The sequence below is a fragment of the Actinocorallia populi genome, from assembly GCF_002995495.1.
Taxonomy (GTDB): Bacteria; Actinomycetota; Actinomycetes; order Streptosporangiales; family Streptosporangiaceae; genus Actinocorallia; species Actinocorallia populi.
On the sequence record NZ_PVZV01000001.1, the window covers coordinates 554,884 to 610,875 of the forward strand.

Below are 55,992 nucleotides of genomic sequence, written 5' to 3' on the forward strand. Positions count from 1 at the left end.
GCTCGCCCTGCTGATCAGCGGCAGGCGGGTCTCGGTCGTGCGCATGGGCCTGCTGGGCCTGCTGGGCGCGGCGGTCGTGCTGGGCATGTCGTTCGCCGACTCGCGCCGCGCCGAGCCGACCCACCTGGGCCAGTTCTGGCGGCAGCTGGCGGCCGGCGAGGGCTGGAGCGTCGTCACCCGCAAGTTCGGCGCGATGCTCAACAGCCTGGGCCACCTGGAGTACACCCTCGCGGTGATCGGCGGGCTGCTCTTCCTGTTCCTGGTGCTGGCGCGCCCCTCGTCGTGGCGGACCCCGATCCTGGCCTCGGCCTACCGGCGCACCCCGACGCTGCGGCCCGCGCTGCTGTCGGTGCTGGTGGTCGCGCTGATCGGCATGCTGATGAACGACTCCGGCGTGGTGATCCCCGCGCTGGTCTTCACGCTGGCGATCCCGCTGGTGCTGGCGGCGTGCGTCAGAGCGCTGGAGCTGGACGCGGCCGACGCAGGCAGCACCACACCAGAAGAACCAGCACCGTCGCCAGCACGAACGGCATGACCGTGGCGCGCACGCCCGTCACCAGCCAGTGCAGCCCGTCGGGCAGGCCCGCGAGCCGGGGATCCCTGGCGGGCAGGTAGGCCAGGCTCAGCGCGACGGTCCTGGCCAGCATGCACCAGTCGAACCGGGACCACGGCAGGAACGCCAGCACCGCCCAGCCGAGCCCGTCGTACCAGGGCAGCGCGTAGGAGGCGGCGAACAGCCAGGCCAGCACCAGCGCGGCCGAGACCGCCAGCACGGGGTCGGCCTCGGGCAGCGCCCTGACCAGCAGCCACACCAGCACGACCAGCAGGACCAGCGAACCGGCCGAGACGAACGAGCGCGGCAGGTCCAGGCCGAGGACTCCGCCGTCCCGGCCGGCCAGCAGGCGCCAGGGGTTGGCCAGCGAGATGGAGTCGGCGGCCTCCCGCACCCTGTCGAGCGCGTGCGGGCCGACCAGCCCGTAGCCGACGGCCACGACCAGGCCCGCGCCGGCCAGCAGCGCGGCCAGCTCGCCGAACCTGCGCCGGGTGAGCAGCCGCCAGGCCGGGCCGCCGCCGACGACCCCGGCGGGGAACTTGGTGGCGACGGCCATGCCGACCGCGGCTCCCGTGCCGAACGCCCGCCACGCGCCGCCCGTCCCCGCGGTGAAGAGGGCGAGCGCGGCGACCGCCGCGGTGATCCCCAGCACGTCGTTGTGCGAGCCGGCGACCAGGTGGTAGAGCAGCAGCGGGTTCAGCGTCCACAGCAGCGCGGCCCGCAGCCGCGCCCGCTCGTCCCGGGTCCGCAGGTGCAGGATCAGGCCGGTCAGCACGAAGGCCAGGCCGTTGACCAGGGAGAGCACCAGCACGGTCAGCCGCGGCGAGTCCCCGCCGGCCAGCGCCGCCAGCGCCTGCACGCCCGTCACCAGCGGGCCGTAGATGGACGGCGTGTCCCGCCATTCCTGGACGGCGTCGCCGTACGGGTCGTCCCCGAGATCGGTCGCCGTCGTCACGTACGGGTCGAGCCCGGAGACGATCATGTGGCCGTAGGCCGCGTAGTTCAGGTGGTCGCTGGAGCCGACCGGGGGCGACAGCGAGAAGACCGCGGCCAGCACGGCGCCGGCGGCCAGCAGGAGGCCGGGACGGGGGGACCAGCCGCGCGCGGCCGCGCGGAAGCACAGGGCCAGGCCCAGCCCGGCCAGCAGGATGCCCGCCACCAGCAGCGCCAGCACGGGTCCCGGCGCCGGATCCACGTGAAACGTCCACGGCGGGCCGGAGCCGCCCAGCGCGGGCTGCACCAGCGAGGGGCCGAGCAGGGACAGGGCGAGGAAGGCGGCGAGGCTCAGCCCCAGGCAGACCAGGCCCGGTGTCCCCCCGGGCGGGGTGAGAGCCGTGCCTCCGCCGGTACGCGGGCGCGCGGGCGACCCGTCGAGAGCGGGAGGTGCCTGTTCAGAGGCCACGGGCGCGGAACCGGCCGAGCCGGTCGCGGACCGCCGGATCACGGGTGGCCAGTGCCCTGGCCACGTCCCGGAACTGCCTGGCGCGGTGCAGTTGGGCGCGCAGGTCGGTGCCGGTGGCGCGGTGCGAAAGCGGCACCTCGACCTCCTTCAGCCGGAAGCCCTGGCGCAGCAGGTCGATGGTGAGCGCCGTCTCCACGCCGAACCCGGCGGCGAGCGGCCGTGCCGCCTCGAACGCGGCGCGGGTCAGGCAGCGCTGCCCGTTCAGCGGCTGGGCGGCGGTCCAGCCGGTGGCGCGGTGGATGCCGTCGCGCGCCAGGCGCACGACGAACCCGTGGCCGCCGAGCTTCACCCGCGAGGAGAAGACGGCGATCGTCATGTCGGCCTCGCCCGCCCGGACGGGCTCGGTCAGCGGGGCGGCCTCCTGCGCCGTCTCCCCCAGATCGGCGTCGAGGAAGAGCAGGTGGCGGGAGGGCACCCCGTCGTGGGCGTCCAGCAGCCGTACCGCCTCGGCGCCGGTCTCCATGGCGGCGGCCTTGCCGCGGTTGCGGGCATGCCGCACCACCTTGGCCCCGGCCCGCTCGGCGAGCTCGGCGGTGGCGTCGGACGAGCCGTCGTCCACCACCATCACCAGGTCGGCTCCGGGCAGCTTCAGCGCGGCCTGAACGGTCGCGGCGATCCGCTGGGCCTCATCCTTGGCGGGGATGACCACCGCGGTGCCGATGGTGTCGGCCGGGGTGTTGTCGGGCATATCAGCGATGGTAGTGGCCCTCAGGTGGCGTCGAGTGCCGGAACCGCGTCATGCACGGTGAACACCGTGTCGAGACCGGTGACCTGCAGGATCCGGCGGACGGCCGGGCGCGGTGCTGCCAGTTCGAACGTTCCACCCCGTTCCTTGGCGCGTTTCATCCCGGACAGCAGCACGTTCATGCCGGTCGAATCGCAGAACTCCACCCCCGAGAGGTCGACGACCACCCGGCCGAAGTCCTGCTCGGAGAGCGCGGCGGCCAGTGCCTGCTGCAGTCTGGGTGCGGTGTACAGGTCCAGCTCACCGACAGCGGTGATCGCGATGTGACCTGCCTGAGATGCAGTCGAGACCTGAAGCTCCATGACCGGCACACTATCCGCCAAGTCGGCCGGGGGCCAGAGAACGCCTTCCGGGGCCTGGCGATTCATCTGTTCTGCCGGTAATCATCATGTCCCGTTGAGGTAATGACACGGTCTGACCTGGTGATTACTGCCCCATGAACCGGCGATTTTGGCAAGCTGAACGGGTGAGGATTTCGCCTGACCGGCAACGTTCCCGGATACGTGAGCGACTGGAGACGATCCACGCCCGATCGGAGAAATCCACGTCCTGGCGCGGCACCGTCAGGTTCCTGCTGCAGCTGGTCAACCGCGACGGGCACGTGCCGGTGAAGACCAGGCTCACCAGGGAGGACCTCCTCTTCCTCGCCGAGGCGCGCGAGGACGTCGCAGCCCTGTCGGAGATGGCGCTGCGCGTGCTGTGCCTGCACCGGCCCCGGCAGGGCGGCGGCCTGTCCAGCGACCCGGACACCCCGCTCCGCCGCTGCCACACCTGCATGGTCAGCTGGCCGTGCGCCACCTACCGCGCGCTCAGCGAGCCCCTCGGCGGCTGATCCCCGCCCAGCGGCAGCTCGATCGTGAACCGGCAGCCGGGGCCGGTGTTGGCCACGGCTATCTCCCCGCTGTGCGCCTCGACGATGCCGCGCGCGATGGCCAGCCCCAGCCCGGCTCCCCCCGCGCCGGGGGTGCGGGCGCTCTCGCCGCGGAAGGCGACGTCGAAGACCCTCGGCAGGTCGTCGGCGGGGATGCCGCCGCACCCGTCGGCCACCGAGACCAGCGCCTTGCCGTCGCCGGCCTCCCCGATGATCTCGATGGAGCCGTCCGACGGGGTGTGCCGGATGGCGTTGGTCACCAGGTTGCGCAGCGCGCGGCCCAGCTCGGCGGTGTCCACCTCCAGGGGAAGGCCCCGCGCCGCCTCTCCGTGCACGCGCACGCCCTTGGCGCGGGCGAGCGGCTCGGCCCCCGCGACGACCTCCGCGACGAGATCGTCCAGACCGACGCGCTGGCGGGACAGCCGGAGCGTCCCAGAGTGGATGCGGGAGAGCTCGAAGAGGTCGTCCACCATCTCGGCGAGCCTGTCCACCTCCACGCGGATCCTCCCGTGGTAGCGGTGAACGGTCTCCGCGTCGACGACGACCTCGTCCTCAAGCGCCTCGGCCATGGCCCGCAGCCCCGCCAGAGGGGTGCGCAGATCGTGGCTGACCCAGGCGACGAGCTCCCTTCTGCTGCTCTCCAGCGCCTTCTCCCTGGCGTGGGCGGCTTCCAGGCGGGTGTAGGCGGCGTCCAGTTCGCGGGAGAGCTCGGCAAGCTCCGCGGGAAGCACCCGTTCCGGCATCGTGAAGGACTCCGCGCGCACGGCGGTGACGAGCGCCTGGTTGGCGTGGGCGAGCCTGCGCCCGAGCAGTATCGCGACGCCAAGGCCGACGAGCCCGGCGACGGCCACCACCGTCAAGGCCACGTCACGGTCGTGGGAGGAGATGAACATCCGCAGCGTGATGGCGACTATCCCCGCCACGATGGCCGAGACCGTCGCCACCGCGACGACGGCCATCTGCACGGCCACCGGCCGAGCGCGCACCAGACGCAGCACCGCGAGGCCGATCCCGCCGACGGCGAGCGCGCTCGCCGCGGATGTGGCGATGACGTCAAGGAGCGCTTCGAGAGGCAGCACCGTCAACTCGCCGCGTCCCCGTACCGGTAGCCGACTCCCCACACCGTCTGGATACGGGCGGGGTTCGTCGGGTCGCCTTCGATCTTCTCGCGCAGGCGGCGGACATGCACGGTGACCGTGGAAGAGTCGCCGAACGTCCAGTCCCAGACGTGTTCCAGCAATTGTTCGCGCGTGAACGCCTGGCCCGGATGGCGCAGAAGGAAGGCGAGAAGATCGAATTCCCGTGCCGTCAAAGCGAGCGGTTCTCCGTTCAGGGAGGCTTCGTGCGCGCGGGTGTCCACCACCAGGCCGTCGTCACGGAGCACACCGTGGCCGCTGGGGAAGAGGCCGCCCTGCGCGCGGCGGAGCACGGAACGGACGCGTAGCGCCAGCTCACGGGGACTGAAAGGCTTCACGATGTAGTCGTCGGCGCCGAGTTCGAGGCCGGTGAGGCGGTCCGATTCCTCGCCGAGCGCGGTCAGCATGACGACGGGGACGGGAGAGCGCTCGCGCAGCCGCCGGCAGACCTCCAGGCCGCCCATGCCGGGGAGCATCAGATCCAGGACGACGAGATCGGGTGGCGTGTCCGAGGCGCGGTCCAGGGCCGTCCGCCCGTCGGGGACGCATTCCACCTCGTGGCCGTCCCGGAGGAGATACCGCGCCACCACTTCGGCCACCGTCGGATCGTCGTCGACGATCAGGATGCGGCCGGTCACCTCGCTCATGGTCCCTCACCGTACGGGCGAAGGAGACTTCGCATGCGAAAGCAGAAGAAAGCGTCATCACCCGGTAAGAAACGGGCGGAGGGTGGTGCCGTCGCGACCCGGGCGCCGGGCGCGGAGAGGTTGGAGGCCCGGAGTGCTACCGACGGGGGCACGACAGCACCCCGAGCTAAGGAGGACCTTAGCGTGTCACTTGACGCAGTTTTTGCATCGGGGCCCCCGTTTCCCCGTCCGCGTACTCGGACGGGGCGTGCAGGTGCGCCCAGACGGTGCTGCCCTGGTCGTCGCGGCGGACGCCCCAGGACTGCGAGAGGATCTCGACGATGCCCAGCCCCCTCCCGCCGAGCGAGGAGAGCGCCGGCTGGCCCTTGCGCGGCTCGGTGACCGCCCCGCCGTCGGTCACCGCCAGTTCGACGGTGTCGCCCACTTTGATCCACGAGACCTTGACCTCGCCCTCGCCCCCGGGAAGGGGCCGGGCGTGCCGCAGCGCGTTGCTGAGCAGTTCGCTCAGTATCACCGCGGCGTCGTCCGCCACGTCCTCGGCGACGCCCCAGGAGGTCAGGTCGCGGTTGAGGCTCCGGCGGGCCGTCGAGACGCTGGCCGGGGCATGCGGAAGGTAACAGGTGCTCATCGTCTTCACCTCCTCCGCATCCCGCGTGGCTTTTGCGTCTTCTGTACGACCGAAATGCCCAGTTGGTGACACCCGGAAACCCGGGCGAAACGCGCGTTTCCTCAATGTGCGTGACACGGACCGGGAACTCACGACCAACCACCCCCGTACGTTGGCGCGAAGCGGTCAACTTACCGGTCTCCGTCCGTCGGTTGACGTCCGGGGTTGTGCACTTCAAGAGATTTCCAGCGATCGACCCGGTTACTCGTCACACGCACGTTTCGTCCGTCACATTCGCGAGCGGCAGGGCCAGCCGCAGCCGGGCGCCTCCCCCCGCGCGGGAATGGGCGCTGATGTCCCCTCCCTGGGCCGTCGCCAGCCGTTTGACGATGTAGAGGCCCAGGCCGACGCCGCCGAATCTGCGGCGGTCCCCCGCCTCACCCTGCACGAAGCGGTCGAAGATCCGCTCATGGTCGCCCTCGGCGATGCCCACGCCCTCGTCGTCCACGGTCACCACCAGCGATCCGTCCGCCAGCCCGGCCTCCACCGTGATCAGGCCCCCCGAGGGGGAGTACTTGCAGGCGTTCTCCACCAGCTGGCCCACGATGATGTCGGTGGCCATGGGGTCGCCCAGCGCCCGGGGCAGCCCCTCGGGGACCCGCACCTCCAGCCGGTGCAGCTCCGACAGCGGCTGGAAGGCCGGGACGACCCGCCGCAGCAGCCCGCCCAGGTCGAACGCCTCGCGCACCACCGGCAGCTCCTCCGCGCCCGCCCGGGAGCCCAGCAGCAGCTGCTCGACCAGGCGGCCCAGCGCCCTGGCCCGGTCGGCGATCGTGCCGACCGCCCGGCGCCGCTCGCCGTCCGGCAGCTCCTCCCAGCGGTTGACCAGGGTCTCGGCGAACCCCCGCACCACGGTGATCGGGGTGCGCAGCTCGTGGCTGGTCGTGGCCAGGAAGAGGTCCTTGGACTCCTCCAGCGCCTTGGCCGCGGTGACGTCGCGGAAGTCGATCACCAGCTCGCCGGTCTCCGGGATCGGCGCGCACAGGATGTCCAGCCAGGTGCCGTTGGCGAGCTGCAGGGTGACCTCGCCGCCGGGGTCGTGCTCGAACGGGAGCCGCCCGCCCAGGACCGCCTCGGGCGGCATCCCGGTGAGCCTGGCGGCCGCCGGGTTCCACTGGCAGACCCGGCCCCGGGCGTCCAGCACCGCGATCCCGTCGACGCTCGCGTCGATCACCGCCCGCTCGTGCGCCCGCTGGCGGACCACCTCCTGGTAGGCCATCACGTTGCCGACCGCGACGCCCGCGTGCCCGGCCAGCAGCTCCAGCAGCTCCAGCTCGGTGTGGCCGGCCGAACGGCCCGCGAACAGCGCGTACAGCGCCCCGTAGGGCCGGTCGCCCAGGAAGGCCAGGCCCAGCGCTACCATCCGCAGGCCGGGCAGCGCCCGCCAGACGAGGTCGTCCAGCCGGGGCCGGGTGGCCAGCAGGACGGGCCGGTCGGTGCGCAGGATCTCCTCCACCAGGCTGGCGCGCAGCGCCACCGAGGTGCCGACGAGGTCGGCGGGCAGGCCGCGGGCGGACACCAGCCGCAACCGGTCGTCCTCGATCCGCACGAACCCCGCGGCGTCCGCGCCGGTGAGCTCCAGCACCGCCGCGGTGATCCGGTCCAGCACCCGTTCCAGGTCGTGCTGGGCGTTCAGGTCGCCCAGGATGTCGTTCAGCCGCCGGACGAGCCGCGCCTTCTCGGCCGCGACGTGCTGGTCGGCCTCGGTGACCCGGTGGAAGACGCTGACCCAGCCGAGCAGCGCGCCGTCGTCGTCCCGCAGCGCGCTGGTGTCGATCCGGACGTCGACCAGCCGCCGCTCCCGGGTGAGCCGCCGCGTCCCGATCGAGATCTGCGGCCCCTCCCGCACCCGCTCCAGCACGGCGTTGTGCTCGGCCTTGAGCTCGTCGGGGATGATCGGCACCATCCGCCCGAGCACCTCCTCGGCCTTCCAGCCGAACAGCCGCTCGGCGGCCGGGTTCCAGGCCGTGACGCACAGCCCCTCGTCGAAGGCCACGATCGGGTCCGCCGCGCAGCGGAGCACGGCGCTTGCCGTCGAGTCTGGGACGTCCGGGCGCACCCCGTCATGGTGCCACCATCACCGGCCCGCCACCGGCCGACATGACGGGAACGCGATGGATCTCAGGCGCGCCGGCCGGCCCGCCCCGCCAGGAAGGCGGCGGCCCCGGCGGTCAGGAACGACAGCAGGGAGGCGCTCATCCAGGGCTGGGGCGTGAAGTGGAGCAGGCCCTGGACGTCGGTCCAGAAGCCGCTCCACCAGCTGACGGCGCCCGGATTGATCAGCTGGTAGACGGCGAAGCCGACGAACCAGGCGACGATCATGCTCCAGCGGGAGGGCGCGCCGGGGGAGGTGTCCCAGACCCCGCGGGAGCGCAGGAAGAAGTCCGCGGCCAGGACGCCGAGCAGGGGCACGAAGACCGAGCCGATCAGGCTGAGGAAGCCCGCGTAGTCGCCCATGTCCAGGCCCAGCGCCAGCAGGGTGATCAGGGCGCCGAGCGCGACGCTGAGGACGCGGCGGTCCAGGCGCGGCAGCAGGTTCTGGATGGACAGCGCCGTCGAGTAGACGTTGGCGAACGACTGGTCGGCCTCGCGGAGGACGAAGACGAAGAAGAACACCGCGCCGAGCGTCACGGTGAGGAACGGCTGGTAGACGCCCTCGCCCTGGACCGCGAACGCCAGGGCGAACAGGCCGAGGGTGTAGGCGATGATCTGGGTGAGCGCGTACGCGCCGCTCGCCGCCCCGAAGGCCGCCTTCTCGCTGCGGGAGTGGCGGGTGTAGTCGGCGGCCAGCGGCACCCAGGAGATCGAGACGGCCAGCGCGGCGTCGGTGGCGAGCCAGAACATGCTCCAGTCCGTGCCGAACGGCGCGCCGCCCGACGGGCCGGGGTTGGCCGTCAGGTCGGGCAGGCCCTCGCGGAAGAACTGGAGGTAGAACCAGCCGAGCGCGATGACCACCGCGACCGTCACGAACCGGCGCAGCAGCCGGACCGAGCCCAGCGGCCAGATCGTCAGGACGGTGGTCAGCACCCCGGCCACCAGCACGAACAGCCAGCGGGGGCCGCCCCCGAACAGCTCCTCCGCCGCCTCGGCGATCACGATCAGCTCGAACGTGCCCCAACCGATGAGCTGGGCGATGTTCAGGACGGTCGGGACGTAGGAGAGCCGGGCGCCGAACAGGCCGCGCAGCAGCACCATCGCGGGGCGGCCCGTGCGGGCGCCCGGCACCGCCGACAGGCCGAGCATGAGCCCGCCGAGCAGCGTGCCCACGGCCATCGCGACGATGCCCGCGGCGATCGACAGCCGCAGTGCCCCGTCGGCGTCCGGCGCGAGCACCGTGTAGGCGCCGGAGAAGGCGAACAGGCTGACGCCCAGATTGGCCCAGAAGGCGCTCTGGTCCCAGAAGGACAAGACCCTGGGGGCGGGCTCGTCGAGTGTCAGAGGGGCCTCGTGAGCGTCCGGACGGACGGCCCCTCCGGCGCCGCGCGACGGTTCGTCGCCGTTTTCGAGCATGACAGCGGGCATGGTCGGGGCACTCTCCCTACGCCGGCATTACCCGGACAGGTTCATGCGGTCGGCGACACGCGGGGGTCGCCCTCTCAGCCCGGCCCTCGGCCCGAGCTCCCGCGGTGAAATCAGATCCCCCGAAGCATACTCATACGGGACGAACCGGATCTAGGCCACGTAAGGCTCTCCGGCCTGCTCCGCGACCATCGGCCTGCCATGATGGGCCCATGCCATCATCCCGCCGTCCACGTTGGAGGCCTGCCAGCCGGCGTTGTTGAGCGCCATCGTGACCTGCGCGGAGCGCCCGCCGACCCGGCAGATCACGTAGACCTCGCGGTCCCGCGGGATCTCGTCGGCCCGGTCCCGCAACCGGCTCATCGGAATGTGCACCGCGTCGGGCGCGTGCCCGGCCGCCCATTCCTCCGGTTCGCGGACGTCCAGCAGATATGCCTCCGGCGGCACCGCCGCGGCGTCGACGGACGGTACGTTGTCCCCGAAGCTCATCAACACTCCCATGGATCTTCAGTTTCGACCACGACGTGCGAGGTGTCCTTTGCCCAGATCGGCGGCCACGGCCCTCCTCCTGACCACGGCGACCCTGGTCGCGGCCGGCGCCTGCGGCGCGCAAAAGGCCGAGACCGGGGACTCTACCGTCGCGACCTCGGCGAGTTCTCCCGCGGCCCAGGTGAGCCGCCTCACCATCACGCTGAAGAAGTCGCCCACCTCCGCTCCGCAGACCTGGACGCTGACCTGCAATCCGCCGGGCGGCGACCACCCCGCGCCCAAGAAGGCCTGCGCGCAACTGGCCAAGACGGGGGCGAAGGCCTTCGCCCCGCCGCCCTCCGACGCCGTCTGCACCGAGATCTACGGCGGCCCGGAGCAGGGCACGGTCGAGGGCGTCTGGCGGGGCGCCAAGGTCCACGCCACCTACCAGCGCAAGGACGGGTGCGATCTGGACCGCTGGTCCAGGGTCAGCGAGCTCTTCGGCGAGCTTCCCCGCGTCCGCTGACCCGTCCCGAAGCTTCGTCCACAGGCTCCAGCCGCTCTCCCACAGGGTTTTCCCCAGTTATCCCCAGGCCTGTGGAAGCCTGTGGACACAGCCTGTGGATAACTTGCGGTGAGGTCGGAAAATCCGCCATCCGGACCGTCAAAGAATACCAAACCCAGACATAATCCCTGAAGTTTTCCCCTGGGGATATCCACAGCCCTTGTGGATAACTTTTCCCCAGGGCGCCTCCGCACGCCCGAAGCCGGGTGCGGCCCGATCGGCTCGGTCCGCACCCGGCGGGATCGCCGCGCCCGGCTCAGGAGGTGAGGGCGGTGCGGAGGGCGACCCGGGCCGGGAGGGCGGTGGCGACCAGGGCGAGGACGGCGGCCGCGAGGACGACCGCCAGCAGGGCCGGCGGAGGGATGTGGGGGCGGGCGATGCCGGTCATGCCCCGGCTGAAGGCGGTGAGGACGACCAGGGCTATGCCGGAGCCGAGAACCGCGGCGACCGCCGTGACGGCGAGGGTCTCCCAGCGGGACATGCGCAGGACCTGGCGCCGGGTGGCGCCGGACAGGCGGAGGAGCGCGAACTCGCGGCCCCGCTCGGCGGTCGACATGGCCAGGGTGTTGACGACGGCTATCGCGGCGAAGGCGATGATCAGGCCCATGGCCACGTAGTCGACCTCGGCGTTGCTCCGGGCGGGGGCGGCGGAGCCGCGGGGGTCGTCGACGTGGCGGGCGAGCATGCCGCGGTCGAAGAGGAGGTCGCCGAAGGCCAGGTCGCGGGTGTAGACGGCGATCACCACGAACTCCCCCGGGGTGCCGTCGCCCAGCGTCAGCCGGACGGTGTCGCCGACCTCGCGGTCCATGCGCTCACCGACGGCGACCGTGCGCTCGCCCAGGTCCGCGAGGTCCCCGGAGCGGACGCCCGGGTCCACGGCCCGCGGGTCGACTCCCTGCGCGGTGTACTTGCCCAGGCCGACCCGGACGGAGGTGTGGACGGCCGGCGCGGACGTCCTCGTACCGGCGCGGTGCTCGTCCTCGGCCGCCTTCTCCATGGTCGTCTGGGTGAACAGGATCGTGGAGGTCAGCGCGATCACCAGGGTGAGCGGCGCCAGCACCGACGCGAACCGGCGCGCCCTCGTCCCGAGGTTGGCCGCGGCCAGGTGCCCCACCGCCCCGTCGAGGCGCAGCAGCGGGCCCAGGACGGCCGCCGCGATCCGGGCGATCACCGGGCCGAGCACGGCGACGGCCATCGTCCACAGGAGCGCGGTGAGCACGACCACCGGGCTGGAGGCGGCCTCGGTGTCCAGCCCGCTCAGCACCAGCGTCAGGACGATCGAGCCGGCGAGGAGCACCGCCCCCGCCGCCAGACGGGGCAGACCCAGGCGCGCGGGCTCGAGCGCGGCCGCGCCGAGGGCCTCCACGGGGCGGATCCGGATGACGCGCCGGGCCGAGAGCCGCGCCGCCGCCCAGGCCGTCAAAGCGGTCGCGACGAGCGCGATGCAGAGGGGGAACGGGCTGCGGACGAGTGCGAGGTTCTCGGGCATCGCGCCGAGGTCGACGAACCTCGTCCGCAACCACCCGGCGAGCAGCAGGCCCGCCGCCGTACCCGGCAGTGCCGCGGCGACGCCGACGAGCAGCGTCTCCCGGCCGATCAGCTTGCGGAGCTGACGGGGCGTGGCCGCCACCGCGCGGAGCACCGCGATCTCCCGCTGCCGCTGCTGGATCGTCAGGGCCAGCGTCCCCACGACCACCAGGACGGCGACCAGCAACGACGTCCCGCCCAGCGCCCCGCCGAGGCTGATGAGCCTGACCCGGGCGTTCTCGGCGCCGAGGAACTCGACCTTGCCCCGCGCGTCACCGGTGTGCGCGGTGGCGGTGGTGCCCTCCAGCGCCCGGGAGACGTCCACGGCGGGAAAGACGCCGATCGCGGTGAGCATCCCCGGTCGTCCGGCCAGCCGCCGGGCCTCCTGCGTGGTGAAGAACAGGGCGGCCTGGTACTCCGGCTCCTGCCCGGTGATGCCGGAGACACGGTAGACGCCCGTCCCCAGATCCACCTCGTCACCGAGCGAGAGGCCCCTGGCCTCTGCGGTCCGCGCGTCGACGACGAGATCGCGCGCGTTCCGCGGAGCGGCGCCCTCCCGCAGGGTGAAGGGGGTGAGCCCGGCCGACTCCCAACCGTGCCCCCACGCCTGCGTGACGCCGGGCAGCCGCACCGGGAACGTGACCTCGGTGACGACGCGCTCCACCCCGGGCACGGCACCGATCCGGCCCGCGAGCTCCGCCGGGATCCACGCCCGCTCGGCGATCGGCTTGGCCTTCTCCTTGGTCTTGCCCTTCTTGACCTTGGTCTCCCGCACGTACTGGTCGCCCGAGACGACCAGGGGAGCGCCCGCGTACCGTTCGGGGGCGATCCGGCCGCGCAGACCGGTGTCCAGGAGGGTGCCGCAGGCCGTCACCAGCGCGGCGGCGCAGAACAACGCGAGGAAGGCGCCGGCGAAGGCGGCCTTGCGGGTGCGGAGCGAGGCGAGAACGAGACCCAGCATCAGTTCCACGCTCCCAGCCGGGTCATCCGGGCCGCGACGGCGTCGGCGGACGGCTCGTCCAGCTCGTCCACGATCCGGCCGTCGGCCAGGACGAGCACCCGGTCCGCGAACGAGGCGGCAAGGGGATCGTGGGTGACCATGACGACGGTCTGGCCGGTCGCGTCCACGGTCTCGCGGAGCAGGGTGAGCACCTGGCGGGCGGTCACCGTGTCCAACGCGCCGGTCGGCTCGTCGCCGAAGACCACCTCCGGGCGGGTGGCCAGCGCCCGGGCGAGCGCCACGCGCTGCTGCTGGCCGCCGGACAGCTCGGCGGGCCGGTGCCCGGTCCGCTCCTTCAGACCCACCCGTTCGATCACCTCCGCCAGCCACGCCCGGTCGGGGCGCTTCCCGGAAAGGCGGAACGGGAGGGTGATGTTCTGCTCGACGGTCAGCGACGGGACGAGGTTGAACGCCTGGAAGACGAAACCGACACGTTCGCGGCGCAACTCCGTCAGCCGTGTCTCGTTCATCCCGGACAGCTCCGTCCCGCCCAGCCGCACCGAACCGGAGCTCGGCGTGTCCAGCCCCGCGGCGCACTGGAGGAACGTGCTCTTCCCCGACCCCGACGGCCCCATCACCGCGGTGAACCCGCCCCTGCGGAGCCCCACCGTCACCTCTCGGAGCGCCGCCACGGCGTTCCTTCCCCTGCCGTAGACCTTGCTCACCGCGTCCAGACGCACAGCTTCATCCATGGCAGAAAGCCTGCCGACCTGGGCGTTCACCGACCAGAGAGACGATCACCGATCGACCATGACATTTTCACTGGTAGACCTGAGCCGTGATCAAGGTACTGCTCGCCGAGGACCAGCACGTGGTGCGCGCCGCCCTCGCCACCCTCCTCGACCTGGAGCCCGACCTCACCGTGGTCGCCCAGGCGGGACGCGGCGACGAGGTCGTCCCCCACGCGCTCGCCACCGCCCCCGACGTCGCCGTCCTGGACGTCGACATGCCCGGCCTGGACGGCCTGGAGGCCGCCGCCCTGCTGCGCGAGAGGCTCCCCTCCTGCCGGACGCTGATGCTCACCGGCAACGGCAGGCCCGGCCACCTCCGGCGCGCGCTGGCCGCGGGCGTCACCGGCTTCCTCCTGAAGACCGCCCCGCCCGACGAACTCGCCGAAGCCATCCGCTCCACCGCCGCCGGACGGCGGGTCCTCGACCCGTCCCTGGCCGCCGCCGCCTGGGACCTGGCCGACAACCCCCTCACCCCCCGCGAGACCGAGATCCTGCGCCTCGCCGCCACCGGCGCCGAACCCGACGAGATCGCCGCGACCCTGTTCCTCTCCCCGGGCACCGTCCGCAACAACCTGACGTCCGTCGTCACCAAACTCAACGCCCGAGGCCGCCCCGACGCCCTGCGCATCGCCACCGAAGCCGGCTGGATCTAGCCCCGAAGGGCCGTGCGTCCGCCCGGCCTCCAACCGGCGCGGCCCCGCCCCGGCCGCACCGGACCCCCGGCCCCGACCCACGGGCCCCGCGGGCTTCCACCGGGCCTCAGGTCGGTGCGGGGTCCGGTATCGGGCTCGTGGTCGGTGCCTGGGCCGGGTCCGTGGCCGGGGAGGCAGGGGGGACCGTCGCCTCGAGGCGGAAGAGGCCGGGCTCGGTGGTGACGGACAGGGTGCCGCCCAGTTCCGCCAGGCGGGTGGTGAGGTTGCCCAGGCCGGAGCCCGGGGGGCCGGTCCTTGCCCGGGGGGCGTCGTTCTCGACGGTCAGCGTCGTGGGGGTGGAGGCGATGCGGCAGGTGGAGGCGCTGCTGTGGCGCAGGATGTTGGTCACCGATTCGCGGACGACGATGCCGTAGACGGTGTCGAGCCGTTCGGGCAGGTCTCCGTGCGCCGCCTCGAACCGGGGGTCGATGCCGGCGCTGGTGAGGACGTCGCGGGCCCGGGCCAGCTCCCCGTCCAGAGTCGTGCCGCGGGAGGGCGCCAGCTCGCCCTTGGCGAGCTCGGCCATCTCGACGAGTTCGGCCAGCTCGCGGGCCGCCCGCTCGGGCGGCAGGCGGCGGGCGAGCTCGCCCTTGAGGAGGATCGCGGCCATGGTGTGACCGAGGATGTCGTGCAGGTCGCGGGCCGTGCGCAGGCGTTCCCGGACGGCCGCCGCCCTGGCCAGCTCCTCGCCGGCCTCCTGCATCTCCCTGATGACCTGGGCCAGGCGCACCAGCACGAAGACGACGACACCGCTGACCAGGGTGCTGATCGTGTAGTTGGCCACCGCCGCCGGTTCGAGGCCGTGGCCGTGGGCGGCCCAGGCGACGCCCGCCATGATGGCGAGCACGAACGGGACCGGCCTGGCGAACGCCACCATCAGCGTGCCGGCCAGGAAACCGGGGACGCCCAGCCACGTCTCGCCGAACCAGATCATCGGCAGGTAGGCCAGGGCCGCCTCGGCGGCCAGCGACCACCGCCAGGCTCGAGGCCGTTCCGGTCCGCGCCAGCGCAGCACCAGGAAGGCGAAGGCCGCCAGGAAGACGGTCGCGAGGGCGAAGGACGGGCCCCAGGGGATCATGAGCAGCGCCTTGAGGCAGAACCCCGCCAGGACGGCCGTCAGCAGCGCGACCGACAGGCGGTGAGCCGCCGGGTCGGTGGGAGGCGGCTCCCGTTCGACGGCCGCGGCCTCGACGAAGAAGGTGCCGTCGGCTTCCAGGCCCGTGCGCGACGTCCCGCCCGCGGCCTCGATCCGCTCTCCGGCGCGCAGCAGCGCGTCGGTGCCCAGCGCGGCGTTCGAGACGCCGTCGTGGGAAACGCGGAGCCCCACCATGCCGTCGTCGCCGTTCCACGTCCTGATCGTGCAATGCGTGGCCGTGCCCTGCCGCACGACGTCCGTCACGGCCTCCCTCAGCACGATCGCGAGCAGCGTCCCGGCCGAGGCGAGCGGCTCCCGGTGGGCGGTGTCGACGGACACGCTGATCCCCGCCGACCTCAGCAGCGCCTCCGCGGTCGCCGTCTCGGGCCGCAGGGACAGGCTCCGCAGGTCCAGGGCCACCGCCCGGACGTCCGCCGCCGTCCTGCGCGCGCCCTCGATCATCCCCGCGACGAGTTCGGGGCGTTCCAGCGCGGCCCGGCCTTCGCGCACGATCTCCTCGAGCCCGCTGCCGAGCCGCCCGTTCAGCTCCTCCGCGAGCCGCAGCCGTTCCCGTTCGACCGCCGAGGCCGCCACCGCTCCCCGCGTCGCCTCGAGGTCCTGCGTCCGCCGCAGGAGGATGACCGTGACGGCGACGACCCCCGCCGTCAGCCCGACGGTGATGGCCGAGGACAGCGCCTCGCCCGGCGCGCGGACCGTTCCGACCACCAGGGCCGAGAGCAGGATCAGCGCGGCGGCCCCCCGCCGCCGCCCGACCGCGGCCATCCCGGCGACCGGCGCGGCCAGCGCGGGCGAGAGCCCGAACCCGAGCACGACCCCCAGCGCCGCGATCCCTTGGCCGAGGAGCAGCCGTTCGTCCTCCCGCCACCACAACCACGCGGCCTGCAGGCCGAGCACCGCCGCCACGCCCAGCAGCCCCCAGCCGCGGGCTCCCAGCAGATGCACCGCCCCGAACGCCCCCAGGACCACGGCCACCAGCGGCCGTGCCCCGCTCACGCGGGCCAAACCACCCGTCCCCCCACTCCGATCACCGCCCTCACGCGTTCATCCTCCCGCACCCCCACCCGCCCCTCCGGCCCCGATCCCGAATCTGTGGATCGTCAGTGCGCGTCAGCGCACATCCAGTCACGAACAGCGCGCCGTCAGGCGCACGTCACTCTGTGGATCGTCCGGCGCGCGTCAGCGCACTTCCGGTCACGAACAGCGCGCCGTCAGGCGCACGTCCCTCCACGGAGCGTCCAGAGCACGTCGGCACGCGTCCGGCCACGGACAGGACGCCGTCCCTTCCACCGCGCGTCGGCGCACTTTTGGGAGAGAAGCCCTGGGGATGCCGATCCCACCCGTTCAGTCGGGGTACCCCCCAAAGCGATCAAGTGAGTCGAACGCTGAGGAACCCGCCATGGCCGCCACCGCTCCGTCTCCGCCTCCGCCGGGCGGCGCCCTGCCCGCCGACCTGGCGCTGACCGCGCTGGCGCCCATGGCCTGGGGCACCACCTACGTCATCACCACCACCCTGCTGCCGCCCGACCGTCCCCTGCTGGCGGCCACCCTGCGCGCCCTGCCGGCGGGGCTCCTCCTGCTCGCCCTGGCGCCCCGGCTGCCGCGCGGGCCGTGGTGGCCGCGCCTCCTCGTCCTGGCCGTGCTGAACTTCGGCGCCTTCTTCCCGCTGCTGTTCGTCGCCGCCTACCGGCTGCCCGGCGGTGTCGCGTCGACGATCAACGCGCTCCAGCCGCTGCTCGTGGCGTTCTTCGCGTTCACCGTCACCCGGGTGCGGCCCCGGACCGCCAGCCTGGTCGCGGCGGTCACGGGCGCGGCCGGGGTCGGCCTGATGACCCTGACGGCCGAGGCACGCCTGGACGGCACCGGCATCCTGTCCATGATCACGGCGTTGACCCTGATGAGCCTGGCGATCGTCCTGAACAAGAAGTGGGGCCTGCCGGAGGGGATGGGCCTGCTGACGTTCACCGCGTGGCAGCTCTCCCTCGGCGGGGTCATGCTCGTGCCCCTCACCCTGGCCGTCGAGGGGCTCCCGGCGTCCTTCACCGCGGAGAACGCCCTGGGCTTCACGCTGATGGGCAGCTTCGGCACCGCCCTGGCCTACGCCCTGTGGTTCCGCGGCATCGAGCGGCTCCCCGCCACCTCCGTGGCGCTGCTCGTCCTGTGCAACCCCCTGGTCGCCACCCTGGCGGGCTTCCTGATCCTGCACCAGACCCTGACCCCGGGCCAGCTCACGGGCTTCGCCGTCGCGCTCGGCTCCCTGGTGGCGGGCCAGCTCTCCCAGGCCGCCGCCACGCCGGACGGGGAGCCGCGCGCCGCGGTCAGCAGCGGGGATCGCCGTGCCTTACCAGCGACGCCGCGTGCCGCACCACCGCGTCCAGGTCGTCTCCGAGGGCTCCGGAGAGCCACTGGTGAGCCAGCTCCACCATCGCGCCGGTGAACATCGCGGCGCTCACCATCGCCTGACAGGGGTCGGTGTCCGGACGGGACTGCGCGTTCTGCTGCAGGACCGCGTCCATCAGCGCGCTCTGGGTGTCCCTGCGCCGCGCGGTCAGCACCGGGTGGTCCCGCCCCTCGGTGAACAGCACCCGGCCCCGGCGCGGGTCGGCCGAGCTGAACTCCAGCACGCCGTGGACGCCGGCGCGGAGCCGTGCGGACAGCTCGTCCCCCGCCTCGTTCAGTTCGGCCAGCAGCCGCTCGGCCAGCTCCGCCGCCACCTTGTCGTACACGGCGCCGAGCAGTTCCCCGGTGTCGGCGAAGTTCTCGTAGAAGTAGCGGGCGTGCAGCCGCGCCTCCCGGCACACCGCGCGCACCGAGACGGCGGCCTCGCCGCCGGTGCCGAACAGCGCGAACGCCGCGGCCACCAGCAGGGATCGCCGCTCGCTGCGGCGGTCCGCCAGGGAGACGCCCGCCCAGCGGGTGGCCGACGGCCCCCTCTCGCGCACCATCACGCCACCTTATCCCGGCAACTCTGGCTACACATGTGACCAGAACTTCCCTAGACTGGCCACACCCGTAGCCAGAATGGGAGTGGCCATGTTCCCGACGTCCCTGCCCCTGCCCCACGAGCTGCTCACCCGGCCGCTGGCCGCCAAGTTCGACGATTTCTTCGACGCCCAGGTGCGCTCCCGCTACTTCAAGGGCCTCGACTTCGCCGGGCCCGAAGGCGACCCCGGCTGGTTCGGCCCGGACAGCGCCGTCTGGTACGTGCACTCGCACATGCCCGCCCTGGCGTTCGGCCTGGCGTGCGCGTCCTACATCGAGGGCCTGGACCCGAGCATCTTCTGGATGGCCGCCGACCACGTCCGGTTCGTCGTCCGGGACGCCGACGGCAAACCCACCGGGCAGATCGACCCGGAGGGCGCGGCCGTGCGCTTCGGCCACTCCCTGTCGTTCTTCATCGGCACCGCCTACGGCTCCACCGAGACCGCCGAACGCCTCGCCCGCACCGTCCGGGCCATGCACCACACCGTCAAGGGAACCCGCCCCGACGGGCTCCCCTACGACGCCGACGACCCCGCCTGGCTGCGCTGGAACTACGCCACCGTCGTCTGGGGCATCGCCACCGCGCACGAGCGCTACCACCCCCGCCCGCTCCGCGGCGCCGAACTCGACCGCTATTACGGGGAGTTCGTGCGCGTCGGCCACGCCCTGGGCGGCACCGACCTGCCCACCACCAAGGCCGAGACCCTCGACTGCCTGCACTCCTACCTGCCCAGGCTGGCCGTCACCCCCGGCAAGGCCGAACGCACCGGATCCAACCTGCGCGGCGCCAAGACAGGGCCGCTCGACAACCCGTTCATGGACTGGGCCATCCGCGACACCCTGCCCAGATGGGCCGCCCGCATGGTCATGTACCAGCGCCCCAACCCGGTGGAGCTGCGCGCCCGCCGCAGCGCCCTCTGGGCGGCCCTCAACTCCCTGCACGCCGTCACCGGCCCGCTGCCGGAGTTCCGCCAGGCCCAGGCCCGGGTCGCCGGAGGCACCACCGTCCCGCACACCGAACCCGCCTACGCGCTCGGCAGCGACCCCGCGCGCACCAGGGAAGAGGTCGAGGCGGACGCTTGAACCCGCCATGATGGGGGCGGAAACTGCGTGACGGTGTCGCTGGGGGTGGCCGTGATCAGGGTGCTGCTGGCCGAGGACATGCACCTCATCCGGGGTGCGCTGGCCGCGCTGATCGACCTGGAGGACGACATGCTGGTCGTCAGCCAGGTGTCCACCGGGGACGACGCCGTCACCCGGGGCGTCGAGCTGCGACCCGACGTGGTGGTGCTGGACATCCAGATGCCGGGACGGCTCGACGGGCTGGGGGCGGCGCAGGAACTGCGGGAGCGGGCTCCGGAATGCGCGCTGCTCATGCTGACCTCGGCGGGCAGGGCCGAGACGCTGCGCAGGTCGCTGGCGGCGGGCGCGCGGGGCTTCATGCTGAAGGACGCGCCGCCGGCCCGCCTGGCCGAGGCGATCCGGCGGGTGGCGACGGGCGAGACCGTCATCGATCCGGGCCTGGCGGCCGCGGTGATCACCGGGCCGCCCAACCCGCTGAGCCCGCGTGAGGCGGAGGTGCTGCGCAAGGCGGGAGAGGGCGCGGACCTCGCAGAGATCGCGAATGAGCTGTTCCTCAGCAAGGGGACGGTGCGCAACTACCTCGGCGCCATCGTCACGAAGCTAGACGCCCGCAACAGGCTCGACGCCGTCCGCATCGCCGCTGAGAACGGCTGGATATAGGACGGTCAGCTCGTACTCGCCTCCGCTCCCTCCAGCGGAGAGCGTGCCGCCCGCAGCGGTCACCCGGGCGGTGAGATTGGCGGTCCCGCTACCGCTTCCCCTGACTTCGGAGGCTCCATCGTTGACGACCCGAAGCCCCTCCCGAGTGACCTCGATGCGGCAGCGGGTGGCGGAACTGTGCCGCAGCACGTTGGTGACGGCCTCCCGCAGGACGATCGCCAGCAGCGCGTCGTCCCGTTCCGATGCCCGGTGGACGGCGACTTCGATACCTGCCGCTTCCAGCAGCGGCCGGGCCGAGTCCAGCTCGGCTGCGAGCGACAGCTGCGGATCCGGCTCCTCGGGGATGGCGCGCAACGCGGACAAGGACCTCCTGGCGATCGTCGCGATCTCCTCGAACTGCTCCCCGGCGGCCCGCGGCTCGAGTCTCCCGGCCAGCTCGGCTTTGACGGTGATGGCGGACAGCCCGTAGCCGAGAAGGTCGTGGACATCGCGGGAGATGCGCTTGCGCTCGTCCGCGGCGGCGAGCACGGCGAGCGCACGCCGCGCCTCCCGGGCCTGGAGCACCAGCGCCGTCTGTGCCGCCAGCCCGTAGAGCATCGCGGCGACGGCCACGGCGTTGAACGACCAGTAGAGGTTCTCGGCGGGGGAGTAGTCGCGAGCGGTCAGTACGACGGCCACCGCGGCGATGACACCCCCCGCCGCCGGCCACCAGGCCCGCCCCAGCGCGAGGAAACCCCCCGCGGCGAACCCGGCGAGCTGCGGATAGGCCTGCCCCGGATACAGGAGCACAGCGGCCGTGAGCCCGATCTGCGCCAACACCGTCCACGGCACGACGCGCGCCTGACGGCGCCCTACCCATGACCGAACACACGCTGACGCGCACTGAACGACCCATGGCACGACGCGCGCCTGACAGCACACCACCCATGACTGAACGCGCGCTGACGCGCACTGAACGACGCGCGCCTGGCGGCGCGCCGCCCGCGACGGCGAGCGCTCAACGGTCCGCGGATCGTCCCGGGGCCGCGTGTGGAGTGGGTGTGGCAGGGCGTGGTGCAGTTGCAGGCCGAGGATTCCTGCGGCGAGCAGTGCGGGGGCGGGGCGTCCGCCCAGGTAGATGAGGGCGGTCACGAAGTATCCGGCATGCACGACGAGGAGGATCGGCAGGGCGAGGCCGGGGGTGAGGTCCGGTTCGGGGACGGGCTCCCCCGGCTTGGCCGGGACGGCGCGGGCACGCGCCGCGGCCTCGCGGGAGACCTCGGCGATCCGTGCCGCGTCGCCGCGTCCGGCCAGGGCGATGACCGTGGACAGGGCCGTTCCCAGGGCGGTCTGCAGTTCGCGGGCCGCCCGTGCCCGCTCGGCGGCGACCGAACGGGCGGCGAGCTCGGCACGGGTGGCGTGGAGGGCGGCGCGCGTGTCGCCGAGCCGCGTCACCCCGAACAGGACGAGGCCCTGGCACACCGTGTTCAGCAGCGCGAGGGCGATCTCGAACGGTGTCGCGGGCGCGAGCAGCACCGCCGCCGCGGCCACGGCGGCGAACAGGCACCAGCGCGCGGCCCCGCGCAGGAGGAGCAGTGAGGACGCCGCGACCATGCCCGCCGCCGCGGGCCCCGCCCAGGGCAGGAGCAGGAGCTGCACCGCCAGCGTCCCGCGGCCGCGCCAGGGCGTCAGGCAGTGGAGCAGCTGGAGGGCCAGGACGAGGGCGAACGGGAGGCCGGGCACCGGATGGAGCGGATCGAAGGCGACGCCCGCGAGGACCACCAGAACGATCAGCACTCATGCACGATATGTCCCGATCGTGCATTCTTCATGCCGGACCGGGGCGAGCGGCACTGATGCCGGACGCACCGCGCTCGGCAGGCTGAACGCATGAAGACAACGGTCACCTCCGTGCTCGCCGTCCTCGGCCTGCTCGCGGCCCTCCCGGTCCTCGCCGCGCCCGCCCGCGCGCAGGACGGCCTCGGCACGATGATCGACGGCGCCGTCCCCGGGCTGCTGGCCGAGGACGAGATCCCCGGCGCGGCCGTGGTCGTCGTGGAGGGCGGACGGACGGTGCTCGCCCGGGGCTACGGCCTCGCCGACGTCGCCTCCGGCCGCGCCGTCGACACCGAGACCCCCTTCCTCACCGGCTCGCTGGCCAAGGTCTTCACCGCCGAGGCCGTGCTGCGCCTGGTCGCGGAGGGCAGGCTCGACCTGCACGCGGACGTCAACCGCTACCTCACCGCCTTCCAGATCGAGGACTCCCATCCGGGACGCCCGGTGACCGTGGAGCACCTGCTCACCCACACGGCGGGCTTCGACGACGACCTCGTCGGCGTCGCCGAGGAAGACCCCGCGAAGCTCCCCTCGCTCGCCGAAAGCCTCGAGGATCGCCGGCCGCTCCGCGTCCGCCCGCCCGGCACCCGGATCGCCTACGACAACTACGCCTTCGCCCTGGCCGGGCACCTCGTCGAGGCGGCATCCGGCAGGCCGTACGCCCAGTACGTCGCCGAGAACGTCTTCGCCGCCCACGGGATGACCGGCTCGACCGCCGCGCTCCCGCACCCCGCCTCCGTCAGCGCGCGCCTCGCCCGCGGCTACCGGCCCGACGGCGATGGCCAGACCGAGCAGAAAGGCCAGTACAGCCCCTGGACCCCGTCCGGCACCGGTCCCGCCGTCACCCCCTCCGACATGGCCCGCTACATGATCGGCCAGTTGGAGCAGGGCCCCATCGCGAAGCGGATGCAGGAGCGCCGCTTCACCGCCGACGACCGGATGCCCGGCATGGGATACGCCCTGGAGGAACGGCCGCGCAACGGCCGCCGGCTCCTCTACAAGGACGGAGACGTCCCCGGTTACCACAGCGCCATGGCCCTCATGCCCGACCAGGAATTCGGCGTCTACGTCGTCTTCAACGGCGACGGCACGTCCGGCGCCGCCCCCTGGGACGCGCAGGAGCTCATCAACCGGATCGTCGACCGGCGCTTCCCCGCCGCCCGGGCTCCCGCGCTCTCCCCGCTCACCACGGACGTCTCCGCCTACGCGGGCTCCTACCGCTCCACCCGCACCAGCCGGACCAGCCTGATGAGGGCCTCGACCCTGTTCGCCCTCCCGACCGTCGAGGCGGGCCCCGGCGGCACCCTCACCACCACCGGGCTCTCCCCGGATCCCGACCGGCAGACGCAGCACTGGATCCAGGTCTCCCCCGGCCTCTTCCAGGAGCGCGACGGCCGGGCCCGCATCTCCTTCCCCGGCGACGGCGTCCTCGTCTCCTCCGCGCTGCCCGGCGAGGTCTACGAGAAGACCCCCTGGTACGACGCCCCGACCCTGAACCTCCCCCTGTTCGCCACGGGCGCCCTCGCGCTGCTCCTGACGGCCCTGGGTCTGCCCGTCGCCGCCGCCGTCCGCCGCGTCCGCGGCACCCGCTCACCGGTGCCCGCGCGGCTCGCCGCCCTCACCGCCTGGACCGGTGCCGTGCTGGCCACCGCCTTCCTCGGCGGATTCGCCCTGCTGATGGCGGACCCGAACGTCATCATGGCGGCGATCCCCCTGAACTCCCCGGATCTGGCCGCCCTGCCCGTCCTGGCCACCCTCGCGCTGGCCTTCACCGCCCCCGCGCTCCCCGCGGCCGTCCTCGCCTGGCGCGCCCGCTGGTGGAGCCCCGCCCTGCGCACCGCCTACACCCTGCTCACGGTGGCCGCTCTCGGTTTCTTCAAGGTCGCCTACGACCACAACCTCCTCCTCTTCTGAGGAGGAGGGCCGCCCGGACGGCACCGGGAGAAGCAGAAGGGCCATCTGGTCAGGGGCAGCACGCCCTCACGTACTGCTGCCCACGCCGGATGCCGTGCGCGGTCATGGCCTCGCTGATGTTCTCGATGGACGCGGAGTACGTGGTGGCGGCCTCGGAGCCGTAGTGGACGCCGAGCGTCGAGATCACCGCGTCGTGCCCGGCCACCACGCGCTCCACCGCCTCGGGGTCCAGGGCGTCGGCCTTGGCGACGTCCAGGGCGGGATCGCCGACCGGGAACGACCCCTGGCCCGAGCGGCTTGACGGGATATGGCGGCCTCGGCCGGACACGATAAGAGCCGGTCGCCGGACACGGCCACGAAAGATCCCGGAAATGCCGAAGGGCCCCGACACGAAAGTGTCGGGGCCCTTCGGTCACGCGGTGGGCCCCGACTTTCGTCGGGGCCCCAGGGTGGGGTACCGACGAAACCCTGTGACCAGCCGTTTCGCTCGGGCCGTCGTCAGCGGTTTCCACGCTAGGAAAGATCATTTTCCACCCGCTTGAGCGGAAGACTGAGCCTCTTTCATCCTCGGGTGGCTTGAGCGGTTCGGTGGTTCTGCAGGACGGCGATCGCTTTGACGAGGTGGCCGGCCTTGGCGGGGCTGCAGCGCAGCCTGTGCAGGATGCGCCATGACTTCAGCTGCGCGTTCGCGTGTTCGCCGGGCCCGCGCAGCTTGGCGTGCGAGCGATTTGCCTGCTTCTGACCTGCAGGTTTGTTCCTGCCCTTGTACGGAGTGATGACGACTGCGGCCTCGGCACCCTGATAGGCCTTATCCGCCAGGGTGAGGATCCCTGTCTTTTGCAGCTCGCGCAGGATGCCCCAGATGCGGGCGGCGGTCAGGTCGTGGATCTTGCCCGGCATCGCCCCGGACGTCCACAGGATCCGCCCGTTGGGCGCGGCTATGACCTGCACGTTCATCCCGTGGCACTGGTGTTTGACCGAGAAGTAGGGCCGGTCGGCCTTCACGCGGTCGGTGCGGATCAGGGTGCCGTCCAGAATCAGATGGCTCAGCCCGTCCTTCCGGGCCGCGCGCAGTGCTGTTGTGAGTTTGGGCGAGCGGGCCGACACAGGGCGACGACTTCGTCGACGTAGCGCCACGCAGTCGCCTCCGAGACTCCGAATCCGGCTGCGAGCTGGGCGAACGTCTCGCCCTTGCGCAGGTGGACCAGCACCAGCAATGCCTGTTGGGCCGGGTTCAGGCGCCGCCACTGCGACCTGATCGCCCGGCGGTGGCGGCAGACGATGGCGGCCACGTAGTTCAGCATTGGGCGCGGCAAATCGACCGCAGCGCGGTAGAACAGCATCAGAAGCTCCTGGTGGGACAAGGTGATTGTGGTGATCAACCCGCCTACCAGGGGCTCCTCTGCGTCCAGGAGCGAATCCTCAAGTCGCGATCATGCCGTGACCAACGCCCGCCGCCGAGGATGAAAGACGCTCAGTGATCACCAGCTGAACCAACGGCACCGCTGAAGGCTTGTTCGTTGAGGCCGTCGCTCCGCAGACGTAGCACTCGAGGGTGCCCTCGACCGGCCATCCCTGGTCTCGGCCTCAGCGACCAAATCCTTTGTCAGCAGGCTCTTACGGCCGGCTGAACCAGCCAACATCGGTTACCTGCAGCTGGTGGCCGACGACAGGTGGGTGAGCTTTTCGGGGTTGACGATGCCGTAAATGTGCCGCGCCCTGGCGGTGACGGCGTCCAGGTCCAATACCAGCACCGCGAGCAGCTCATCCTCAGCCGTCAGCAGCGCGGTGGGCTGGCTACCGGGGAGCCAGCGGGTGCGCAGGTGACCATAGCGGGGGCCGAGCTTTGCGAGTAGGCGTGCCACCTTGGCCGCCCCGCTCACCGGGCGTAGGGCGGCCCGCACCGCGCCGCCGCCGTCGGTCCACAGGGTGACGTCGGGGGCGAGGACATCCATCAGGTCGCCGAGGTGGCCGCCGAGCGTGGCGGCCAAAAAACGCTCGGCGGCCTGGCGCGCGAGGTCGGGGTCTGCGGGGAAGCGCGGCCGCCGCGCCTGGACATGCTCGCGGGCGCGGTGGATCAGCTGGCGGGCCGCTGCGGGGGATCGCTCCAGGACGCGGGCGATCTCGGCGTGCTCGTAGCCGAATCCCTCGCGCAGCACGAAGGCCGCCCGTTCCAGAGGCGAGAGGGTCTCCAGCACCACCAGCAGGCCGAAGGTCAGTTCTTCTGCCCGGGAGACGGCCTCGGCAGGGTCGGCTTCGGTGGGGTCGGCTTCGGTGAGCAGAGGCTCCGGTAGCCAGGGCCCCACGTAGTCCTCCCGGGCCGCGCGCAGACGGCGCGAGCGTGCCAGTGCTTGCCGTACCGCGATGCGCACCAGGTACGCCTTGGGATGCTCGATCCGGTCGGCCTCCACGGAGGACCAGGCCAGCCAGGATTCCTGCACTACGTCCTCGGCGTCGTGCACGCTGCCCAGGATCTCGTAGGCGAGGGTGAACAACAGGTTCCTGTGTTGGTTGAAGGTGGTGTCCGCGGCGGCCATCTGTCTCCTTGAATGCCATGTCCTGCCCATATAAGGCGGTTCGCGACCCAGATGTGACATGTGCCCTGGATCACATGGCGTCCGTGTCACGTCCCCGGATGCGCCTCGCCTCTCATGAGCAGAGGCGAGGAAAGGAACCATGACAGATGTCCAAGGACAGACTGGTCAAGGCCGTGGTGGTGCTGGCGGCGTCGACCATGCTGAGCACCGGATGCTGGGCCCGGCTGGATCCAGCGAGCTTCGCCCGTTTCGCCAACTGGCCCAATCACGTGCACTTCCTGCACGACGCGGGCGTGTTCCAGATCGGGATCGGGTTGATGATGCTGTGCGCCCTGCGCTGGCGCGACGTCCTGGCCGTGGTCCTGGCCGGTTTCGTGTTCACCAACACCTTCCATGCCGTCAACCACGCTTTCGACTTGCCGCTGGGTGGCAACGCCTCCGACCCGTGGACGTTGCTGGCGGTCTCCGCGATGGCGCTGGCGGCCTGGGTCGTGCGGATCCGGCAGCTGCGCGGCCGGGCGGAGGCGGGGTCATGAGGGTCCTGTTGGCCGGCGCGACCGGCGCACTCGGCTCCGCCCTGATCCCCGTGCTGCTGGCCGAGGGGCATCACGTGCTCGGCCTGACCAGGTCCGCCGCCAGCGCGGCCCGGCTGGCCACGCTGGGCGCGCAGCCGGTGCGAGCCGACATCATGAACGTCGAGGAGTTGCTGACCGCCCTGGAAGGCCGACGGGCCGACGCGGTGATCCACCAGGCGACCGCCATCACCGGCGTGCCGTTCCTGCACCGGCATCTGTACGCTACCGACGCGCTGCGCGAGCGCGGCACCGCCCACCTGCTGCGCGCCGCAGCCGAGCTCGGCGCCCGTCGCTTCCTCACCCAGTCGTTCTTCCTCGGGTACGGCTATCGCGACCACGGCGAGCAGTTGCTGGACGAGGACCACCCCTTCGCCGTCCGCACCGGCCACCGAGGCTTCGACCGGCACATGATCTCCCTGCGCAGCAACGAGGGCCAGGTCTTCGGCACCCCGGGCATCGACGGCGTCGCCCTGCGTTATGGCATGTTCTACGGTCCGGAGCCCGCCACCCGGCGGCTGATCCACCTCGCCCGGCGACGCCGGCTGCCCGTCCCGAGCCCCAGCGGTACCGTCTCGCTCGTCCACATCCACGACGCCGCCTCGGCCACCGTCGCCGCACTGCACCGGGGGCGCCCCGGCCAGCCGTACAACATCGTGGATGACCATCCGGTCACTTTTGAGGACTACTTCCGCGCCGTCGCACAAGCCGCGGGGGCGCCTCCTCCACGGCGGGTGCCCAGCAACCTCCTCACCGCGCTGCCGTACCTGCGCGCTCTGATGGTCACCACCCGCATCCGCTTGTCCAACCGGCGCGCCATCGACGAGCTGGGCTGGACGCCCCGCTACCCCTCCTGCCGCGACGGCCTGGCCGCGCTGGTTGCAAGGACGGCCAGTGACCACTGAGTCCAGCAGAGGACGACTCGTTCGAACTCCAGGACGCCCGGCAGGACCAGGTGGGAGTCCACGGACAGAACGGCCGAACGAACGAACCGGATCGGTCGAGCATCGGCTCATGGCGGCAGAACCGCGACATGACCAGGGCTCCGAAGTCAGGCGGCCCAAAGGGCGATCCTTCTCCCCCGTACGGGGGAGAAAGCGCCGGCGTTCCACACCGTGGGGGGATCTCGCCCGGTCGACGCCCCGCAAGACTCGAACGCGTCTAGATCAACACACTTGGAAGGCAGGTTCAGGTGACACAAGGTTCTGGTGAGTTTCCTGCCGAGATGAGTGCGCGCGCGCGATGGAGCGCGGTGCGCAGGCTCGCGGGCTATGCCGCGGCCCTCAGCATGTCGCTCTACCTGGCGGTCAAGCTCATCTGGGTCGCTGCGGCGCTGCTCGGGCACGGTCCGGACGACTACGGCACCGCCGACTGGGTGCTACTGAACATCGTCACCGTGGTGATGGCGATGACCGGGATCGCACTGGGGCTGGCGCTGGCACAGCGATGGGGCCGTCGGCTGCCGGCCATGCCGGTGATCTTCTTTTCCTGGGTGGGTGCGGGCTTCCTGGTCCCGATGCTTCCCTACTCGGTGATCAAAGGCGTCCTCGGCGCACTCGGGGTCGATCTGGGTGGCGGTGAGGACTCCGCCTCGGCTCCGCGAGGGGAGACGGTCTTCCTCACCATCGGCTTCGCCGGTATGGCCGTGGGGCTGGCCGTGGCCTTGCCGATCTACCTGAGGGAGAGATGGCCGAAGGCCTTCCTCGGCCGCGTCGGGGACGGCCCTGCCCGCTCATGGGCCCTGGTCACGATGGCGATGGCGGTGGCTTCCGGGCTGGGACTGGCCTGGTCCTACTGGGCGCTGGGCGGGACGCTGGGCCTCGACCCGGCTCATCGCGACCGCTGGGATCTCAACGGGCGATTGCTGAACGCGAGTTCGGGACTGTGGGCCCTGCTCGGAGCTTGGAGCACCTGGACACTCACGCGCTGCCGACCGGCCCGGCTTCGGCGGTGGATCCCCATGACGCTGGCCTTCGGGGCTTCAGGCTCGCTATTCGCGTGGAGCAGTTGGAAGCTGCCGATGGTGATCCTGCAGCCCGGAGGTTTCGTGACCGCCGAATACACGATGGTCGCAGTCATTCAACACGCCTTGGGCATCGCCGTCGGCCTGATCTTCATGGCCGCCATCCTGCGTGTCGCCCGGAGAAAAGACAAAGCGCCGATAAGGAATACCACAGGACTCGAATAAGCGCCCTGCCCCAGTAACCCGGCTGGAGGAATGTCCTCAATCCTAAGGACCACGGGTGGAAGAACCTCCGTCCCCGAGCGTGGGACGACTGGCCGCTGACCTGCTGCCCTCCGGCGTCAGCCGTCCATGCCGCCGTGCCCCGCCAGAGGAACCATGAGCCCACCGGCCGAACACCTTCGCGGTCCAGATCGACTCCCACGGCGTCAAGCGCCGCCGGGCCCGAGACATGACATGCAGGTACAAGGTCGGCGACGCCCATCGACCGCACCGCCAGCAGCCCAGACCTCCAGACCACCGGGGAATCGAGGAGGAAGGTCACCTGGGCCCGGAAACCGGGAAAGACCGTGGGTTCAAATCCCGCAACGATCATTGCGAGTTTCGAGGGCGCCCTTGGGGCCTGGGCGAGCACACACCCGGACATGGAAGACGCACACGGCGGCGAGACCGTCCCGGGCATAGAGCTGGAGCTCGTGGCCGACGACGCGCGGTGCGCGGCCCAGCTCGCCCGCCTGCTGGGCGTGCATCCCAGCTCGGTCAGCCGCACGCTGTCCTCCGCCGCCGGGCGAGGCATCTGCCTGCCCCCGCACACCGTCGACCCCGTCACCAAAAGGCGCTCTTTCTCCACCACGGCGTTCCTGGAGCCCAGCCCGCATAAGCCCAAAAGCCGCAATGAGCGGATCTTGAGTGTCCGATGTAACGGATACATCGCAAGCCGCGCGACCATCGTCGCGGCAGAGCCGCTGGTCAGCGTGTTGGGCAGGCTCTGATGTATGTGATAGCCATTCTTGTCCACGACACGTCTGCTTACGCTAGATGAAGGAATCCTTCATCCGATGAAAGCGACCTACAGAACCATCGCACAGGCCCCGCCAGCAGAGACGCATGGCCATATAGGTGTTGAACCCATGGGGGTCAGCCCCTACGAGGGTCCTTGCGGAGGGCGAGTGCGCAGGTTCTTTCCCTTGAAAGGGCGTAGCAGGCTCTGGAAGCTCAGCAGGGAAGCCTTGCCGCGAGGCGGGCAGAGCAGAGCCAGGTGGGCGCCTTGCGGGTCGATCAGATCGCAGAACCGGCCCTGGTCCCGGTCGACGGGGGCGGTGCGGATCTGAGCGCAGACCTCGACCGCCCGGGCGGCGGCCTCATCGCAGTCGTCCACCGTGAAGTGCGGTACCCAGTGGGGCGCAGCCGTCGGCGGCCACCGATCACCCATGGCCATCGCGTCGGCCACGGGACCGTCCCGGTCGGCCCACACCAGGCGGTCCTCGGACCGGCTCACCGACCTCCAGCCCAGGAGTTCCTCATAGAAGCCACAGGCGCCGACAGGTCACGGCTGGCCAACTCGACCCAGGACAAGGCACCAGGCTCGTCGACCACCGAGGCTCCCTGGTGGCGGTAGGGTTGCCACAGGCCGAACTCCACTCCCTCTGCGTCCTGGGCCAAGCCCAGCAGGCCCAGGTCCTCCATCTCGGTCGGCGGCAGCAGCACCCGCCCGCCGAGGTCCGGCACCCGCTGCAAGGACTCCTGCGAATCGGGGGTCTGGAAGTAGAGCAGCCAGGTCGCGGGTGAAGAAGAATCGGTCGTGGCCGACATCCCGCTCACCTCGCCTCCCGTCGGACCCGGCAGGGTGAAGACCGTGTAGTCGCCCACCAGATCACTGCTCAGCACATAGGACTCCCAGCCGAACAGCATCCCGTAGAACGCCTTGGACGCCTCGATGTCGGAGCTGTGCAGCCCTGACCATGACGGTCTGCCCCAGGCGTAACCGAGTACCTCCGGCACCGAACCCCACCTCCCTGCCTCTCCCCGAGCGGCCCGGCCTCTGATCAGCACTCTCTCCCACCGATCGCCACGACCATCGCCAAAAACCCAAAATGGGCACATTGTCAGCAAAAGCCATTGAAATTAGATCAGAGAAGACGAAACCGGACTCCCCGGTTCGGGTGTCCGTAAGAGCGGTGTCATGGAGTGCACCCGTAACCCGATGTACCGAATAAGGGGCCGTTGCCCGGTACATCGACCACCCAAGATCTACTCGTTGTGGATCCTGGGTTTATGTGGGTTCCAGCACTGGACCCCATCTACGCCCTGGCCTACCTGGGGTACCCGCTGCCGGGCATCCGATCGCCGGGCAGTTCAAGTTCGCTTCCGCCGGTACGACCTTCCCAAGAGGAAGGCATCGGCTGGGGATGGCTACTGGTGATCGGCGCGCTCGCCTTGGCCCTCGGCGGATGGGCTGCCATGTGGCAACGCAACCGCTAGACCTCCGGGTAGCCCTTCGCCAGTGGACCACTACTCCCGCAGAAGGATTGCGGGCATGGCATCCCTGCGGCCGCGGCCTGCAGCGGCCTCATCGATGCGAGTGAGGCTCCCGCTTTCCCCGCAGAAGCCGTGTAGGACAGCCCTGCAGCCGCTCTTGCAAGTGTCTTACCAAGGGATATCTGCATCCGGATCCGGGCTGGGAGGCAGCCGTAGCAGTGGGTTTCACTGCCTGCGTAAGCCCCGGATCGGCAGTGCTGCCACAACCGTGTGGAGGCGGTGATGCGAATGACCGCCCAGCGGCACCCCGGGAACGTTACGCTCTGCTCTGTGGTCAATTACACGCATTCGGTGAGCGCTTCCCGTCAGGCGTTCACCGACGCGCTGGAGCACGTCGAGGGCGACATCCAAGTGCTTCAAGCTCGGCAGGCCGGTCTCCGCATCACTATCAGTGATGCGGAGACCGCCCTGGAGCGCTGCGAGAGCCGACTGGCCTTCCTGGCACAGTCCAAGGATGTTCTGACCCAGCTGGTCTTGGACACAGCGAACGCAGCGCAAGAAGCAGGCTCCTCCACCGGATCCGCCGATCCCCCGCCGACCGATGCGCAGTCCTCGGCCGATAGGGACGGGGAGCCTGCAGATGCCCCGCTCAGCCGTTGCGACCAGATCCAGGAGGTCGTCGACCGGCACCCCGATCGTGAATTCCGTCCCCGGGAGATCGCTGAGCTACTGGGCTGGAACGATGAGGGCAACGATGAGACCGCCAAGGTGCGGTCGTTGATGAAGTACATGGAAAAGCGCGGGCGTCTTCGCAAGAACGCCGACGGGGCCTACCAGTCGCTCGCCGCCTCCTCTCGGGCTGCGCAGAGCGGGCCCCACCAGGAAGCCGACCCAAGTGGGGAAACGCCTTCAGCCGATGCTCCGGGCAGGTCCTCGCGCAGGTCCCGCACTCAGGCCGACTCCATCGATGTGTCCCAGGTGCTGGCGTACGTACGCGAGAGTCCCGACCGGAAGTTCCGGCCCCACCAGATCGCCGATGAACTCGCGATCCTGGACCAGGACGCGCTGCGCCGTGTGCTGAAGGAACTGGTCGAGCAGGGGCGGATGTCGGCGTGCTCGAGCGGGCGGTACCAGTACGTCCAGCAGCCCCACGCTTCGGGGAGGGCCATGTAGACGTGTGGCCATCTCACGGCAGAGACCATGAGATGGTCCCGAGTCCTGTGAAAAGGGGCTCGCCGCTGGGCTGCCACCCGGCGGCGAGCCGACACCGCAACCGTCACCCCAGCACCGAATAGCTGCTGGGTTTTCACCGAACGGCAGGGCCACCCCCGACCATACCGGGCGATGTCCCGGTGTGGTCGCTTTTCGTGCCCTGCCGTGAGCTAAGTGTGTCCGCCTTGTGGGCACTACGGCATATCACGAGGGGTTTTGTGAATCATTCGCCCGATTTCTCGGCTGTGAAGCGGCCCGGCTCCGAGGAACGTGGTCAGCACAGGAGAGCACCCGGCCGGGACACCGCCGAGCCCGGCGTCTTGGGCTATCGGTGGGAGATAGCTGCGGCGATTCAGGGGTTCCGGCCAGCGGAGTGGTCGGCGGCCTGGGTGACCACGGCGCAGGTGGTGCGGCGGATCGTCGCCGCCGTCGACCCGCCAGATCCCCAGCGGGCTCGGCAGCTGATGCGGCTGGTGGCCCGTCTGGCGGCCTTCGTCTACAACGCCGGCCGTCCGGTCGGGTTCTCGACGCTGCTGGGCACAGAGCTGATCGACCGGTTCTGCGAGAGCGGGTGCGGTGGCCTCAGGCGCAGCACCCGCGAACAGTTCCGCAGGGAGCTGGAACGGCTGGCCCGCATCGTGTACGGCAGCAGCGGCCAGGCAGGTCTGTGGGTTTCGAGCAGGTGGCGCCCCTACACGGCGGTCGAGCTGACGGCGTTGTGGTGGTGCGCGACCGGCCAACGCACCGAGCAACTGAAGCGGGGGCACCGGATGCTGCTGTGCCTGGGATACGGGTGCGGACTGCCGACGCGGAGAATTGTCGACCTGCGGGTCTGCGACGTGAGGTCTGCGGCCGAGGACGGGACCGTCCGGCTCGACCTGCCGGGAGGCAGTGCGCCCGCGGTGTGCCTGCACGGCTGGGAGGACGTCCTGCGCGCCGAGATCACCGGGATGCGCCCGCAGGAATACCTGTTCCAACCAGGGCGGGCCAGGCGGACGAGCGCTCTGGTCTCCGAACTGGTCCGCCGCTGCGAGCACACCGATGCCCCGCCTCTCCTGGTGAGCCGGCTGCACGCCACCTGGTTCACCGATCTGCTCCTGGCGCGTACGCCGTTCACTTCGATCGCCGCGCAGTGCGGCTCCGGTGAGCTGGCCCTCAAGACCCTGGCCCGGGTGCTTCCCTACCTGCCCGAAGCCGATCCCGGCCGGGCCGCGCTGCTGCTGCGCGGCCCGGCACCACAGCCCCCGGCCTCGCACCTGCCCGACGTGCGCCGTCTCGAGGAGCGCACCGGGACGCTCTGATGGTGACCGGCTCCGCACAGCGATTCAGACCACCGGCCGCCCGGCAGCGCGGAAAAGACTGACGGTGTCCGCCCGCACGCCCGCAGCGGCGCCCGCTCGACCTCCGGCGTGCCCGGAAGATGAGGAACACCTACCCATGCGATCCGCTGCCGTCTTCGAGGCTGCTGCCTTCGAGCAGGGCTCTTTCCGGGAACTCCGGCCACAGCCGCCGCTGCAGCGCCAACTCCAGGTTCGCGATCGTGATCAGGTCGGGCCACACCGCTCCGGCCAGGACGTTGGCGATCGTCTGCCGGTTCACACCGCTGAGGGCGCCCAGCCGCTTGGCGCTCACCGCCTGCTGGCCCATCGCCTCGGCCAGACGGGCCGCCAGCTGCTGGGCCACGCGCGCGCCGTGATGGTCGGCGAGGGCGGCCTGCGGCCAGTCGCCCTCGAGCACGTAGTCGCGGGGCCTTCTCGCACGAGATTCGTCACCGGCCACGACCCACATTGTGGACGACAAAGCCCAGACGAAACCGAAAAAGAGGTGCTAATGGTGTAGCACCCTCCGCAGTCCGGGCAGCTGTGATCTTGAGGGGAAGATCTCCCTTCCTGGCACACCGACTGCGAGCGGACATGGCGGACAAGAACGGGGCGGCGATCGGGACCTACGCTCCGGCGGGCGACCCACCTGGGTGGCCGCGGGTGGCGGGGCAGGTGCGGGCGACCGTGGCGCTGGCGGCACCGGCCGTGCCGTATCCGGAGGACGAGCTGATGGGGGTGCTGGCCAAGCTGGCGCTGTTCGCCGACGCCGAGGGCTATCCGCTGGAGGCCGCCTCCTGGCTGTCGCGCGAGTACATCGAGCGGTTCGTGCTGGTGGGATGCGCGCACTTGGGGGAGGCCACGCGGGCGAACTACCGCTCCAAACTGCTGCGGCTGCGCGAAGCGGTGCTGGGAGGAGACTGCGCGAGCGGCACGCCCGCGCGGCTGTCGGGATCGGCGGCCTCGCGGCCCTACAGCCGGGCCGAGCAGGCCGCGCTGTGGGCGTGGGCGGCCGGGCAGCCCACCGAGGAGCTCCGGTGCGGGCTGAAGGTGCTGATGGCGCTCGGGCTGGGATGCGGCCTGGACTCCCGCGACGTCCTTCCGCTCCGCGCCCGCGACGTCCGCGCAACCGATGGGGTGGTCGTGGCGGTGCGGGGCAGACGCGCCCGGATGGTGGCCTGCCGCCGCCCTTGGGAACGGGTTCTGGCCTCAGAGGCCGCCCGCGTCAAGCCCGAGCGGTACCTGCTGCGGCCACAGGTGGCGAACCGGGGCGGCAACCTCGTCACCAACTTCGTCTCCCGCGCCCATCCCGCCCCCGGCACCCCGGCGCTCAAGACCACACGGCTGCGGGCGACCTGGCTGGTCTCCCTGATCGACGCAGGACTGCCACTACCGGTCATCGTGGCCGCCGCGGGCCTGCAGACCCTGCACGGCCTCAGCCGCATCCTGACCCACGTGCACAACGTCGGCCCGGAGGTCGCCGCGACGCTGCTGCGAGGACAGGAATGACCGCCCCGCTGCACGAGCCCGGCCTTCACGAAGAGGCCGTCGCCAAGACCTACCCGGGCGGTAAAGGCCACGGCTGGCTCAGCCTGCGGGAGGAACGCACCCAGATCTCCGATGGGGAAGTCCAGCGGGCTGTTGACTTCGTCGCCGCCAGCGGCCTGCTGGAGACCTTCGAACCGCTCCTGGCCCGCAAGACCGGACGGCCCCGCACCTGCACCGTCGAAGGACTCCTGGTCGGCCTCCAGCTGGCCTGCCGCCAGAGCGGCGGCGGCCACCTGCACCTCAACCACGTCACCGACATCCTCTACTGGCGGATCGGCGAGCAGTGGCGACGCCGGTTCAAACTCCGCGACAAACCCGATGACCTCGATGGATTCGAAGCCGCCTACTCCGTGGTCCGCAGGATCTTCCACGACCTGCTGCGGCACCTGGACCCCTCACCCCTGCCCAAGAATAGGCGCCTGCTCAAAACCGACGCCGCCCGCATCGAGAAGAACGCCGACCACAAGGCCCTGAACGCCCGAGATGAACTGCTGACCTTCGCCTGCAACCAGGTCCTGGAAGCCTCACTGCAGCCCGTCCGCCCGCTGCTGGAGGCCGCGGACGGCTCCCTGGGCCTGGACGCCACCGTCATCACCACCCCCTCCCGAGGCATCCGCAGCAAAGGCCCCTACCTGTCGACCGACCCCGACACCGACTGATACGTCCGCCACGGCGACCACGCCGACCCCGACCACCCCAACCCCGCAACCCCTCTCCCGGAAGAGAACAGCACCCGCTCCCGCAAACCCAAGTACCTGTACGGCTACGACGCGGCCCTCGCCGTCACCCACGCCATCACGCCCTCCGCAACACCACCACCCGGCGCGCCCCCGCTCCCCGCCCTGGTCCTGGGGATGAAGCTCGCACGGCCAGGCCACAGCCCCGGCGCCAACGGGACCGCCGTCCTTGCCGACATCGTCCGCCGCGGATACCCCACCGGCTACGTGGCCGCCGACAACGCCTACAACAACTCCCTTCCCGAGCATTACCAGCTCCCGCTGCGCAGCCTGGGATTCAGCCCTGTCTACAACTACTCCGTAAAACAATTCGGCGTCCAGAGCCAGGTCTACGGAGCACTCCAGGTCGAAGGGTCCTGGTACTGCCCGCACACGCCCCCTCAGCTGATCTCCGCGACCCAAGACCTGTACCGCCGCAAGAACGACCCCGCGAAGATCGACCAGGTCACCTGGCGCGCCCGCGCCGACGCCCGCACCCCCTACCAGCTCGCGCCCAAAGGCCGCGCCAAACCCTCAGACGGCCACCAGCGCTACATGTGCCCGGCCACCGCAGGCCGCCTCCAATGCCCCCTCAAACCCACCAGCATGGGCAAAAACCCCCGGCTGCCCCTCGTCGCCATACCTCCCAGCCCCGTCAAACCGCCCCTGATCTGCAAACAGACCGCCATCACTGTGGCCCCCAAACACGGCGCCAAGCAGTGGCAACCCCTCACCTACGGCAGCCCCGAATGGCAACACGCCTACGCCACCTTGCGCAACGCCACCGAAGGCATGAACGGCTACGCCAAAGACGACGCCAGAGAAGCCATCGAACGCGCCCAAGGACGCCGCGTCCGCGGCATCGCAGCCCAAAGCCTCCTGCTGGCCTTCCAGCTCGCACACGCCAACACCAGAAAGATCACCATGTGGGCCGACAGCCTCCCCGGCCCCACCGGCAAACCACGCCGCCGCACACCCCGCCGACGAACCCGCAACCTCAGTGAGTGGACACCCAAGGGCTACATCGAAACCAGCCCCGCCACCTGACCACAACACCCTCGACCGCCCGGACGCCCACGACGGCCTCCGGGCTTCAGCACGTCCGCAATCGAGTCACAACCAGGACATACCCGACAAGGCCCGCCCCTGGGTCAGGCTCCACCGGGAAAACCGGTCACCGGACGCGGCCACGAAAGACCATGTAAATGACGAACGGCCCCGACGCTTTCGCATCGAGGCCGTTCCGCCACGCGGTGGGCCCGACTTTCGTCGGGGCCCCAGGGTGGGCGAGGAGGGATTTGAACCCTCACACCCTTTCGGGCACACGGACCTGAACCGTGCGCGTCTGCCGTTCCGCCACTCGCCCTTGCGATTGGCCGCTTTCGGCGGCGCTTGAAAAGATTAGCACGTCCCGGCGGGTGGTTTGCGAACGGCGGCGGGTCTTGAACCTTCCCCCGGATACGATCGTCTGACTAGCAGGGAGAGGAGGTGCCCGGTGGGCGTCCTACAGCGCTTCGAACGCCGGCTTGAGGGCATGGTCGAGGGTGCCTTCGCGCGGGCGTTCAAGTCCGAGCTGCAGCCGGTCGAGGTGGCCAGCGCGGTTCAGCGGGAGATGGACGAGCGCGCCGCGATCGTGGCGCAGGGCCGGACCCTGGTACCGAACGACTTCGTGGTGGAGATCTCGCAGCCGGACGGCCAGCGGCTGGAGGTGTACGCCGACAGCCTCAGCCAGGAGCTGGCCAACCTGGCCCGGGAGTACGCCAAGGAGCAGGGCTTCTCGTTCGTGGGCCCGGTGCGGGTGCGGTTCGAGCCCGCGGGCGACCTGAGCACCGGCATGTTCCGCATACGCTCGGGCGTCGTGCGTGGCTCGACCATCGAGAACAACGAGATCCGCCGCCCCGCGTCCGACCACCCGCAGGGCAGGGGCAGCGCCTTCCCCGGCCGGCCGCGGCTCGACGTCACCACGGGCGACGGAGCCCACCAGTCCTATGACATCACCACACCGGTGACGCTCCTGGGCCGGGGGACCGACTGCGATCTGCGGTTGGTGGATCCCGGAGTATCACGCCATCACGCAGAGATCCGTGTAGAAGGTCCCGAAATCGTGCTCGTGGATCTAGGGTCTACCAACGGCAGTTTCGTGAACGGTCAGCCGATTCGACGAGTTTCCCTCATCGACGGCACCCGGATCACGATCGGCCGGACCAACCTCGTGTTCCGCCGCGACCGGGAGTAACACCCCTCGATGATCACCTTGACGCTCATCAAGATCGCGTTCCTCGTGGTGCTGTGGCTCTTCGTCATCGCCGCGGTGGGCGTGATCCGAGCCGATCTGTTCGGCTCCCGGGCCGCCGAGCGGGCCGCCGACCGACCCCCCAGACAGCCCCGGCAGACGGCCCAGGAACGGGCACGGCAACAGCGTCAGCCGGAGGCTCCCCCCCAGCAGCGGCAGCAGCCGCAACAGCAGCAGCCCCCGCAACAGCAGTCACACGAGCCCTCCGCTCTGGTCGTCACCGAGGGTCCGCTGACCGGTACCCGGATCGATCTGGCCTCCTCCGGGCCGATCACCATCGGCCGCGCCCCCGACTCCACCCTGGTGGTCTCCGACGACTACGCCTCAAGCCGGCACGCCAGGATCTTCCGGCAGGACGCCGGCTGGATCCTGGAGGACCTGAACTCGACGAACGGCACCTATCTGGGCCGTTCGAAGGTGGTCCCGGCCCGGCCCGTCCAACTCCCTGTCGGCGTCCCGGTGCGTATCGGCAAGACCGTAATCGAGTTGCGCAAATGAACACTCCACGTATCGGCATCCGCTACGCCGCCCGCTCCGACGTGGGCATGCTCCGCGAGGGCAACGAGGACTCCGGTTACGCCGGGTCCCGGCTGCTGGCCGTCGCCGACGGCATGGGCGGCCACGTCGGCGGCGAGATCGCCAGCGCCGCGGCGATCGAGACCCTGCGCCAGCTGGACACCGAGGTGCCCGCCGACCAGCTCCTGGTCGCGCTGGAGCACTCGGTCAAGGCCGCCAACGACCGGCTGCACCACATGGTGGAGGGCGACCCGTCCCTGCAGGGCATGGGCACCACCCTGACCGCCATGCTCTGGTCGGGCAGCCAGGTCGCGCTCGCCCACATCGGCGACTCCCGCGCCTACCTGCTGCGCAACGGCGAGCTGTTCCAGATCACCCACGACCACACCCTGGTGCAGTCGCTGGTCGACGAGGGCCGGATCAGCCTGGACGACGCCGCCACCCACCCGCAGCGCTCCCTGCTGCTGCGCGCCCTGGACGGCCGCAACGAGGTCGAGCCCGACCTCTCCCTGCGCGAGGCCCAGATCGGCGACCGCTACCTGCTGTGCTCCGACGGCCTGAGCGGCGTGGTCAGCGCCGAGACGATCCACCAGGTGCTCACCGCCCAGGAGACGCCCGACGCGGCCATCCGGCAGCTGATCGACCTGGCCAACCGCGGCGGGGGCCCCGACAACATCACCTGCGTGGTCGCCGACGTGGTCGACCTCAACGCCGAGCCGCCCGTCCAGGACCGCCAGGTGCTGGCGGGAGCGGCGGCCAGCAAGGCGCAGGAGGCCGCGCAGGCCGCCCCGCCGCAGCAGCAGCGCCCCGCCGACACCCCGGCCCAGCGCGCCGCCGACCACCTGCGCGACACCCTGCCGCAACCGGCGCTCCAGCCGAGCGGCGACTACGTCCCGCCCCCGGCCCCGGCGCCCCACATGGCCGCGCCGCAGCCGTACCAGGCCGCCGGAGCCCCGCCCGCCGCCCCGCCTCCGCCGCCGCCCGTCGGCGCGCAGGGCGGGCCGCCCGGCGAGGCCCCCCCGCAGCCGGCCCCGCGCCGCCGCAAGCCCAAGCCCGCGCTGCTGCTCGGCGCGGTGGGCGTCGTCGGCCTGCTGGTGGTCGCCGCCGGGTACTTCGGCTACACCAGCCTGAACAGCGGCTACTACCTGGGCGCCGAAGGCCAGAAGGTCGTCGTCTTCGAGGGCACCAACAAGAGCCTGTTCGGCCTCCCACCCGCCTCCAAGGCCCCCAAGAAGGAGCAGCCGGCCCTCACCCTGGCCGACCTGCCGAACTCCGAACGCGACAAGATCCGCGACAGGTCCATCCACCACGACGACCTCCCCGCCATCAGGCGGGAGCTGGTCCGGCTGGAGGGCGCCTGCAAGATCAGCATCGCCGAGCGGCAGCCCGACACCGTGGTGATCGTCCGCGGGGAGGGCCAGCCCGGCTGCCCGGGCCTGGCCGCCCCGCTCGCCAAGGACCCCTCCTCCGGCGACCAGCTCCCCCGGCCCGACCTGCAGACCCTGCCCCTGACCGCCCTCGAGGAGGCCAAGAGCAAGCAGTACCCGACGGTTCAGGACGCGGTCAAAGAGCTGACGGTCCTGGCGGAGCGCGCCGCGAGCTGCAAGACACCGCAGCCCAACCAGAGCAGCGACTGCCCCAAGTGACGACGCGCGTGAGGAAGGGACTCCAGCAGCCATGACTGAGGTAGCCACGCCGACGGCCGCGCGGCCACGCCGGGCGGCGTCCCTCGGCCTGCTCGTCTTCGCGCTCGTCGTCACCATCGCGGGCTTCGCCCAGGTCGGCCTGGCCCGCGACGGCAGCCTGCCCACCAACATGTTCGGGTACGCGCTGGCGATCGTCGCGCTGGCCGGCGTCTCCTACTTCGTGATGCAGAAGTGGACGCCGTACGCCGACCCGCTCCTGCTGCCCCTGGCGGTCCTGCTCAACGGCCTCGGCCTGATGATGATCTACCGCATCGACCAGACCACGACCACGGACTTCCCCGAGGAGAAGGCCAGGTTCGAGGCGGCCAACCCCGGTCAGGAGTACGTGCCGTTCGGCGTGGGCGCCGACATCATGGGCCAGCTGATGTGGACGGTCCTGTCCATCGGCCTGTTCATCGCCGCCCTGATCCTCGTCAAGGAGGTCAAGGCCTTCCAGCGGTACCACTACACGCTGGGCGCGGTCGGCCTCGTCCTGCTGATGCTGCCGATGGTCCCGGTGATCGGCACCGAGCTCAACGGCGCCCGGATCTGGATCAAGCTCGGCCCGTTCTCCATCCAGCCCGCCGAGTTCTGCAAGATGGCCTTCGTGGTGTTCTTCGCCGCCTACCTGGTGAAGAAAAGGGCGGCGCTGTCCCTGGTCAGCCGCAAGATCTGGCTGCTGGAGCTGCCGCGCTCGCGCGACCTCTACCCGATCCTGGGCTTTTGGATCCTCACCCTGATGGTCCTGGCCGTGGAGAACGACTTCGGCACCGCGCTGCTGTTCTTCGGCCTGTTCGTCAGCATGATCTACATCGCCACGGGCAAGGCGTCCTGGGTCTTCATCGGGCTGAGCCTGTTCATCGGCGGCGTGCTGATCATCTACATCGGCGCCCAGCTGATCGGCATCGACCACATCAACCAGCGCGTCGAGATCTGGCTGTCGCCCGAGAACTACTTCGGCGGCGGCTGCAAGCTGCCCGACGGCACCGTCGACAACATGATGGACGCCAAGCCCACCTGGGACGAGTGCATGGCGGCGGGCGGCAGCTACGCCGAGAGCGACCAGCTCATGGCCGGCCTGTACGCCATGGGCGAGGGCGGCGTGCTGGGCACCGGGCTCGGCCAGGGCCAGCCCTACCGCACCCCGCTGGCGTTCAGCGACGAGATCTTCACCTCGCTCGCCGAGGAGCTGGGCCTGACCGGGATCATGGCCCTCCTGATGCTCTACGTCCTGCTGGTGGAGCGCGGCTTCAAGGTCGCCATCGCCACCAAGGACGAGTTCGCCAAGCTCTTCGCGGGCGGGGTGTCCTTCGTCTTCGCCCTCCAGATCTTCGTGATCACCGGCGGTGTCACCAAGCTGATCCCGTTCACCGGCCTGACCACGCCGTTCCTCTCCCAGGGCGGTTCGTCACTGCTGGCCAACTGGGTGCTGATCGCCCTTCTGATCCGGCTCAGCCACGAGGCGCGCAAGCCCGCCCCGGTGGCGATCCAGGACGAGGGCATGACGCAGATCGTCAACGTGGGGAACCTGCGATGAACAAGTCGATGAACGACCAGCTCAAGCGGGTGGCCCTGGTCGGGCTGGCACTGATCGCCGTCCTGATGATCAACGCCAACTACATCCAGGCGTTCCAGGCCAAGGACCTGCAGACCCACGCGCTGAACAACCGGCAGCACCAGGGCATCTTCCTGCGGAACCGGGGCGACATCTACTCCGCGGACAAGGTGAAGCTCGCCTTCTCCGAACCGCTGAGCCCCGGCAACAAGAAGTCCAAGTACCAGCGCAAGTACATCAAGAACGCCGAGGTCTTCGTCCCCATCACCGGGTACTTCACCAGCAACCTGAGCAAGGCCGGGGTGGAGCTGTCCTTCGACTCCATCCTGGACGGCCAGGACGAGCGGCAGACCGCCACCTCCTGGATCAAGACCCTGGCCGGAGAGAAGCCGCTGGGCGGCAACGTCTACACCACGGTCGACGCCAAGGCCCAGCAGGTGGCCTACCAGCGGCTCACCTCCCAGGCCCTGACCCGGGGCGCGGCCGTCGTCATCGACGCGGAGACCGGCGCGGTCAAGGTCGCCGTGGGCTTCCCGTCCTTCGACCCGAACACCGTCGCCGACGTCCAGAAGCCGGACGCCGTCGCCGCCGCCCTGGACAAGCTGACCAAGGACCGGCAGCAGCCGATGGTCAACAAGGCCTACGCCGAGCTCTTCCCGCCCGGCTCGTCCTTCAAGACCGTGGTGGCCGCCGCCTTCCTCAGCCAGAACGGCAACAGCATGGAGACCCCGGTCCCCGCTCCCATCAGTACGCCGACCGGCGGCAGCAAGCCGATCACCAACAGCCATGACGACGGCATCAACTGCGGCCTCGCGACAGCCCCGCTGATCAGGACCTTCGCCCACTCCTGCAACACCACCTACGCCCTGCTCGGCGCCGAGGACCAGTACCTGGGCAACGAGGCGGTGCGTTCCCAGTCGGAGAAGTTCGGGTTCTACAAGCGGATCCCGATCGAGGACGACCTGTCCGCCCCGGCGTCGGAGTACCCGCACAACGTGCAGAACCGCGACGAGATCCTGCGCGGCTCGTTCGGTCAGGGCGAGACCAAGACCACCCCGCTGCAGATGGCGATGATCGGCGCGGCGATCGCCAACGGCGGCGAGATGATGAAGCCGTACCTGGTCGACAAGGCCGTCGCCCGGGTCGAGGGCGACGACGGCAAGCCCGAGGAGGCCGGCACCATCTACAAGGCCGACCCCTCCGCGATGGGCAAGCCGATCAGCAGCGACTCCGCCGGTCAGCTGCAGGAGATGATGCGCCGGGTGATCACCGACGGCACCGCCGGTGTTCTGCGGGGCCGCAACATCGCGGGCAAGACCGGTACCACCGAGCTCACCGCCACCCGAGGTGGCGCCTGGTTCGTCGGGTTCGCTCCGGCCGACAAGCCCAAGTACGGCTTCGCGGTCTTCGTCGAGGGCAGCACCGACCTCTACGGCGCCAGCTCCGCGGGCCCGATCGCCGCGGACATCATCAACGCCCTGAACCAGAAGTGACGGACACGCGATGACGGTTACACCCGTGGAGACTCCGGTCACACCCGAGCCGGGGGAACGAGCCCCCGCATCCCCCGCAGGACCGCGCTCTGAAGCCGCCGGGCCGTCGGTAACGATTACCACAACGACGCCTCATCACGAACCCAATCCCGAAAGCACTACCACTCGGGCGCTAGGTTCGGGTAACAAGGTTCGACTCGGATCAAAGGACTGCGAGACATGACACAGCCTCGGCTGCTTGGCGGCCGTTACGAGCTCGGTGCCGTCATCGGGCGCGGAGGCATGGCCGAGGTGTTCCGTGCCCGCGACCTTCGGCTCGACCGCACCGTGGCGATCAAGACCCTCCGCACCGACCTGGCCAGGGACGCCACGTTCCAGGCCAGGTTCCGGCGCGAGGCCCAGTCGGCGGCCTCGCTCAACCACCCGTCGATCATCGCGGTGTACGACACCGGCGAGGACGACTTCGACGGCCAGCCGGTGCCCTACATCGTGATGGAGCTCGTCGAGGGCCACACGCTGCGCGAGCTGATCCGTCCGGAGAACGGCCAGGAGCGGCGGCTGCGGCCCGAGCGCGCCCTGGAGATCGTCGACGGGATCCTGCGCGCCCTGGACTACTCCCACCGCGGCGGGATCATCCACCGCGACATCAAGCCCGCCAACGTCATGCTGACCCGTGACCACGAGGTCAAGGTGATGGACTTCGGCATCGCCCGCGCGATGTCGGACTCGGCGGCCACCATGACCGCGACCGCCCAGGTGATCGGCACCGCCCAGTACCTGTCGCCCGAGCAGGCGCGCGGCGAGCGCGTGGACGCCCGCAGCGACCTGTACTCCACCGGCTGCGTGCTGTACGAACTGCTGACCGCCCGGCCGCCCTTCCAGGGCGACTCGCCGGTCGCGATCGCCTACCAGCACGTGCGGGAGGAGCCGATCCCCCCGTCCCAGCTCGACCCGGAGATCCCCCAGTGGGCCGACCGGATCGTGCTGAAGGCGATGACCAAGGACCCGGCGCACCGCTACCAGAGCGCCTCGGAGTTCCGCGCCGACATCCAGCGGGCGATGCAGGGCGTGCAGGTCGCCTCGCAGAGCACCTCGACCATGGTGGTGCCGCCGATGGCCGGCACCCAGGTGATGGGCCAGGTCCCCGGCAACCCGACGCGGGTGCAGCAGCCGGTCGGCCCCGCCACCTACGCGGGCCAGGGCGGCTACGACGACCTGCCGCCCGTGCGCTACGACGAGGCGACCCAGCACGGCGGGGGCGGGCGGCGCCGTGCCGCCTCCCACGACGACGAGCCGGGCAAGAAGGCGCAGAAGGCCGCGTTGTGGCTGCTGCTGGGGGTCGTGGTCGTCGGTGTCTTCGCCGGTCTGGCCGTGCTGCTCACCAGTGGCGGCGACGACGGCGGCGACGACCCCGCCGCGAACCTCGTGGCGATCGAGCGCGTCGACGGCATGTCCCAGGATGAGGCGACCAAGGCCCTCCAGGGCCAGGGTTTCACCGTCGACGCCAAGGAGCAGGCCAGCGACTCCGTGGCCAAGGGCAAGGTCATCGGCACCGACCCCGCGGGCGGCCAGGAGGTCGAGAAGGGCAGCGCCGTCACCCTGTTCGTCTCCATCGGCAAGGAGAAGGTGTCCGTGCCCGGCAACCTCGTCGGGCGGCCCTTCGACGAGGTCCAGAAGATCCTCCAGGGTGAGGGCTTCCTGGTCCAGTCGCAGGAGCAGAGCAGCGACTCGGCCGAGCCCGGCACCGTCCTGAAGGTCCAGCCGGGTTCCGGCCGGACGGTGAACAAGGGCGCGACGATCAACGTCACCGTCGCCAAGGCCGTGGCCAAGGCGGTCGTGCCCGACCTGCTCGGCGCCGACGAGGTCACCGCCAAGGCGCGGCTCAAGGACGAGGGCTTCAACAAGGTCGAGTTCACCCAGGCACCGGCAGAAAACGGGGCCGCCCCGGGCACCGTCTTCAAGACCAACCCGATCGCGGGCACCGAGGTCCCGGTGAGCACCACCATCGTGGTCTACATCGCCGCGCAGCCGGAGGTACCGCCGGAGCAGACGCAGCCGCCTGTTCCCACCGATCCGAACCAGCCGGACCCCGGCCAGCAGCCCGACCCGGGCCTGCCGCCGGAGGAGGACGGCGACGACACCGACCCCTTCGCGCCGTGAGACACCGCTGAGGCGGATGGAGACGCACAAGAGCCCCGGACTTCGAGTCCGGGGCTCTTGCGGCGTTCAGGGGCCGGGAGCGGTCGTCCTTCCGCGGCCTGAGGCACGAAAAGAGGGCTTCCGCCACTCGGGGGCGATGGCGGAAGCCCTCATACGGTCTTCGTCGCGGCAGGGCCCGTCGTTACGGTTTCCGGGAAAGAACTTGAAGAAAAAACTCCTCCGGATCGGAGCGAACGCAGCCAGGTGCGCAGCAGCGCGTGCCCGTGCTCGCTGAGCACCGACTCCGGGTGGAACTGCACGCCTTCCAGCGGGGCCGTCCGGTGCCGCAGACCCATGATCACGCCGTCGGAGGTGGTGGCGGTGATCTCCAGCTCGTCCGGGACCGTCCGGGGGTCGACGGCCAGCGAGTGGTAGCGGGTGGCGCGGAACGGCGACGGCAGGCCGGCGAAGACGCCGCGTCCGGCGTGGTGGATCTCGCTGGTGTAGCCGTGGACGACCTGGGGGGCGCGGGCGACCCTGGCTCCGAAGGAGTGCGCGAGCGCCTGGTGGCCGAGGCAGACGCCCAGGACGGGCGGACCGCCGTACCGGGCGGCGGCCAGCAGCTCCAGGCAGACACCGGTGCCGGCGGGGTGCCCGGGCCCGGGGCTGAGCAGCACCCCGTCCATCCCGGAGGCGTGCTCCGGGCGGGCCTCGTCCCGGTCGAGGACCAGGCAGTCGGCGCCGAGCTCCCGCAGGTACTGGACGAGGTTGTAGACGAAGCTGTCGCGGTTGTCGACGACGAGGACGCGCTCAGCCGTCCTCATCGATGGTCCCCTGGTCGAACTGGATCTGGGGCTCCACCCAGGGGAAGACGACGTACCACAGCAGCGCCGTCAGGGCGAGGGCGAGCGCCAGGGCGATCGCGGACTTGGCGAGGGGGCTCTTGGCGGGGAGGTGACGCCAGATCCACAGGTACATGGGGTCGCCTTACTTCTGGCCCCCGTCGTTCACACGGGGAAGCTGCCGGTCGAGCTCACCGAAGATGATGAGCCGCTGGGCCGCAGAATACTTGGGATGGCACGTGGTGAGCGTGATCAGCCTCTTCTTCGGCTTGCGGCCGGGGCGGAAGGGCACCGGCGCGGTCACCTCGACCCGGGTCGGCGCGACGATCTGGCTGCCGGTCACCCGGTAGACGTACTGGGTCCGGCGGGTGTCGATGAGGATCTCGTCGCCGTCCTTCAGCCTGTCGACCTTGTTGAAGGGGGCGCTGTAGGTCGTGCGGTGCCCCGAGACCACGAAGTTGCCGATCTGGCCGGGCATCGCCGTCCCGGCGTAGTGGCCGGGGCCGCGCCGCAGATCGGCGGGGGTGGTGCCCTCCACGATCACGAACCGGTACTTCGCCCCGAACCTCGGGATGCGGATCAGCGCCATGCCGTCGCCGAGCTTCACCTTCTCCCGGGTGACGTCGGCCGCGGTGGGCTCGGACCACCTGGCGTCCAACTGCTCGGCCAGCGACGTCTGCTGGGCCTGGGTGTAGCGGCCGGTGCCCCACAGCGTGTAGGTCACGAACAGCAGCACGACCAGGCCGAAGGTGATGAAGATCTCGCCCAGCGCCTTGATGAATCCGCGCATCACCTCAGTCCCCTCACCTGGGTCAACCTACCAGCGGCACGCGTGGTGGCCCGGGACGCTGCGCTCACGCGCGGGGAGCGATTAGAATTCAGCGGACTAGACGTTTGCGCGGGAGTAGACGCGCGACCCCGCGTTCGTTGAGGAGACTATCCGTGGCCAAGTCCAAGACCCGCAAGAAGGCCGTCTACACCCCGCCGGTGCGGGCCGAGAAGGCCGCGGTCACCCCGCGCTGGCTGGTGCCCGTGATGATCGCCGCCTGGCTGATCGGCCTGGGCTGGATCGCCACCTACTACGTCGCGGCCAGCACCGCCTCCGACGTTCCGCTGATCAGCGAGCTGGGCAACTGGAACCTGGGCATCGGCTTCACTCTGATCATCTTCGGAGTGATCCTGTCCACCAAGTGGCGGTAACCTCTACCCACGTATCGCGTGGTTCAATCCACGAATGTTTTCCACAGCCTGGGGACAACGGTTCGCGCCGTCCCCAGGCTGTTCGGTTCGTCCACAGACCGACGTACACCCGCCGCTCGTGACCGGTCGTCCGCCGGCGCGCGCCCGATGACGTCGGCACGCGCCGGACGGCCCGGCGCTCAGGCCAGCGCTGCCGTGCGCAGCACCGTCAGCACGAGCAGCAGGACCGCGACGGCGGCCGTCGCGCCGAGCTGGACCGCGGTGCGGTGCCGCCGGGGCGCGTACGCGTAGGCCATCGCCAGCGCCCCGCCGGTGAACAGTCCGCCCAGATGGCCCTGCCAGCTGATGTTCGATCCCCCCAGCAGCGGGATCACGAAGGTGAACGCCAGGTTCAGGATGATCACGAAGGCGATCGGCCTGATGTCCATGTTCATCCGGCGGGAGATCACGAAGATCGCCCCGAACAGGCCGAAGATGGCGCCGGACGCCCCCGCGGTGTTGGACAGCGGCGGCGAGGCGAGGTAGACCAGCGCCGAACCGCCCAGCGCGCTCATCATGTACAGGGCGAGGAAGCGCGTCCGGCCCAGCCACAACTCCAGGGACTGCCCCACCGCCCACAACGCCCACATGTTGAGCACCAGGTGCGCCACCCCGTGGTGCAGGAACGCCGAGGTGAGCAGCCGGTAGTACTCGCCCTCCGCCACGAGCGGCGGGATCAGCCCGAAGTCGTAGCGGATCAGGTTCGCGTCCCCCAGCCCGTACTGCAGGAGGAACACCGCGACGTTGACCGCGATGAGCGCGTACGTCAGCCGCGGCACGGTCGCCACCTCGCCGCCGAAGCGGCCCTGCGCGCGCCGTACGTCGCGGTTGCCCTCGCGGACGCATTCGGGGCACTGGAAGCCGACCGACGCCTCGATCATGCAGTCGGGGCAGATCGGCCGTTCGCAGCGCGTGCAGCGCACGTACGTCTCGCGTCCGGGGTGCCGGTAGCAGCTGGGCACCCCGGCCTGCTGGGGAGCCGGGGGAGTGTCTGTCACGTCAGTGCAACGGTCAGCGGCGCTCGATCGTCACCGTGTTCAGCACGACGTCCTTCAGCGGACGGTCGCCGGGGGCCGTCTCGACCTTGCCGATGGCGTCGACCACGTCCTGGCCCTCGACCACCTCGCCGAAGATGGTGTGGCCGCCGTTCAGCCACGGGGTCGGCACGGTGGTGATGAAGAACTGCGAGCCGTTGGTGCCCCTGCCGCCCTGGAGGCCCGCGTTGGCCATCGCCAGCAGGTAGGGGCGGTCGAACTTGTTCTGCGCGTGGATCTCGTCGTCGAACTTGTAGCCGGGGCCGCCGATGCCCTTGCCCAGCGGGTCGCCGCCCTGGAGCATGAAGTTGTCGATCACCCGGTGGAAGATCGTCCCGTTGTAGAGCGGGGTCTTGGAGACGGCACCGGTCTCCGGGTGCTTCCACTCCTTGGTGCCCTCGGCCAGACCCACGAAGTTGGCCACCGTGTTGGGCGCCAGTTCCGGGAACAGCCGGATGACGATCTTCCCGTGGCTGGTGTTGAACGTCGCAAGTGTCTCGGCCATAGCTCCTCCTGATGTTGTCAGCGCCGACCCCGTCATCCTGCCACGCCCTCCGGGCGGTGCGTTCACAAGGTGTGACGTGTGCCGAGGGCAGGTGTGACGTCCGGGGTGGAGGGAAGGGAGTTTTCAGGATCGTCAGCTATTCGGGGGAGGAAACGTGTCCATGCGCCGTTCCATTCGGAGAACGCCCAAGGAGGTCAACCGGAGGCTCCGCTTCAGGACCAGGGGCGTGACCGGGGCCATGCACAACTCCAGCATGCCCGGCCTGCGCCGACCGATGGGGAGGAAACCCCGCGCCGCCGTGACCGGGGCCCTGGCCAAGTCCCAGCTGAAGTCCCGGGCGCGCACCGGCGTGTCGCGCGCGCGTACCGGGGCGTCCCAGGTGCAGACGAAGATGCACCGCACCCACACCGGGATGAACCAGGCGCAGACCGGTGCCACGAAGGCCGTCGCCTGGATGATCCCGGCCTCGATCGCCGCCCGCCGGATGGCGTCCCACCGGATGACCGCGGCCCGCGGCTGGACCGCGCCGCGGATCGAACGCGCCGCCGTCTACTTCAACGGCAGCATGGCGCCGAAGATCGGCTCAGCGCTGAGCGGCACCGCCGCCTGGATCGAGCCGGCCAAGCGCCGCCGCAACACCCGCAACACCATGCTGGGCACCCTCGCCGCCTGCGCGGCGGGCGCCACCGTCGCGATGATGATGACCCGGCGCCGGCACCAGATGGAGCACCTGCTGGAGCCGGAGGAGAGCCTGGAGTCCGAGCGCCACCGGCAGGAGCAGACGCTCTCGGGCTCCTACAGCCCCTCCGCCGGGCAGAACGCCTCCTACGGCGGCGGTTCGGTCTCCGGCACCCGGGGCGTGGGCGGCATCGCGCCCGAGTGATCCACGGGGTGACCTGTGCTTCCCGGGCTACCCGCCCTACCGGCGGGTAGCCCATTTTTTAGGTACATGTACCTTTGCCCCATGTTCAAGGATGGCGCGCGCCGGCTGGCCGGAGAGGCCGTGCACCGGGCCTACGCACTGATCCGCAGGCTGGGCGAGATCAGCCCCGCCTCCCCCGGGGGCAAACGCTTCCACCATCTGGGCGAGGGCGCCTGCATCGCCTTCCCCCAGGGCGCCATCTTCGGTGAGCCCTGGATCTCGGTGGGCGCGCACACCCTGGTAGGCACCCACGTGTCCATCTCCGCGGGCTTCGTGCCGGGCCTGGACCTCGGACCCGACGTCATCGTCAGGATCGGCGGGAGCTGCTCCATCGGCCGGGGCACCCACATCGTCGGCCACCAGTCGATCGTCATCGGCGACGACGTCTTCACCGGGCCCTACGTCTACATCACCGACCAGAACCACACGTACGCGCAGACCGACGCGCCCATCGGCCGGCAGTGGCCGGAGAACAGCGCGGTCGAGATCGGCGACGGCTGCTGGCTGGGCACCGGGTCGATCATCCTGCCGGGGACCCGGCTGGGCAGGAACGTGGCCGTGGCCGGCGGCGCGGTGGTCCGGGGGGAGTTCCCCGACAACTGCGTGATCGCGGGCGTGCCGGCGAAGGTCGTCCGCCGGTACGACGCCGAGGAGGGCTGGCTGCCGCCGCTGAAGAACCGCCCGGCCGCCACCGCCGAGGAGCTCGCCCTGCTGTCCCTGGACGGCCTGCGCGGCCTCCAGGAGCTCCAGGACCGCATCCGCGAGGAGGACACCGCCAGGCGCGAGCAGGCGGGCTGACCCGGCGGCCCGCGCGCCTTCAGCGGCCCAGGTACTTCTTGCCGGGTTTCGGTTTCTTCACGCCCTCCGACGCCGCCAGGACGTCCGAGACCGACGCCAGGGTCAGCCCCTTGCGCCGGGCCGCCTCGAGGATGCGCGGGACGGCGTCCACGGACGTGGGGTGGATGTCGTGCATGAGGATGATCGAGCCCCGGCGCAGCCCCTTGACGGCGCGGCGCGCGACGACGCCGCTGTCGCGGTTCTCCCAGTCGTTGGTGTCCACGCTCCACAGGATCACCGCCATGCCGTCGTCGCGGGCGTGCCGCTCGACCCGCTTGTCGGTGGCGCCGTAGGGCGGCCGGAAGAGGGTCGGGGGGAAGCCGAGCACGCTCTTGATGGCGCGGTTGGTGGCGTCCAGCTCGCGGTCGACGGCCTTGTCCGGTTCGCTGGTGAGCTGCAGGTGCTTCTGGGTGTGGTTGCCGACCTCGTGCCCCTCCTCGGCCACGCGCAGCAGGACGTCGGGGTACTGCGCGGCGTTCAGGCCGATGACGAAGAACGTCGCCTTCGCCTTGGCCCTGGCGAGCATGTCCAGCAGCCGCTCGGTGTCGGGGCCCGGACCGTCGTCGAAGGTCAGCGCGACGCACCTGAGCTTGCGGCAGTCGGTCTTCGGCCGCTCGAAGGTGGGGGGCAGGGTCGGCAGCGGCGGGAGCAGCGGTTCCTTCGGCCGCTCCGCCTCGCGCTTCTTCTCAGCCCAGGTCCACTCGATCCGGTGGGCGTCGCTCGCCGATCCTCCCGAGACCAGCATCAGCCCCATCAGGCCGGCGACACCGATCGCCAGCCGCCTGCCCCAACGCACAGCTCCCCGCATTCCTCGCGGCCGTCACGACCATCGGAGTTGAGAACTCTGTCACCATAAACGGCGAGAAAGCCCTAGAAGCAAGAAATGCTACAGGCCGGGCCCTCATCCGGGCCCGGCCTGTACGGTCGGTGCTGCCTGAGACTCAGGCGGTGGTCGAACGGCGCTGGCGGTAGGGGCGCTCGCCGCCGCCCGAGGTGCCGCCCGAGGGGTTGCCGCCCGCGTGCCGGCCCGTGCCCCGGTGGGCCCGGTTGCCGCCGGCCTCGCGCTCGCCGCGCTCCCGGTACGGACGGCCGCCGCCGCGCTCGCCGTCACGGCCGGCCGCCGCGTCACGGCCCGCGTCGCGGCCGCCTTCGAAGCCGCCTTCGCGTCCGCCCCGGTAGGGACGGCCGCCGCCACCGCCGCCACCGCGGCGCGGGCCGCGGCCGAAGCCGCCCTGACGGCGCGAGGAGCGCTTCTCCTGCTCGGGGATGATCGGCTCGGGGATGGGCACGCCGGACGGCTCGCGCGCGCCGGTCAGCGCGACCAGCGACGGGTCCATCGAGGTGACCTTGAGCCGCTCGGCGTTGATGCCGGCGCGGCGCATCATCGAGGTGGTCGCCCGCACCTGGTGGGAGAGCACCATCGTGACGACGGTGCCCTTCTCGCCCGCCCGCGCGGTGCGGCCGGCCCGGTGCATGTAGTCCTTGTGGTCGGCCGGCGGGTCGACGTGCAGCACGAGGGTGACGTCGTCCACGTGGATGCCGCGCGCGGCGACGTCCGTGGCGACCAGGACGCTGATGCGGCCCTCGCGGAACTCGGCCAGCGTACGGGTGCGCAGGTTCTGCGACTTGCCGCCGTGCAGGCCGGCCGCGCGCACGCCCACCGAGGTGAGCTGCTTGGCGATCCGGTCGACGCCGTGCTTGGTGCGGGCGAACAGGATCGTCCGGCCCTCGCGGTTGGCGATCTCGGCGGTGATGGTGTTCTTCTCCTTCGGCGGGACCAGGAGAAGGTGGTGCTCCATCGTGTCGACCGTGTCGTTGACCTCGCTGAGCGCGTGGGTGACCGGGTCGTTGAGGTACTTGTTGACCAGGACGTCGACCTCGCGGTCGAGGGTCGCCGAGAACAGCATGCGCTGGCCGCCGGGCCGCACCTCGTTGAGGATGTCCGTGACGTCGGGCAGGAAGCCCATGTCGGCCATGTGGTCGGCCTCGTCCAGCACCGCGATGCGCACCTCCGACAGGTCGCAGGCGCCCTGGCGCATGAGGTCCTTGAGGCGGCCGGGGGTGGCCACCAGGATCTCGACGCCGCGGCGCAGCGCGTCGATCTGGCGGGGCATGGAGGTCTGGCCGATGACCGTCTTCATCCGCAGGCCGACGGCGCGGCCGAGCGGCTCGATGACGGTCTGCACCTGCTGGGCCAGCTCGCGGGTCGGCACCAGGATCAGGCCGAGCGGCCGCTTCGGCCGGGCCTGCTGGTGGGCGAGCAGGGTCAGCAGGGGGAGGCCGAAGCCGAGGGTCTTGCCGGAGCCGGTCTTACCGCGGCCCAGGATGTCCCGTCCGGCGAGCGCGTCGGGGATCGAGGCGGCCTGGATGGGGAAGGGGTGGGTGATGCCGTTGCGGGCGAGGGAGTCAACCAGCGCGGCGGGCAGGCCGAGCTCGGCGAAGGAGGGCAGGATCTCTTCTTCCGTGGTGGGGGCGGGCAGGGCAGGGGATACGTCTGACACGTACAGCCTTCCGAGAGGGGGGCACGTCTCGGGAGGCCCCCTGTGCCGGCGGCACGTGAATGAGGAGGGTCGCTGCAAGGACGAGCCCGGCGGCCGACGAGCGGCACGCCGTGAAATGGGTGAACACTGGACTAACGTCGGGAGAACCAGCTTTATGCCATGTTCTCCACAACAGCTGTTCAGCATACCCGCCTTCGCTCCGGGGCTAGGACGTTCCGTCGCGCCGCGCCGCCCTGTCCCTGCGGGCGATCAGGGTCTCCACCTGCCCGTTCAGCTTCGCGCCCGTGGGCCAGCCCACGTAGTGCGTGAGGAAGATGACGATCTCCCGCAGCTCGGCGGCGTCGAGCTCGCCGTTGTCCAGGGCGGCGGGGAACTGGAGGTCCAGCACGTCGTGGAGGTTCTGCCCGGCCAGCAGGCCGATGAGCAGCAGCCTGCGCTCGCGCATGGACAGGCCCTCGCGGGTCCAGATCTCGGCGAAGAGGTGGTCGACGGTGTAGCCGAAGAACTCGTCACCGGGGCTGTCGGTGACGTCGAAGCCGTAGACCTCGGCCATCTTGCGCAGGCCCAGTTCACGCCGTTCGGTCACGGGACACCCCCAGGGATTCGGGCAGCAGTTCGGCGGCGAGCTCGGTCAGCGGGGTCCGCACGCCCAGCTCTTCGGCCAGCTCCATGGCCAGGGCCAGGTCCTTGTCGCCCAGGGCCAGGACGTGCGAGTAGACACCGTGCAGGGGGTCCTCGGGGTCCAGGGGGCCGGTCTCGGACCTGAGCATGATCGAACCGGGTCCGCCGGTGATCGCGTCGCTGTGCCGCACCACCCGGGCGAGCCTGCGCAGGGAGACCCCGGCCGCCTCGGCCAAGCGCTGCGCCTCCCCCGCGGCGGTGAAGGCGACGAAGTGCAGCAGGTTGCGGGCGAGCTTGGCGTGGGTGCCCGCGCCGACCGGCCCCATGTGCACGGTCAGGCCGGACCACGGGGCGAAGGCCTCCTCGCAGCGGGCGAAGGCCTCCTTCGAGCCGCCGACCATGACGGCGAGGGTGCCCTGGTGCGCGCCGAGGAAGCTGCCGCTGACGGGGGCGTCGACGACCTCCACCCCGTACGGCCCGGCCTCGGCGGCCAGCTCGACGGCGGTCTGGGCGCGGACCGTGGAGTGGATCGCGATGACCGACCCGGGGGAGAGCAGCGGCAGCAGGACCGCGCAGACCTCGCGCACCTGGGCGTCGTCGCGGACCATCAGCCCGACGACGCCGGCCTCGGCGACGTCCTCCAGCCGGCGGGCGCCCCTGGCGCCCTTGTCCACCAGCTCCTGGACGGCCTCCGGGCGCACGTCGTGGACGATCACGCCGCGCTCCACCAGGTGTCCGGCCATGGGGGCGCCCATCTGGCCCAGGCCGACGAAACCGATCATCGATGCACCTCGCCGGGAATCGCGGACTGTGACGACCAAACGATTGTTTTGGACACCTGTCCAGATTACAGTCCAGGACCGCGGGCGGCGCAAGGGCTCGCCGGCACCGAACCGCGCCGGGGCGGTCAGGAGCGGCGGAGGTAGGGCTCCAGGAGCTCGTGGGCGAGGGCGCTCGCCTTCTCCTCCGAGAGGGCGCCGCTCTCGAGCATCAGGGACGCGCGGTGGACGACGGCCTGGATCAGCTCGCCCATCTCCCCCGGGTCCGCGCACCCCAGAGCGGCGAGCGCCTCGTCCAGCGGGGTGCGCAGCCGGTCGTGCAGGACCTTGCTGGACTCGGCCAGGAACTCCGCGCGGGCAAAGGCGGCCAGCCCCCGGGCGATCGCGTGCTCACCGGACGCCACCAGGTGGAGGTTGGCGTCCACATAGGCCAGGGCGCGGTCCGCCGGGGTGGACGCCTCCTCGATCCGCGCCGCGACGTAGGCCGCCCACCGGG

At 70.9% G+C, this 55,992-nt stretch carries 55 protein-coding genes, 1 tRNA gene, 1 pseudogene and 1 riboswitch (2 of these 58 cut by a window edge); of the genes and pseudogenes, 26 read left to right on the forward strand and 31 right to left on the reverse strand.

Translation table 11 applies throughout. The annotated features are described in order from the left end of the window. Positions 1–535 carry the 3' end of a hypothetical protein gene (locus tag C2865_RS02795; RefSeq protein ID WP_157963530.1) on the forward strand. It extends 1,613 nt beyond the left edge of the window, so 535 of the gene's 2,148 nt are visible here — the last part of the coding sequence; the start codon falls outside the window, past its left edge; it ends in the stop codon at positions 533–535. Here C2865_RS02795 and mptB read toward each other — a convergent pair. Genes mptB through C2865_RS02810 form a run of 3 tightly spaced genes read right to left on the reverse strand, consistent with a single transcriptional unit; the run spans position 453 to position 3,062 of the window. Then, entirely contained in the window at positions 453–1,955 is a 1,503-nt protein-coding gene (mptB, locus tag C2865_RS39195; protein ID WP_157963531.1) for a polyprenol phosphomannose-dependent alpha 1,6 mannosyltransferase MptB, read from the reverse strand. The two genes, C2865_RS02795 and mptB, sit on opposite strands and share 83 nt — an antisense overlap. Then, positions 1,945–2,703 (reverse strand): glycosyltransferase family 2 protein, encoded by a 759-nt coding sequence (locus C2865_RS02805; protein ID WP_106396680.1) that lies wholly within the window; start codon positions 2,701–2,703, stop codon positions 1,945–1,947. The genes mptB and C2865_RS02805 overlap by 11 nt, the downstream gene beginning before the upstream one ends. A gap of 20 nt (positions 2,704–2,723) precedes the next feature. Then, a complete protein-coding gene (locus C2865_RS02810; RefSeq protein WP_106396681.1) occupies positions 2,724–3,062 on the reverse strand; it encodes an STAS domain-containing protein in 339 nt (112 codons plus the stop codon). A 164-nt stretch (positions 3,063–3,226) separates the two neighbouring features. Between C2865_RS02810 and C2865_RS02815 the strand changes: the two genes are divergently transcribed. After that, on the forward strand, positions 3,227–3,592 hold the full coding sequence (locus tag C2865_RS02815; protein ID WP_232835306.1) for a hypothetical protein: 366 nt from the start codon (positions 3,227–3,229) through the stop codon (positions 3,590–3,592). Here C2865_RS02815 and C2865_RS02820 read toward each other — a convergent pair. The 6 genes from C2865_RS02820 to C2865_RS02845 form a co-directional block, all read right to left on the reverse strand. Beyond that, the gene (locus C2865_RS02820) at positions 3,559–4,710 is read right to left on the reverse strand and encodes a sensor histidine kinase (RefSeq protein ID WP_232835414.1); all 1,152 of its coding nucleotides are present in this window, start codon (positions 4,708–4,710) and stop codon (positions 3,559–3,561) included. The genes C2865_RS02815 and C2865_RS02820 overlap by 34 nt on opposite strands. A gap of 2 nt (positions 4,711–4,712) precedes the next feature. Next, positions 4,713–5,414 carry a response regulator transcription factor gene (locus C2865_RS02825; RefSeq protein ID WP_106396683.1) on the reverse strand — a complete coding sequence of 234 codons (702 nt, stop codon included), beginning with the start codon at positions 5,412–5,414 and terminating at the stop codon, positions 4,713–4,715. 178 nt (positions 5,415–5,592) lie between these two features. Next, complete coding sequence (locus C2865_RS02830; protein WP_106396684.1) at positions 5,593–6,042, reverse strand: ATP-binding protein; 450 nt, start codon at positions 6,040–6,042, stop codon at positions 5,593–5,595. Positions 6,043–6,289: 247 nt separating this feature from the next. Further along, complete coding sequence (locus C2865_RS02835) at positions 6,290–8,140, reverse strand: PAS domain-containing sensor histidine kinase (protein WP_106396685.1); 1,851 nt, start codon at positions 8,138–8,140, stop codon at positions 6,290–6,292. Between the two features lie 62 nt (positions 8,141–8,202). Beyond that, entirely contained in the window at positions 8,203–9,603 is a 1,401-nt protein-coding gene (locus tag C2865_RS02840; protein ID WP_232835308.1) for a purine-cytosine permease family protein, read from the reverse strand. After that, a riboswitch (TPP riboswitch) is annotated at positions 9,599–9,716 on the reverse strand. It overlaps the preceding gene by 5 nt. 37 nt (positions 9,717–9,753) lie before the next feature. Next, on the reverse strand, positions 9,754–10,089 hold the full coding sequence (locus tag C2865_RS02845) for a rhodanese-like domain-containing protein (RefSeq protein WP_106396687.1): 336 nt from the start codon (positions 10,087–10,089) through the stop codon (positions 9,754–9,756). Between the two features lie 49 nt (positions 10,090–10,138). Here C2865_RS02845 and C2865_RS02850 point away from each other — a divergent pair, with 49 nt between their 5' ends. After that, entirely contained in the window at positions 10,139–10,594 is a 456-nt protein-coding gene (locus tag C2865_RS02850; RefSeq protein ID WP_106396688.1) for an SSI family serine proteinase inhibitor, read from the forward strand. Between the two features lie 295 nt (positions 10,595–10,889). Here the strand turns inward: C2865_RS02850 and C2865_RS02855 are convergent, their stop codons facing one another. Together C2865_RS02855 and C2865_RS02860 are read right to left on the reverse strand one after the other, a co-directional pair. Further along, the gene (locus tag C2865_RS02855) at positions 10,890–13,121 is read right to left on the reverse strand and encodes an FtsX-like permease family protein (RefSeq protein WP_198652840.1); all 2,232 of its coding nucleotides are present in this window, start codon (positions 13,119–13,121) and stop codon (positions 10,890–10,892) included. Next, positions 13,121–13,852, reverse strand: a complete 732-nt coding sequence (locus C2865_RS02860) for an ABC transporter ATP-binding protein (RefSeq protein ID WP_198652842.1) — start codon at positions 13,850–13,852, stop codon at positions 13,121–13,123. The genes C2865_RS02855 and C2865_RS02860 overlap by 1 nt, the downstream gene beginning before the upstream one ends. Positions 13,853–13,938: 86 nt before the next feature. Between C2865_RS02860 and C2865_RS02865 the strand changes: the two genes are divergently transcribed. Beyond that, positions 13,939–14,544: a response regulator transcription factor gene (locus C2865_RS02865; protein WP_106396689.1), complete on the forward strand. Its 606-nt coding sequence runs from the start codon at positions 13,939–13,941 to the stop codon at positions 14,542–14,544. Between the two features lie 106 nt (positions 14,545–14,650). Here the strand turns inward: C2865_RS02865 and C2865_RS02870 are convergent, their stop codons facing one another. Next, positions 14,651–16,732 (reverse strand): sensor histidine kinase, encoded by a 2,082-nt coding sequence (locus C2865_RS02870; protein ID WP_157963532.1) that lies wholly within the window; start codon positions 16,730–16,732, stop codon positions 14,651–14,653. Between the two features lie 403 nt (positions 16,733–17,135). Between C2865_RS02870 and C2865_RS02875 the strand changes: the two genes are divergently transcribed. Then, entirely contained in the window at positions 17,136–18,173 is a 1,038-nt protein-coding gene (locus tag C2865_RS02875; protein ID WP_106396691.1) for an EamA family transporter, read from the forward strand. On the opposite strand, the gene C2865_RS02880 is transcribed toward C2865_RS02875, so the two are convergent. Further along, positions 18,055–18,681 carry a TetR/AcrR family transcriptional regulator gene (locus C2865_RS02880; protein ID WP_106396692.1) on the reverse strand — a complete coding sequence of 209 codons (627 nt, stop codon included), beginning with the start codon at positions 18,679–18,681 and terminating at the stop codon, positions 18,055–18,057. The genes C2865_RS02875 and C2865_RS02880 overlap by 119 nt on opposite strands. 88 nt (positions 18,682–18,769) lie before the next feature. Between C2865_RS02880 and C2865_RS02885 the strand changes: the two genes are divergently transcribed. Beyond that, entirely contained in the window at positions 18,770–19,801 is a 1,032-nt protein-coding gene (locus C2865_RS02885) for an oxygenase MpaB family protein (protein ID WP_232835309.1), read from the forward strand. Positions 19,802–19,852: 51 nt separating this feature from the next. Beyond that, positions 19,853–20,461: a response regulator transcription factor gene (locus tag C2865_RS02890; protein ID WP_106397452.1), complete on the forward strand. Its 609-nt coding sequence runs from the start codon at positions 19,853–19,855 to the stop codon at positions 20,459–20,461. On the opposite strand, the gene C2865_RS02895 is transcribed toward C2865_RS02890, so the two are convergent. Next, positions 20,402–22,237 (reverse strand): sensor histidine kinase, encoded by a 1,836-nt coding sequence (locus C2865_RS02895; RefSeq protein ID WP_106396694.1) that lies wholly within the window; start codon positions 22,235–22,237, stop codon positions 20,402–20,404. The two genes, C2865_RS02890 and C2865_RS02895, sit on opposite strands and share 60 nt — an antisense overlap. Before the next feature lie 93 nt (positions 22,238–22,330). Here C2865_RS02895 and C2865_RS41300 point away from each other — a divergent pair, with 93 nt between their 5' ends. Next, positions 22,331–24,190 (forward strand): serine hydrolase domain-containing protein, encoded by a 1,860-nt coding sequence (locus tag C2865_RS41300; RefSeq protein ID WP_106396695.1) that lies wholly within the window; start codon positions 22,331–22,333, stop codon positions 24,188–24,190. Between the two features lie 49 nt (positions 24,191–24,239). Here C2865_RS41300 and C2865_RS02905 read toward each other — a convergent pair whose 3' ends face one another. From C2865_RS02905 to sigJ, 3 genes and pseudogenes are all read right to left on the reverse strand, one after another. Further along, a complete protein-coding gene (locus C2865_RS02905; RefSeq protein ID WP_198652844.1) occupies positions 24,240–24,518 on the reverse strand; it encodes an NAD(P)H-binding protein in 279 nt (92 codons plus the stop codon). Between the two features lie 233 nt (positions 24,519–24,751). Beyond that, positions 24,752–25,533 (reverse strand): annotated as a pseudogene (locus C2865_RS02910) (transposase family protein). 303 nt (positions 25,534–25,836) lie between these two features. After that, positions 25,837–26,727, reverse strand: a complete 891-nt coding sequence (gene sigJ, locus C2865_RS02915; protein WP_106396696.1) for an RNA polymerase sigma factor SigJ — start codon at positions 26,725–26,727, stop codon at positions 25,837–25,839. A gap of 146 nt (positions 26,728–26,873) precedes the next feature. Here sigJ and C2865_RS02920 point away from each other — a divergent pair, with 146 nt between their 5' ends. The 4 genes from C2865_RS02920 to C2865_RS02935 all read left to right on the forward strand — a co-directional run bounded on the left by C2865_RS02920 (position 26,874) and on the right by C2865_RS02935 (position 30,254). Beyond that, positions 26,874–27,263: a hypothetical protein gene (locus C2865_RS02920; RefSeq protein ID WP_106396697.1), complete on the forward strand. Its 390-nt coding sequence runs from the start codon at positions 26,874–26,876 to the stop codon at positions 27,261–27,263. Then, positions 27,260–28,204, forward strand: a complete 945-nt coding sequence (locus C2865_RS02925) for an NAD-dependent epimerase/dehydratase family protein (RefSeq protein ID WP_106396698.1) — start codon at positions 27,260–27,262, stop codon at positions 28,202–28,204. Before C2865_RS02920 ends, C2865_RS02925 begins: the two co-directional genes overlap by 4 nt. Before the next feature lie 320 nt (positions 28,205–28,524). Continuing rightward, positions 28,525–29,487 carry a hypothetical protein gene (locus C2865_RS02930; RefSeq protein ID WP_106396699.1) on the forward strand — a complete coding sequence of 321 codons (963 nt, stop codon included), beginning with the start codon at positions 28,525–28,527 and terminating at the stop codon, positions 29,485–29,487. Positions 29,488–29,906: 419 nt separating this feature from the next. Further along, entirely contained in the window at positions 29,907–30,254 is a 348-nt protein-coding gene (locus C2865_RS02935; RefSeq protein WP_157963533.1) for a hypothetical protein, read from the forward strand. 152 nt (positions 30,255–30,406) lie between these two features. Here C2865_RS02935 and C2865_RS02940 read toward each other — a convergent pair whose 3' ends face one another. After that, a complete protein-coding gene (locus C2865_RS02940; protein ID WP_106396701.1) occupies positions 30,407–30,760 on the reverse strand; it encodes a VOC family protein in 354 nt (117 codons plus the stop codon). After that, positions 30,757–31,263 (reverse strand): VOC family protein, encoded by a 507-nt coding sequence (locus C2865_RS02945; RefSeq protein ID WP_106396702.1) that lies wholly within the window; start codon positions 31,261–31,263, stop codon positions 30,757–30,759. The genes C2865_RS02940 and C2865_RS02945 overlap by 4 nt, the downstream gene beginning before the upstream one ends. A gap of 807 nt (positions 31,264–32,070) precedes the next feature. Between C2865_RS02945 and C2865_RS02950 the strand changes: the two genes are divergently transcribed. Then, positions 32,071–32,913, forward strand: coding sequence for a hypothetical protein (locus C2865_RS02950; protein WP_157963534.1), 843 nt, complete (start codon positions 32,071–32,073; stop codon positions 32,911–32,913). Between the two features lie 428 nt (positions 32,914–33,341). Continuing rightward, entirely contained in the window at positions 33,342–34,253 is a 912-nt protein-coding gene (locus C2865_RS02955) for a hypothetical protein (RefSeq protein ID WP_106396704.1), read from the forward strand. A 130-nt stretch (positions 34,254–34,383) separates the two neighbouring features. Here the strand turns inward: C2865_RS02955 and C2865_RS39875 are convergent, their stop codons facing one another. After that, positions 34,384–34,731, reverse strand: coding sequence for a hypothetical protein (locus tag C2865_RS39875; RefSeq protein WP_198652846.1), 348 nt, complete (start codon positions 34,729–34,731; stop codon positions 34,384–34,386). Positions 34,732–34,865: 134 nt separating this feature from the next. Here C2865_RS39875 and C2865_RS02965 point away from each other — a divergent pair, with 134 nt between their 5' ends. The 3 genes from C2865_RS02965 to C2865_RS02975 all read left to right on the forward strand — a co-directional run bounded on the left by C2865_RS02965 (position 34,866) and on the right by C2865_RS02975 (position 37,582). After that, positions 34,866–35,780, forward strand: coding sequence for a hypothetical protein (locus C2865_RS02965; protein WP_106396705.1), 915 nt, complete (start codon positions 34,866–34,868; stop codon positions 35,778–35,780). After that, on the forward strand, positions 35,777–36,478 hold the full coding sequence (locus tag C2865_RS02970) for a hypothetical protein (protein WP_106396706.1): 702 nt from the start codon (positions 35,777–35,779) through the stop codon (positions 36,476–36,478). Before C2865_RS02965 ends, C2865_RS02970 begins: the two co-directional genes overlap by 4 nt. A 195-nt stretch (positions 36,479–36,673) precedes the next feature. Continuing rightward, on the forward strand, positions 36,674–37,582 hold the full coding sequence (locus C2865_RS02975) for a hypothetical protein (RefSeq protein WP_106396707.1): 909 nt from the start codon (positions 36,674–36,676) through the stop codon (positions 37,580–37,582). A gap of 236 nt (positions 37,583–37,818) precedes the next feature. Here C2865_RS02975 and C2865_RS02980 read toward each other — a convergent pair. Beyond that, positions 37,819–37,901 (reverse strand) — tRNA-Leu (locus C2865_RS02980). Between the two features lie 129 nt (positions 37,902–38,030). Here C2865_RS02980 and C2865_RS02985 point away from each other — a divergent pair. The 6 genes from C2865_RS02985 to pknB all read left to right on the forward strand — a co-directional run bounded on the left by C2865_RS02985 (position 38,031) and on the right by pknB (position 46,237). Then, entirely contained in the window at positions 38,031–38,771 is a 741-nt protein-coding gene (locus tag C2865_RS02985; RefSeq protein WP_106396708.1) for an FhaA domain-containing protein, read from the forward strand. Between the two features lie 9 nt (positions 38,772–38,780). Then, positions 38,781–39,326 carry an FHA domain-containing protein FhaB/FipA gene (locus tag C2865_RS02990; RefSeq protein WP_106396709.1) on the forward strand — a complete coding sequence of 182 codons (546 nt, stop codon included), beginning with the start codon at positions 38,781–38,783 and terminating at the stop codon, positions 39,324–39,326. Beyond that, complete coding sequence (locus C2865_RS02995) at positions 39,323–40,990, forward strand: Stp1/IreP family PP2C-type Ser/Thr phosphatase (protein ID WP_106396710.1); 1,668 nt, start codon at positions 39,323–39,325, stop codon at positions 40,988–40,990. Before C2865_RS02990 ends, C2865_RS02995 begins: the two co-directional genes overlap by 4 nt. A 31-nt stretch (positions 40,991–41,021) precedes the next feature. Continuing rightward, the gene (locus tag C2865_RS03000; RefSeq protein ID WP_106396711.1) at positions 41,022–42,566 is read left to right on the forward strand and encodes an FtsW/RodA/SpoVE family cell cycle protein; all 1,545 of its coding nucleotides are present in this window, start codon (positions 41,022–41,024) and stop codon (positions 42,564–42,566) included. After that, a complete protein-coding gene (locus tag C2865_RS03005; protein ID WP_106396712.1) occupies positions 42,563–44,077 on the forward strand; it encodes a penicillin-binding transpeptidase domain-containing protein in 1,515 nt (504 codons plus the stop codon). Before C2865_RS03000 ends, C2865_RS03005 begins: the two co-directional genes overlap by 4 nt. Before the next feature lie 219 nt (positions 44,078–44,296). Further along, entirely contained in the window at positions 44,297–46,237 is a 1,941-nt protein-coding gene (gene pknB / locus C2865_RS03010; RefSeq protein WP_106396713.1) for a Stk1 family PASTA domain-containing Ser/Thr kinase, read from the forward strand. A 149-nt stretch (positions 46,238–46,386) separates the two neighbouring features. Here pknB and C2865_RS03015 read toward each other — a convergent pair whose 3' ends face one another. The 3 genes from C2865_RS03015 to C2865_RS03020 are packed head-to-tail and all read right to left on the reverse strand — an operon-like array spanning position 46,387 to position 47,848. Then, positions 46,387–47,040, reverse strand: coding sequence for an anthranilate synthase component II (locus tag C2865_RS03015; RefSeq protein ID WP_106396714.1), 654 nt, complete (start codon positions 47,038–47,040; stop codon positions 46,387–46,389). Then, a complete protein-coding gene (locus tag C2865_RS39880; RefSeq protein ID WP_198652848.1) occupies positions 47,027–47,194 on the reverse strand; it encodes a hypothetical protein in 168 nt (55 codons plus the stop codon). Before C2865_RS39880 ends, C2865_RS03015 begins: the two co-directional genes overlap by 14 nt. 9 nt (positions 47,195–47,203) lie before the next feature. Next, positions 47,204–47,848, reverse strand: coding sequence for a class E sortase (locus C2865_RS03020; RefSeq protein WP_106396715.1), 645 nt, complete (start codon positions 47,846–47,848; stop codon positions 47,204–47,206). A gap of 152 nt (positions 47,849–48,000) precedes the next feature. Between C2865_RS03020 and C2865_RS03025 the strand changes: the two genes are divergently transcribed. Further along, entirely contained in the window at positions 48,001–48,258 is a 258-nt protein-coding gene (locus C2865_RS03025) for a cell division protein CrgA (protein ID WP_106396716.1), read from the forward strand. Positions 48,259–48,437: 179 nt separating this feature from the next. On the opposite strand, the gene C2865_RS03030 is transcribed toward C2865_RS03025, so the two are convergent. Together C2865_RS03030 and C2865_RS03035 are read right to left on the reverse strand one after the other, a co-directional pair. Then, a complete protein-coding gene (locus C2865_RS03030; RefSeq protein ID WP_106396717.1) occupies positions 48,438–49,295 on the reverse strand; it encodes a rhomboid family intramembrane serine protease in 858 nt (285 codons plus the stop codon). 13 nt (positions 49,296–49,308) lie between these two features. Next, on the reverse strand, positions 49,309–49,836 hold the full coding sequence (locus tag C2865_RS03035; protein ID WP_106396718.1) for a peptidylprolyl isomerase: 528 nt from the start codon (positions 49,834–49,836) through the stop codon (positions 49,309–49,311). 160 nt (positions 49,837–49,996) lie between these two features. Between C2865_RS03035 and C2865_RS03040 the strand changes: the two genes are divergently transcribed. Both C2865_RS03040 and C2865_RS03045 read left to right on the forward strand, forming a co-directional pair. Next, entirely contained in the window at positions 49,997–50,719 is a 723-nt protein-coding gene (locus C2865_RS03040) for a hypothetical protein (RefSeq protein WP_157963535.1), read from the forward strand. A gap of 81 nt (positions 50,720–50,800) precedes the next feature. After that, positions 50,801–51,556, forward strand: coding sequence for an acyltransferase (locus C2865_RS03045; RefSeq protein WP_106396720.1), 756 nt, complete (start codon positions 50,801–50,803; stop codon positions 51,554–51,556). Between the two features lie 19 nt (positions 51,557–51,575). On the opposite strand, the gene C2865_RS03050 is transcribed toward C2865_RS03045, so the two are convergent. The 5 genes from C2865_RS03050 to C2865_RS03070 all read right to left on the reverse strand — a co-directional run. Beyond that, positions 51,576–52,391, reverse strand: a complete 816-nt coding sequence (locus C2865_RS03050) for a polysaccharide deacetylase family protein (RefSeq protein WP_232835310.1) — start codon at positions 52,389–52,391, stop codon at positions 51,576–51,578. 145 nt (positions 52,392–52,536) lie between these two features. After that, positions 52,537–54,096 (reverse strand): DEAD/DEAH box helicase, encoded by a 1,560-nt coding sequence (locus tag C2865_RS03055; RefSeq protein ID WP_232835311.1) that lies wholly within the window; start codon positions 54,094–54,096, stop codon positions 52,537–52,539. Positions 54,097–54,301: 205 nt separating this feature from the next. Next, positions 54,302–54,682, reverse strand: a complete 381-nt coding sequence (locus C2865_RS03060) for a carboxymuconolactone decarboxylase family protein (protein ID WP_232835312.1) — start codon at positions 54,680–54,682, stop codon at positions 54,302–54,304. Then, entirely contained in the window at positions 54,666–55,499 is an 834-nt protein-coding gene (locus C2865_RS03065) for an NAD(P)-dependent oxidoreductase (RefSeq protein ID WP_106396721.1), read from the reverse strand. Before C2865_RS03065 ends, C2865_RS03060 begins: the two co-directional genes overlap by 17 nt. 125 nt (positions 55,500–55,624) lie before the next feature. Beyond that, positions 55,625–55,992: the 3' portion of a TetR/AcrR family transcriptional regulator gene (locus C2865_RS03070; protein ID WP_106396722.1), read on the reverse strand. The gene runs 214 nt beyond the window's last position; 368 of the gene's 582 nt are visible here — the last part of the coding sequence; its start codon lies off the right edge, out of view; the stop codon is at positions 55,625–55,627.

Coding starts and splice junctions, on each gene's coding strand:
- C2865_RS02805 (WP_106396680.1), bottom strand. CDS start 2,703: ATGCCCGACAACACCCCGGCCGACACCATCGGCACCGCGGTGGTCATC.
- C2865_RS02810 (WP_106396681.1), bottom strand. CDS start 3,062: ATGGAGCTTCAGGTCTCGACTGCATCTCAGGCAGGTCACATCGCGATC.
- C2865_RS02825 (WP_106396683.1), bottom strand. CDS start 5,414: ATGAGCGAGGTGACCGGCCGCATCCTGATCGTCGACGACGATCCGACG.
- C2865_RS02830 (WP_106396684.1), bottom strand. CDS start 6,042: ATGAGCACCTGTTACCTTCCGCATGCCCCGGCCAGCGTCTCGACGGCC.
- C2865_RS02840 (WP_232835308.1), bottom strand. CDS start 9,603: ATGCCCGCTGTCATGCTCGAAAACGGCGACGAACCGTCGCGCGGCGCC.
- C2865_RS02845 (WP_106396687.1), bottom strand. CDS start 10,089: ATGAGCTTCGGGGACAACGTACCGTCCGTCGACGCCGCGGCGGTGCCG.
- C2865_RS02855 (WP_198652840.1), bottom strand. CDS start 13,121: ATGCTGGGTCTCGTTCTCGCCTCGCTCCGCACCCGCAAGGCCGCCTTC.
- C2865_RS02860 (WP_198652842.1), bottom strand. CDS start 13,852: ATGGATGAAGCTGTGCGTCTGGACGCGGTGAGCAAGGTCTACGGCAGG.
- C2865_RS02875 (WP_106396691.1), top strand. CDS start 17,136: ATGGCCGCCACCGCTCCGTCTCCGCCTCCGCCGGGCGGCGCCCTGCCC.
- C2865_RS02880 (WP_106396692.1), bottom strand. CDS start 18,681: ATGGTGCGCGAGAGGGGGCCGTCGGCCACCCGCTGGGCGGGCGTCTCC.
- C2865_RS02885 (WP_232835309.1), top strand. CDS start 18,770: ATGTTCCCGACGTCCCTGCCCCTGCCCCACGAGCTGCTCACCCGGCCG.
- C2865_RS41300 (WP_106396695.1), top strand. CDS start 22,331: ATGAAGACAACGGTCACCTCCGTGCTCGCCGTCCTCGGCCTGCTCGCG.
- sigJ (WP_106396696.1), bottom strand. CDS start 26,727: ATGGCCGCCGCGGACACCACCTTCAACCAACACAGGAACCTGTTGTTC.
- C2865_RS02920 (WP_106396697.1), top strand. CDS start 26,874: ATGTCCAAGGACAGACTGGTCAAGGCCGTGGTGGTGCTGGCGGCGTCG.
- C2865_RS02925 (WP_106396698.1), top strand. CDS start 27,260: ATGAGGGTCCTGTTGGCCGGCGCGACCGGCGCACTCGGCTCCGCCCTG.
- C2865_RS02930 (WP_106396699.1), top strand. CDS start 28,525: ATGAGTGCGCGCGCGCGATGGAGCGCGGTGCGCAGGCTCGCGGGCTAT.
- C2865_RS02935 (WP_157963533.1), top strand. CDS start 29,907: ATGGAAGACGCACACGGCGGCGAGACCGTCCCGGGCATAGAGCTGGAG.
- C2865_RS02965 (WP_106396705.1), top strand. CDS start 34,866: ATGGCGGACAAGAACGGGGCGGCGATCGGGACCTACGCTCCGGCGGGC.
- C2865_RS02970 (WP_106396706.1), top strand. CDS start 35,777: ATGACCGCCCCGCTGCACGAGCCCGGCCTTCACGAAGAGGCCGTCGCC.
- C2865_RS02975 (WP_106396707.1), top strand. CDS start 36,674: ATGAAGCTCGCACGGCCAGGCCACAGCCCCGGCGCCAACGGGACCGCC.
- C2865_RS02990 (WP_106396709.1), top strand. CDS start 38,781: ATGATCACCTTGACGCTCATCAAGATCGCGTTCCTCGTGGTGCTGTGG.
- C2865_RS02995 (WP_106396710.1), top strand. CDS start 39,323: ATGAACACTCCACGTATCGGCATCCGCTACGCCGCCCGCTCCGACGTG.
- C2865_RS03000 (WP_106396711.1), top strand. CDS start 41,022: ATGACTGAGGTAGCCACGCCGACGGCCGCGCGGCCACGCCGGGCGGCG.
- C2865_RS03005 (WP_106396712.1), top strand. CDS start 42,563: ATGAACAAGTCGATGAACGACCAGCTCAAGCGGGTGGCCCTGGTCGGG.
- pknB (WP_106396713.1), top strand. CDS start 44,297: ATGACACAGCCTCGGCTGCTTGGCGGCCGTTACGAGCTCGGTGCCGTC.
- C2865_RS03015 (WP_106396714.1), bottom strand. CDS start 47,040: ATGAGGACGGCTGAGCGCGTCCTCGTCGTCGACAACCGCGACAGCTTC.
- C2865_RS39880 (WP_198652848.1), bottom strand. CDS start 47,194: ATGTACCTGTGGATCTGGCGTCACCTCCCCGCCAAGAGCCCCCTCGCC.
- C2865_RS03020 (WP_106396715.1), bottom strand. CDS start 47,848: ATGCGCGGATTCATCAAGGCGCTGGGCGAGATCTTCATCACCTTCGGC.
- C2865_RS03035 (WP_106396718.1), bottom strand. CDS start 49,836: ATGGCCGAGACACTTGCGACGTTCAACACCAGCCACGGGAAGATCGTC.
- C2865_RS03040 (WP_157963535.1), top strand. CDS start 49,997: ATGCGCCGTTCCATTCGGAGAACGCCCAAGGAGGTCAACCGGAGGCTC.
- C2865_RS03045 (WP_106396720.1), top strand. CDS start 50,801: ATGTTCAAGGATGGCGCGCGCCGGCTGGCCGGAGAGGCCGTGCACCGG.
- C2865_RS03065 (WP_106396721.1), bottom strand. CDS start 55,499: ATGATCGGTTTCGTCGGCCTGGGCCAGATGGGCGCCCCCATGGCCGGA.